Source organism: Sphingomonas alpina, assembly GCF_014490665.1.
GTDB lineage: Bacteria > Pseudomonadota > Alphaproteobacteria > Sphingomonadales > Sphingomonadaceae > Sphingomonas > Sphingomonas alpina.
This window is the reverse complement of the sequence record NZ_CP061038.1, coordinates 3,774,408-3,832,078: the sequence shown is the minus strand read 5'-3', so window position 1 is coordinate 3,832,078 and position 57,671 is coordinate 3,774,408. Positions and strand designations below refer to the sequence as shown.

42 protein-coding genes (2 of these 42 cut by a window edge) are annotated in these 57,671 nt (G+C 64.1%); 22 read left to right on the top strand and 20 right to left on the bottom strand.

Annotated elements, in window-relative coordinates; genetic code table 11:
- Positions 1 to 879: the 5' portion of a LysR family transcriptional regulator gene (locus H3Z74_RS17820; RefSeq protein ID WP_187760917.1), read on the bottom strand. Its footprint begins 27 nt before the window's first position; 879 of the gene's 906 nt are visible here — the first part of the coding sequence; it begins with the start codon at positions 877 to 879; the stop codon falls past the left edge of the window.
- A gap of 804 nt (positions 880 to 1,683) precedes the next feature.
- Between H3Z74_RS17820 and H3Z74_RS17815 the strand changes: the two genes are divergently transcribed.
- Positions 1,684 to 2,370 carry a DUF5343 domain-containing protein gene (locus tag H3Z74_RS17815; protein ID WP_187760916.1) on the top strand — a complete coding sequence of 229 codons (687 nt, stop codon included), beginning with the start codon at positions 1,684 to 1,686 and terminating at the stop codon, positions 2,368 to 2,370.
- On the top strand, positions 2,367 to 2,960 hold the full coding sequence (locus H3Z74_RS17810; protein WP_187760915.1) for a Swt1 family HEPN domain-containing protein: 594 nt from the start codon (positions 2,367 to 2,369) through the stop codon (positions 2,958 to 2,960). Before H3Z74_RS17815 ends, H3Z74_RS17810 begins: the two co-directional genes overlap by 4 nt.
- Before the next feature lie 11 nt (positions 2,961 to 2,971).
- On the opposite strand, the gene H3Z74_RS17805 is transcribed toward H3Z74_RS17810, so the two are convergent.
- The gene (locus tag H3Z74_RS17805; protein ID WP_187760914.1) at positions 2,972 to 3,676 is read right to left on the bottom strand and encodes a hypothetical protein; all 705 of its coding nucleotides are present in this window, start codon (positions 3,674 to 3,676) and stop codon (positions 2,972 to 2,974) included.
- 985 nt (positions 3,677 to 4,661) lie between these two features.
- On the opposite strand from H3Z74_RS17805, the gene H3Z74_RS17800 reads away from it, so the two are divergent.
- Both H3Z74_RS17800 and H3Z74_RS17795 read left to right on the top strand, forming a co-directional pair.
- Positions 4,662 to 5,819, top strand: coding sequence for a GNAT family N-acetyltransferase (locus H3Z74_RS17800; protein WP_187760913.1), 1,158 nt, complete (start codon positions 4,662 to 4,664; stop codon positions 5,817 to 5,819).
- A gap of 24 nt (positions 5,820 to 5,843) precedes the next feature.
- On the top strand, positions 5,844 to 6,767 hold the full coding sequence (locus H3Z74_RS17795) for a cupin-like domain-containing protein (RefSeq protein ID WP_229727096.1): 924 nt from the start codon (positions 5,844 to 5,846) through the stop codon (positions 6,765 to 6,767).
- 121 nt (positions 6,768 to 6,888) lie between these two features.
- On the opposite strand, the gene H3Z74_RS17790 is transcribed toward H3Z74_RS17795, so the two are convergent.
- The 8 genes from H3Z74_RS17790 to H3Z74_RS17755 form a co-directional block, all read right to left on the bottom strand.
- Complete coding sequence (locus tag H3Z74_RS17790) at positions 6,889 to 8,097, bottom strand: glycosyltransferase family 4 protein (protein WP_187760911.1); 1,209 nt, start codon at positions 8,095 to 8,097, stop codon at positions 6,889 to 6,891.
- On the bottom strand, positions 8,094 to 9,428 hold the full coding sequence (locus H3Z74_RS17785; RefSeq protein ID WP_187760910.1) for an O-antigen ligase family protein: 1,335 nt from the start codon (positions 9,426 to 9,428) through the stop codon (positions 8,094 to 8,096). The genes H3Z74_RS17790 and H3Z74_RS17785 overlap by 4 nt, the downstream gene beginning before the upstream one ends.
- Positions 9,406 to 11,424 carry a GumC domain-containing protein gene (locus H3Z74_RS17780; protein ID WP_187760909.1) on the bottom strand — a complete coding sequence of 673 codons (2,019 nt, stop codon included), beginning with the start codon at positions 11,422 to 11,424 and terminating at the stop codon, positions 9,406 to 9,408. The genes H3Z74_RS17785 and H3Z74_RS17780 overlap by 23 nt, the downstream gene beginning before the upstream one ends.
- The gene (locus tag H3Z74_RS17775) at positions 11,421 to 12,179 is read right to left on the bottom strand and encodes a polysaccharide biosynthesis/export family protein (RefSeq protein WP_187760908.1); all 759 of its coding nucleotides are present in this window, start codon (positions 12,177 to 12,179) and stop codon (positions 11,421 to 11,423) included. Before H3Z74_RS17775 ends, H3Z74_RS17780 begins: the two co-directional genes overlap by 4 nt.
- 85 nt (positions 12,180 to 12,264) lie before the next feature.
- On the bottom strand, positions 12,265 to 13,368 hold the full coding sequence (locus H3Z74_RS17770; protein WP_187760907.1) for a glycosyltransferase: 1,104 nt from the start codon (positions 13,366 to 13,368) through the stop codon (positions 12,265 to 12,267).
- The gene (gene murJ, locus H3Z74_RS17765; protein ID WP_187760906.1) at positions 13,365 to 15,023 is read right to left on the bottom strand and encodes a murein biosynthesis integral membrane protein MurJ; all 1,659 of its coding nucleotides are present in this window, start codon (positions 15,021 to 15,023) and stop codon (positions 13,365 to 13,367) included. The genes H3Z74_RS17770 and murJ overlap by 4 nt, the downstream gene beginning before the upstream one ends.
- The gene (locus tag H3Z74_RS17760; protein WP_187760905.1) at positions 15,020 to 15,706 is read right to left on the bottom strand and encodes a hypothetical protein; all 687 of its coding nucleotides are present in this window, start codon (positions 15,704 to 15,706) and stop codon (positions 15,020 to 15,022) included. The genes murJ and H3Z74_RS17760 overlap by 4 nt, the downstream gene beginning before the upstream one ends.
- Before the next feature lie 31 nt (positions 15,707 to 15,737).
- On the bottom strand, positions 15,738 to 16,790 hold the full coding sequence (locus tag H3Z74_RS17755; RefSeq protein WP_187760904.1) for a lipid II:glycine glycyltransferase FemX: 1,053 nt from the start codon (positions 16,788 to 16,790) through the stop codon (positions 15,738 to 15,740).
- A 100-nt stretch (positions 16,791 to 16,890) separates the two neighbouring features.
- On the opposite strand from H3Z74_RS17755, the gene H3Z74_RS17750 reads away from it, so the two are divergent.
- From H3Z74_RS17750 to H3Z74_RS17740, 3 genes are read left to right on the top strand one after another with little or no spacing between them, the layout of a single operon-like run.
- Entirely contained in the window at positions 16,891 to 17,934 is a 1,044-nt protein-coding gene (locus H3Z74_RS17750; protein WP_187760903.1) for a GNAT family N-acetyltransferase, read from the top strand.
- Positions 17,931 to 19,121 (top strand): polysaccharide deacetylase family protein, encoded by a 1,191-nt coding sequence (locus H3Z74_RS17745; RefSeq protein WP_187760902.1) that lies wholly within the window; start codon positions 17,931 to 17,933, stop codon positions 19,119 to 19,121. Before H3Z74_RS17750 ends, H3Z74_RS17745 begins: the two co-directional genes overlap by 4 nt.
- Complete coding sequence (locus H3Z74_RS17740) at positions 19,118 to 19,846, top strand: sugar transferase (RefSeq protein ID WP_187760901.1); 729 nt, start codon at positions 19,118 to 19,120, stop codon at positions 19,844 to 19,846. Before H3Z74_RS17745 ends, H3Z74_RS17740 begins: the two co-directional genes overlap by 4 nt.
- A 488-nt stretch (positions 19,847 to 20,334) precedes the next feature.
- On the opposite strand, the gene H3Z74_RS17735 is transcribed toward H3Z74_RS17740, so the two are convergent.
- From H3Z74_RS17735 to H3Z74_RS17725, 3 genes are read right to left on the bottom strand one after another with little or no spacing between them, the layout of a single operon-like run.
- The gene (locus H3Z74_RS17735; RefSeq protein WP_187760900.1) at positions 20,335 to 21,087 is read right to left on the bottom strand and encodes a heparin lyase I family protein; all 753 of its coding nucleotides are present in this window, start codon (positions 21,085 to 21,087) and stop codon (positions 20,335 to 20,337) included.
- Positions 21,084 to 22,247, bottom strand: a complete 1,164-nt coding sequence (locus H3Z74_RS17730; protein ID WP_187760899.1) for a glycosyltransferase — start codon at positions 22,245 to 22,247, stop codon at positions 21,084 to 21,086. The genes H3Z74_RS17735 and H3Z74_RS17730 overlap by 4 nt, the downstream gene beginning before the upstream one ends.
- A 35-nt stretch (positions 22,248 to 22,282) precedes the next feature.
- Positions 22,283 to 22,672, bottom strand: a complete 390-nt coding sequence (locus tag H3Z74_RS17725) for a MerC domain-containing protein (protein ID WP_187760898.1) — start codon at positions 22,670 to 22,672, stop codon at positions 22,283 to 22,285.
- A 73-nt stretch (positions 22,673 to 22,745) separates the two neighbouring features.
- Here H3Z74_RS17725 and H3Z74_RS17720 point away from each other — a divergent pair, with 73 nt between their 5' ends.
- The 12 genes from H3Z74_RS17720 to H3Z74_RS17665 all read left to right on the top strand — a co-directional run bounded on the left by H3Z74_RS17720 (position 22,746) and on the right by H3Z74_RS17665 (position 45,845).
- Positions 22,746 to 23,384: a DUF1826 domain-containing protein gene (locus H3Z74_RS17720; RefSeq protein ID WP_187760897.1), complete on the top strand. Its 639-nt coding sequence runs from the start codon at positions 22,746 to 22,748 to the stop codon at positions 23,382 to 23,384.
- Positions 23,385 to 23,507: 123 nt separating this feature from the next.
- Positions 23,508 to 23,984, top strand: a complete 477-nt coding sequence (locus H3Z74_RS17715; RefSeq protein WP_229726649.1) for an RNA polymerase sigma factor — start codon at positions 23,508 to 23,510, stop codon at positions 23,982 to 23,984.
- Positions 23,981 to 24,958, top strand: coding sequence for a FecR family protein (locus tag H3Z74_RS17710; RefSeq protein ID WP_187760895.1), 978 nt, complete (start codon positions 23,981 to 23,983; stop codon positions 24,956 to 24,958). The genes H3Z74_RS17715 and H3Z74_RS17710 overlap by 4 nt, the downstream gene beginning before the upstream one ends.
- Positions 24,959 to 25,396: 438 nt before the next feature.
- Complete coding sequence (locus H3Z74_RS17705; RefSeq protein ID WP_187760894.1) at positions 25,397 to 26,998, top strand: ShlB/FhaC/HecB family hemolysin secretion/activation protein; 1,602 nt, start codon at positions 25,397 to 25,399, stop codon at positions 26,996 to 26,998.
- 32 nt (positions 26,999 to 27,030) lie between these two features.
- Positions 27,031 to 28,827 (top strand): DUF2341 domain-containing protein, encoded by a 1,797-nt coding sequence (locus H3Z74_RS17700; RefSeq protein ID WP_229726648.1) that lies wholly within the window; start codon positions 27,031 to 27,033, stop codon positions 28,825 to 28,827.
- Between the two features lie 9 nt (positions 28,828 to 28,836).
- Positions 28,837 to 29,241: an ExbD/TolR family protein gene (locus H3Z74_RS17695; protein ID WP_187760892.1), complete on the top strand. Its 405-nt coding sequence runs from the start codon at positions 28,837 to 28,839 to the stop codon at positions 29,239 to 29,241.
- A gap of 3 nt (positions 29,242 to 29,244) precedes the next feature.
- Positions 29,245 to 29,967, top strand: a complete 723-nt coding sequence (locus H3Z74_RS17690) for an energy transducer TonB (RefSeq protein WP_187760891.1) — start codon at positions 29,245 to 29,247, stop codon at positions 29,965 to 29,967.
- A gap of 28 nt (positions 29,968 to 29,995) precedes the next feature.
- Positions 29,996 to 31,558, top strand: a complete 1,563-nt coding sequence (locus H3Z74_RS17685) for a putative porin (RefSeq protein WP_187760890.1) — start codon at positions 29,996 to 29,998, stop codon at positions 31,556 to 31,558.
- An 8-nt stretch (positions 31,559 to 31,566) separates the two neighbouring features.
- Positions 31,567 to 32,043: a hypothetical protein gene (locus H3Z74_RS17680; RefSeq protein ID WP_187760889.1), complete on the top strand. Its 477-nt coding sequence runs from the start codon at positions 31,567 to 31,569 to the stop codon at positions 32,041 to 32,043.
- A gap of 22 nt (positions 32,044 to 32,065) precedes the next feature.
- Positions 32,066 to 44,374 carry a filamentous haemagglutinin family protein gene (locus H3Z74_RS17675; RefSeq protein ID WP_187760888.1) on the top strand — a complete coding sequence of 4,103 codons (12,309 nt, stop codon included), beginning with the start codon at positions 32,066 to 32,068 and terminating at the stop codon, positions 44,372 to 44,374.
- 53 nt (positions 44,375 to 44,427) lie between these two features.
- The gene (locus H3Z74_RS17670; RefSeq protein WP_187760887.1) at positions 44,428 to 45,258 is read left to right on the top strand and encodes a SapC family protein; all 831 of its coding nucleotides are present in this window, start codon (positions 44,428 to 44,430) and stop codon (positions 45,256 to 45,258) included.
- A complete protein-coding gene (locus tag H3Z74_RS17665; protein ID WP_229726647.1) occupies positions 45,258 to 45,845 on the top strand; it encodes an OmpH family outer membrane protein in 588 nt (195 codons plus the stop codon). Before H3Z74_RS17670 ends, H3Z74_RS17665 begins: the two co-directional genes overlap by 1 nt.
- 334 nt (positions 45,846 to 46,179) lie before the next feature.
- Here the strand turns inward: H3Z74_RS17665 and H3Z74_RS17660 are convergent, their stop codons facing one another.
- Positions 46,180 to 47,475 carry a M20/M25/M40 family metallo-hydrolase gene (locus tag H3Z74_RS17660; RefSeq protein ID WP_187760885.1) on the bottom strand — a complete coding sequence of 432 codons (1,296 nt, stop codon included), beginning with the start codon at positions 47,473 to 47,475 and terminating at the stop codon, positions 46,180 to 46,182.
- Positions 47,476 to 47,570: 95 nt separating this feature from the next.
- A complete protein-coding gene (locus tag H3Z74_RS17655; protein ID WP_187760884.1) occupies positions 47,571 to 48,614 on the bottom strand; it encodes a rod shape-determining protein in 1,044 nt (347 codons plus the stop codon).
- Between the two features lie 474 nt (positions 48,615 to 49,088).
- Between H3Z74_RS17655 and H3Z74_RS17650 the strand changes: the two genes are divergently transcribed.
- Together H3Z74_RS17650 and H3Z74_RS17645 are read left to right on the top strand one after the other, a co-directional pair.
- Positions 49,089 to 49,622 (top strand): RNA polymerase sigma factor, encoded by a 534-nt coding sequence (locus tag H3Z74_RS17650; RefSeq protein WP_187760883.1) that lies wholly within the window; start codon positions 49,089 to 49,091, stop codon positions 49,620 to 49,622.
- Entirely contained in the window at positions 49,619 to 50,638 is a 1,020-nt protein-coding gene (locus tag H3Z74_RS17645) for a FecR family protein (protein ID WP_187760882.1), read from the top strand. Before H3Z74_RS17650 ends, H3Z74_RS17645 begins: the two co-directional genes overlap by 4 nt.
- Positions 50,639 to 50,847: 209 nt before the next feature.
- On the opposite strand, the gene H3Z74_RS17640 is transcribed toward H3Z74_RS17645, so the two are convergent.
- From H3Z74_RS17640 to H3Z74_RS17620, 5 genes are all read right to left on the bottom strand, one after another.
- Positions 50,848 to 51,372: a hypothetical protein gene (locus tag H3Z74_RS17640; protein ID WP_187760881.1), complete on the bottom strand. Its 525-nt coding sequence runs from the start codon at positions 51,370 to 51,372 to the stop codon at positions 50,848 to 50,850.
- A gap of 200 nt (positions 51,373 to 51,572) precedes the next feature.
- Positions 51,573 to 51,929: a hypothetical protein gene (locus H3Z74_RS17635; protein WP_187760880.1), complete on the bottom strand. Its 357-nt coding sequence runs from the start codon at positions 51,927 to 51,929 to the stop codon at positions 51,573 to 51,575.
- A 158-nt stretch (positions 51,930 to 52,087) separates the two neighbouring features.
- On the bottom strand, positions 52,088 to 55,300 hold the full coding sequence (locus H3Z74_RS17630; protein WP_229726646.1) for a TonB-dependent receptor: 3,213 nt from the start codon (positions 55,298 to 55,300) through the stop codon (positions 52,088 to 52,090).
- 378 nt (positions 55,301 to 55,678) lie between these two features.
- The gene (locus H3Z74_RS17625) at positions 55,679 to 56,323 is read right to left on the bottom strand and encodes a thermonuclease family protein (protein ID WP_187760879.1); all 645 of its coding nucleotides are present in this window, start codon (positions 56,321 to 56,323) and stop codon (positions 55,679 to 55,681) included.
- A gap of 136 nt (positions 56,324 to 56,459) precedes the next feature.
- Complete coding sequence (locus tag H3Z74_RS17620) at positions 56,460 to 56,864, bottom strand: YybH family protein (RefSeq protein ID WP_187760878.1); 405 nt, start codon at positions 56,862 to 56,864, stop codon at positions 56,460 to 56,462.
- Positions 56,865 to 57,056: 192 nt separating this feature from the next.
- Here H3Z74_RS17620 and H3Z74_RS17615 point away from each other — a divergent pair, with 192 nt between their 5' ends.
- Positions 57,057 to 57,671, top strand: the 5' portion of a protein-coding gene (locus tag H3Z74_RS17615) for a sulfurtransferase (RefSeq protein WP_187760877.1). 237 nt of this gene lie beyond the right edge of the window; 615 of the gene's 852 nt are visible here — the first part of the coding sequence; its start codon is at positions 57,057 to 57,059; its stop codon lies off the right edge, out of view.

The following is a 57,671-nucleotide window of genomic DNA, read 5'->3' as shown; positions in this document are numbered from 1 at the left end:
CTTGATGGCATTGGCGGCGGCCAGCGCAGCCTGGGCAAGCTGGCTCGATGGCCGCCGGTCAAGCACCACCAGCCCGACCCGGCTCGCCGGGAACGGCTCGGCAAAGGGCAGCACCCGCGCCCAGCTGTCGGTCGGGATCAATGCGGTATAGCCCTTGGGCACCACCGTCGCGAACCCGCCCGCCTCGACCATCGCCAGCAAGGCGACATAGGAATCCGCCGTCGCGCCGGGATGCACCGCAAAGCCGCGCGCGGCGAGATGGGCATCGAAGATGCGCCGGTTCTGCATGCCCTCATGCAGCAGGCACAGCGGCTGGGCGAGCACCTCCGGCCACTCGACCGTGCGGTGGCCATCAAAGCCGCTGCCGGTCCGCGCCACGAACACTGCGCGCTCGGCATAAAGCGGCACGGCGATCACCTGGGTCGGCGGCTCATGATCGAGATAGGTCAGCCCGGCATCGAGCTCGAACGCCCCCAGCGCCTGCTCGATCTCACGCGAGGTCAGCGACCGCACCGACACGGTCAGCTCGGGATTGGCGGCGCGCAGCGCGCGGGTGAAATGCCCGACCATCGGCATCGACGCCGGGATCGCGCCAAGCCGCAACGCCCCATGCAACGGCCCGCGCGCCGTTTCGGCGGCCTGTTCCAGCCCATCGATCATCGCAATCGCTTGCTGCGCCCAGGGCAAAGCCGCGCGCCCTTCGTCGGTCAGCCCGATATAGCGCCGATCGCGTTCGACCAGCCGCTTGCCGAGTTGCTCTTCCAGCGCGGCGAGCCCGGCGGACAGGGTGGGTTGGGTGACATTGCAGGCGGCGGCGGCGCGCGCGAAATGCCCCTCCCGGGCGAGTGCGACGAAATATTCGAGGAGGCGGAGTTGCAAGGTGGGCTCGGGGTTTGTGGGCTTTTATAGGGGTATTCTATCGTGGAGAGGTGGATTATGGCCAATAGGCGCATCTGCGCCAGCCAGAATGGTGCTAGCCAGACCATAGATTAGCAATGCGATCCTGCGTCCAGTTTGCCAATAAAACGCCATTCTCGGAGTGCGCTGGTACTGGGACGCTCCGCGACGAGGCGTCGCGGCGTGCCCTCGCTAAACTTATCCGCAGCAAAGAGGCATCCATGCTTGCCGGATTATTAGGGTGCGGGATGCTGTGACAATCCATCAGTCGGCGTTGCCGATGACATAGTCGAACTCGTCCATCATTGGGTCAGGGTAAACATATCTGCCCCGATAGGCTCGCATTTCCCATCTCCAGTGGACCATATCGACAACCACGGTCTCCAACAGACTTCTAATCATGAAAGCCCCAGCCAGCCCGAACCCCATCTTAATGCCCGTCGGCCTATCGGGGAGCGTGTCTATTTCCTTATCGATCGCTGAGCGAGTTAGTTCAAACTGACCCTGTTCCACATGTGCCCCCTGAAGCTCCCTGTAGTTGTAGCACTAGCATGAGCTGAAGGTCGGTGACAGGTGCCTAGCTATGCTGCCCACTTGCAACAATTAAACGTCCAATTTCCGGCTCAGGGTCGATAAGCGATACTGCTGCTTCCATTTTCATCTATTCTCCCCGACTTGCGTGAGGGTGCAAGGGGTACTCCAAAATTCACGACGCGTAGCGTTTGAGTCATGACTTGTGATTCGTGACATTGTAAGACAAAATCACTTATCGAAGGGGGATTGGACTTGGCATCTGAACAAGAGGCAGCGGCTGCGCCCGCAAATTCGGAGAAGACTGCCCGCCGCAAGATTCCCGGCGGCCTTCCTTACACATCCAGCCCCGGGGTCCTCAAGCGAATATTAGAGAAGATTCCTACCTCGGAAAAGCCCGGCATTTTCAATACCGACTTTCTCGGCACCGTAATGGGCGCCACCGGCGGAGCTGCCCGTCCTATAATTCCAATTTTAAAAGCAACCGGAATTCTCAATCAGACCGGCGCGCCTACAGAACTATACGCGCAGTTTCAAACGGAGGCAGGCCGACCAGCCGCCGCGCTAAAAGCGCTTCGCAACGGATTTGCAGAGGTGTTCAGGCGGAATCAGTACGCGCACAAGGCGGAGGAAGCCGCGCTTATCGACGTCATCGTCGCGATCACTGGCCTCCCGAAGAAGGAAGGGATTGTCCGTTACATCCTAACCACGTTCCAAGCATTTCAAGATTATGCCAAGCAAGCGCGCGAAGATGCCGGAAGTGATGAGCAGGGTGAACCTGGCCAGCCCTACGACGGAGCACCATCGCCTGCAGATCAAAACGCGGGCGGCAATGGCCGCCTGCAACTCGCTTATAACATCAACGTGGTTCTACCGGAGACCACGAACGTGGAGGTCTACAACGCGATATTCAGGAGCCTCAAGGCGAACCTGCTATCATGAGTGACCACACGGTCGAATTGTTTTTGCTCAAATGCGCCGTCATCGAAACAGGGCTGCGGGCGACGCTGGCAGAGTATGACACTGGCCAACCGAATGGACTCAGTCAAGCGGATGACGAGCAGCTCGAACCCTTCATCAAACAGTTCGACCTAGCGAACCGCAAGAACGCCGCTCACATGTCCCGCTACTACGAAATATTCTACCTCCTCGAGAACGACATTCGTCGCCTCATTGTTGAGACGATGGAGGCAGCGCACGGTGCGAAATGGTGGGACACTCGCGTTCCGCCCGGTGTCCTTGAAGAGGTGCGGAAAAACCGCGAGCGCGAGGCTCAAGCTGCCGTGTCCGTCCGGTCGGAGGATGACATCGACTATACAACCTTCGGCCAGCTTGGAGACATTATCCGCGCGAACTGGTCTGACTTCGCAGGGATGCTCAGCAACCAGTCTGCTGTCTCCCGCGTGATGGCCGCACTCAACATGCTGCGAGGCACAATCGCGCACTGCGGCGTGCTTGCTGAGGACGAGGTTGACCGGCTCAAACTTGCGATCCGAGATTGGTTCAGAGTGTTAGAGGGGCCAAAGAATTGAACGGGGAGGGCTTACGGTAGGACGGGTTTTGATCCGGCGCTTGGTAACCGAGCCGCTACGGACCTGCTACGGGCCGCTACAGTAGCCGTTGGGATCGCTGCTTTCACGTTCTCCATGCGAAGGACCGGCAGGCAGAAGCTCTCGATCAGTTTCACCTGTGCGGCAATGAACTGATCGACCTCGTTCTCCGCAGGCGAAGGCCAGCCCTCCCATATGGTGCTTTCGATCTTCCGCCGAAACGCGGCGTCGGCACCTGTCTTATCTTTGTGGTTAGCATCCACATAGACTTTGACGCTCCAGAATTGGTGATTGAGCTTCTCGATGGCCTTTTCCAATTCCTCACCAAAGAAGGCACGAGCCATGGGCTGGCATTCCTCAAGCGCCCGCTGGTCGTCGCGTGTAGAGTTAAGACGATTGTAATATGCCTGCCTCGTAGCAAGGCTTTTCCGTTCGCTCTCCGGAAAGGTTTTTTCCCATTCGCCGTTCGCTTTCAGTTGCTCCTCGGCGGCATCCGTTTCGTGTCCCCACATTGCCGGGTTACGCACATAGGACAGCCCGCGCCTCACCTTGTAGGTTGCGGTGAGAATACGCTCGGCTTGCTCGATATGGCGTTCTGCCAGTTTCTGGCGCTTCCAATTGTCGAATGTTCGGGAGCCTATAATCGCAGCACCAATCACGGCGAGCGCACCGACAACTGTGCCAACGCCCTGAAGCATTGTTCCAGTCGCGGCCCAGTCAATCGTCGTTATGCAACTCATTCGCTATTCTCCTTGCGCTGTTCTATCGCGCTTCCTGCGCACAGGCCAGCAGCCACGGCGCTGGGGGAGAGCACTTGGGGTGCGGTCACCGCTGTATGTTCGCATCGTGATCGCGCGCGATGCTCAGCTCAAAAGCATCGTGAGCATAGAGAAGGAGCTGGAGCTCCCGTGGAGAAGCGCGCCACCACCACGATGGCATCGAAAATCGCCGCACACTTCAAGGGCCTCAAAACCGCCGAGCGCATTTACACAATCGAGCGTGCCATCATCGCCGCTGGGAGGAGAGCGCGAATTTACATCGATCTGCCCTACCGATTCAATCTTACCATCGCACCCTCTAGACCGACCGTTTCGTACCAATCCCGCTCTTTGACATGATGAAGATCAACCACTCACCTCCCTGTTTCAACGGAAACAGGGAGCACTCACTCCCTGTTATCTCCGAAAATCTCCCTGATAATCGATAACAGGGAGATCGATGATCAAGTCTCTGAAAATCATCCACAAATTTCCCCGAAATCTCCAACATAACAGGGAGAAAACCGCCAAAAAATTACCTCGGCAAATTAACAGGGAGAACAGGGAGATGTCCCGCTTCCTCCGGCCGCACATACTGCCCCGAACACCACATCCCGCGACACAACCACGCGACCACCCGCCACCCCTGTTCCGGCGAAAATCGACCCCTGTTATCCGCTGTTCCACCCCTGTTATCCACAACAGGGGTCACGGCCGCCAACTCACTGCAATCAAACCGGAACTCCGCCCCGAAAATCCATCATAACAGGGGTCGTCGTTTTTTTCCGGAGTATCAGGGGTAAAACAGCGGTGAACACCAACATCCCGGCCGTTCACCCGATGTAAGACCTTTGCCGTCATATCTCCGCCATGTCCGGCGCGCCCGGGTCGGATGGAGAGTGACGGTGACACCTGGATCGCGCCCGTGCGTACCGAACTGATTGCGGGCGATCCGGCACCCGGCGTTGCGGAGGCGTGGGCGGCACTGGCGGATGCGGCCGGCACGGCCAATATCTTCTACGAACCCTGGGTCGCGGGGCCGTCGCTGTTGCTGCCCGAATCCGGCGGGCTGATGCTGCTGCTTGGCTGGACCGACCTGCCTGACGGGTCGGCGCGGCTCGATGCGGTGTTACCGTTGCAGCGGCGCACTGCGCTTCGTGGCAAGGTCCGTGTCGCGCTGCAGAATTGGGAGCAGCGGGTGCGTGCGCTGGGCGAGCCGCTGATCCGCGCCGGGGAGGAGGCGGCGTTCTGGCGCTCGGCGCTTGGCACGCTGCGGGCCGCGCGCGGCAATGGCCTGTATCTGCGGCTCTCCGCGCTGATCGCCGACAGCGCCTCGACTGTGGCGCTCCAGGCCGAGCTCGCGGCGCGCGGGTTGCCGTGCGACGTCACCCGGACGCATGCCCGCGCGGTGCTGCGCAAGGGGTTGAGCGCTGAGGAGTATATCGCCACCCATATCCGCAAGAAGGTGGTGAAGGAGCATCGCCGGCTGCGCAATCGCCTGGCCGAACGCGGTGCGGCGACGGTCGACCTGCTCGCCGCCGATAGTGATCCCGGCCCATGGATCGACGATCTGTTCCGGCTCGAAATGTCGGGCTGGAAGGGCAGGGACGGCGTGGCCGCCGCCGCCAATAATGATACCGAACGCTGCTTTCGCGCCATCCTGGTCGAGGCGCACCGGCGCGGGCGGCTCGAGTTCCACCGCCTGCGCGTCGGCGATGATGTGCTGAGCCTGCTCGCGGTGATCACCGCCGGGGGCACCGCGTTCCAGCTCAAGATCGCCTATGATGAGGCCTATGGCGCCTTCTCGCCCGGCGTACTGCTCGAAATGGCCTATCTCGATCATGCGCTGGCGCCCGGCGGTCCCGACCTGGTCGACAGCTGCGCGCGCGCCGGCCATCCGATGATCGACCGAATCTGGGTCGATCGGTTGCCGGTCGTGTCGCTGGCGGTGCCGTTCGATCGCTGGAGCTCGCGGCTGGCGGTGCGGGCGCAGGGGCTGGCGCGCCGCGTCAGGGCGCGGGGCAAGGCTCGCGCGCAGCCGCCCGTTACGCTAGATCGGTCCGAAATGGACACAGATTCTTAACCACGTCCAGTCTAGGCAGTGTTCATGTCGGTCGCGCAGCTCGTCAATCAATGGGATACCACCAACCAGTGGGTCGCGCCCGACGGGCTCGCCGCGTTCGCGTCCGCTTATCCGGGCAAACCGGTGGGGGTGCAGCATCTGCTCCACGGCCATCCGCTGTTCGCGCTCGACGCGCTGGCCGATCTCGCCGCGCGGCTGCCCGCCAGCCATGTCGAGCATAGCCGCGGCGATCTGGCGATCGACCAGGACCCGGACGGGGTCACCCGCGAAGCGCTGCCGGTCGATGAGATCGTCCGCACCATTGCCGACAATGGCTGCTGGATGGTGCTGAAGAAGGTCGACGAAGACCCCGATTATGCCGAGCTGATCGATGCATGCCTGGCGGAGATCGATCCCGTCGTCCGCCCGCGCACCGGCGCGAACATGCGGCGCGAGGCGTTCATCTTCCTGTCCTCGCCCAATTCGGTCACGCCCTATCATATGGACCCGGAGCACAATATCCTGTTCCAGGTCGCCGGCTTCAAGACGATGCGCGTCTTCTCCGCCGATCGCTTCACCCTGGTGCCGCAGGTGCATCAGGAGGCGTTCCACCGCGCCGGCGGGCATCGCAACATGCGTTTCGACCCGTCGTTCGACGCGTACGGCATCGACTTCGTGCTGGCGCCCGGCGATGCGGTCTATGTGCCCGTAAAGGCGCCGCACTGGGTGCGCAACGGGCCGATGCCGTCGATCTCGTTCAGCGTCACCTGGCGCTCGCGCTCAAGCGACAATGACGCCCGGCTGCACCGCGTCAATCACCGCCTGCGCAAGCTCGGCATCGATCCGGGCCGCCCTGGCGATGCACCGCGGCTCGATGCCGCCAAGGTCGCCGCGCACCATGTGGTGAAGGGCGTGACGCGCACCTTGCGCACCCTGATGGGCAAGAAGACCGCTCGCGCCGCATATTGAGGGGGAGCGGACCTAATTACCGTTCGTGCTGAGCTTGTCGAAGCACCGTTCTTCTTCCTCTTGCGTCGGAACAAGAAGAGCGGCCCTTCGACAAGCTCAGGGCGAACGGATGAGGTGAGCGTCAGCCCGCGAACAGCGCCAGCTGCCGTGCGGCATTCACCGCAAGATCGAACTCGGCCTCGACATGCGCCCGCCCGCGCCGCGCCATCTCCAGCGCCGCTTGCGGATCGCGCTGCACGCGCAGCAGCGCCTCGGCCAGCGCATGGGCATCGCCCGGCGGCACCAGCAGGCCGGTATCGCCATCGCGGATCAGCTCGGGGATGCCGGAGATGGCGGTGGTGATCGCGGGGCGCTGATAGGCGAGCGCCTCGATCATCACATTGGGGATGCCCTCCTGCCGACCATTGGGGCCGATCACGCTCGGCGCGACGCACACGCTGGCCTGGCCATAGGCGGCGGCGACCGCCTCGAACGGCTGCATGCCCAGGAAGCGGACGCGGCCGGACAGGCCAAGCGCGCCTGCTTTGGCGCGCAGTGCGTCGGCGCTCGGGCCATGGCCGATCAGCTCGCAGCACCAGTCGCCAAGCGCCGACCCCGCCTCGACCAGCGCATCGAGCAGATGCTGCACGCCCTTCTTCGGCTCGAGCGCGCCGACATAGAGGATGCGGAACGGCGCGGTCGACGGCAGCGTGTCGACCGGCGTGATCCGGGTCACATCGACGCTGGAATGGATCACCTGGATGTCGCGCGCGGCCATGCCGGCGACCTTGTCCTTGAGGAAGGCGCGGCCGAAGTCGCTGACCGTGCGCACCATCGCCGCTTCGCCCAGCTTGGCGTCGAGCAGCTGCTGGGTGCGGAAGATGTCGTGCGCGCGGCAGCTGACCGAATAGGCCGGGCCGCCCAGCCGGTGGCCGATCCACGCCGCGGTGGCGGGGTGGCCGGCGAACTCGGCGTGGACATGGGCGGCGTCCCAGTCCTTCGCGTCCGCGGCGATCGCCAGCGCCTTGGGGGCCAGCGCGAGCGACTTGAGCGCGATCTTCGGATGCGCGCGATAGGCCCAGGCGATCTGCAGCAGCGTGCGGCCGAGCACCAGCGGGTGACGCAATGCGGCACGCGCAAAGGCGGCCAGTGCGGGACCGCCGAGCAGTGCGATCGGCCGGACCCAGCCGCGCGTCGGCTCGGCAAAGGCGTGGAGCGTCTGGCCATGACGGAACGCGGTCAGGTGATAGAGCCGGATCTCGGCGCCCAGTTCGGCGAACTTGACCAGGTCGCGATAGATGAAGGTCTCGGTCGACTTGGGATATTCGGTGACGATCACGGCCAGTTTCATGCCTGTGCTTCCTCGCCCGCGCGCAGCCGCCCGCACTGGATCGCCAGCGCGAACAGCAGCCAGAGATAGCGCAGATCCTTGTGCGGCATGAAGAAGCACGCGACCAGCAGCGCCGCAAGCGTGATCGCGACCGCATAGCTGCCGCTGGCGAGCAGCGCCGACGCGCCCTTCTCGAACCCGCGCCGTGCCGCCTTCAGCGCCGTGACGATCAGCGCGGCGAAGATCGCAAAGCCGACCAGGCCATATTCGGTCGCGACATCGACATAGGTGTTGTGCAGCTCGCGCGGATAGAGCTCGCGTCCCGGCATGTAACGATAGGCGTCCTGGATATAGTGAAGCGGGAAATTGCCCGGCCCGACCCCCCAGATCGGCGATCCACCGATCAGGTCGGCGCCGATACGAAGATAGGTGATGCGGCGATAGAGCGTCTGATCCTTGCCGAAGTCGCCGATCGCGGCGAAGCGCTCGATCAGCGTCGGCGGCGCGAACAGGATCGCGGTCGCCCCGACGATCACGGCGCCGGCGACGATCACCGGGAAATAGCTGCGCGAACGAAAGCCGAGCAGCACCAGCCCGCCGCCGACGCCAAGCCCCATGATCGCGCTGCGTGCCGACATCAGCGCCAGTGCGGCGCTGCCGACCAGCAGCACGCCGGCGAACATCAGCCGCCCGCGCTTCTCGCCGGCGAAGAGCAGGCCCATCGCCAGCACCACGCCGACCATCAGCATCTGCGCGGCAGTGGTCGGGTTCTGGTCCGAACCGCCCGACGACCGCGCGACGCCGTCGAAATCGGCCGAGACGGCGGCCAGCGCGGTCGCGACCAGGCGCGTGCCGGTCTTCGCCTCGATGATGACGATCGCCGCCGACAGGCCGGCCGCCGCGATCATCGCCCACAGCACGGCATGGATCTTCCACGGCTTGTCGACGATCAGGAAGACCGTACAGGCGGGCAGCACCGCGGTCGCGAAATGCGAGAGATACTTCAGCCCTTCCGACTGATGCTCGGACAGCGTCCAGCACACTATGGCCCAGAGCGGCACCAGCAGGACCAGACGGATGCCGACGCTGCCGCTCGCCTGTGCCGGTGTTTCGCGGCCGATGATCACCGCCAGCAGGACAGCGGCGCCCAGCCCGCCGATGATGATCTCGAGCAGCGAGACCGGCGAGCCGCCCGACAACCGGTTGGCGACCGCGTCGAGCTGTCCGAAAAAGGCGAACAGGCAAAGCATGAACAAGGCCGCGATCCGGATCGGTGCGGCATTGACGGCGCTGGTCGGGATCGTCGGCCAGTCGGCGACGGGGGCGGCGTTATCCGCCGATCGCGACGACATAAGCCCGCCTCGACACCAGGCCGTCGACGTCGCGGCTGCAGGCGCGGGCGCGGGCGATCGCGCTTTCGCCCGGATCGACGCCGGCCGCCATCACTATATCGACCCCGCCCGCGCGCGTCAGCATCTCGCGGCTACCGCTTTCGCTGAGCCCGCCGCCATAGATCAACGGCTTGGTGCCCGGCTCGCCCTGCGCCGGGATCGCTGCGGCGCCGGTCGCATCGAAGGTGCGGACCGTGATGTCCTGGTCGCGCAGATGCTGATAGATCAGGCGATACAGGCTGCGCGCATCGCCGTCGTGCGCGTCGCTCGCGACCAATATGGGACGGCCGTCCGCGACCAGCGGGTCGGCGAGCCAGGTCGCGATGTGCGGCGCGAGCCATGCCTGTTCATCGGCGTCATAGCCCTGGGCGTCGGCGGGCCGGGGTAGAATCTGGGGGAAGAGATGATCGTCGCCGATCTTGCGCTCGGCGACCACCGGGGGCGCATCGACCGCGTCGGCGACGCGGGCCACCGGGTCCTCCGCGGTCCAGTCGACCGGTTCCGGCGCGACCGTGGCGACCGGCGCTGCAGCTACGTCATAGGCAAAGGCGCTGCCTGGCCGGATCGTCCAGTTCTGGGCCGGAGCTGCCGATGGATAGGCATGGACCGGGCGGTCGCTCTCGACTTCCGGCGCTGCCTCAGCCTTCAGGTCAGCCGGGGCGGCGAGATCATTGGGGGTGTCGTCCACCGCATCCTCTTCGCCGTCCTCATCCTCGCTCCTGCGCAGCGGCCGGACCGGCCCGGGGCCGAGCAGCAGCAGCGCGCACCCGGCCAGGGCGCAGCCGGCGAGGAAGCCGAGTGCGGTGTTGAGCAGCATCTTGGGCGAGCTGCGCACCAGCGGCGGCACGGCCCGTTCGATCAGCTGGATGCGCGGCGCATTGGCGACATTCTCCACTTCGCTGAAGCTCGCGCGTTCGGTGAGCGAGGCGACTTCGGCCTGGAGCGCGGTGGCGCGGTCGTCGAGCGTCTTGACCCGGTCGTCGCTCAGGCCGAGCCGGGCGAGCTGGTTGTCGATATCGCCGATGCGGCGCTGCCGGATCGCGATCCCGTCCTGCAGCCCGGCACCGCGCGGCCCCTCGACCGCGAGCGTCTGCTCGAGCACCTGCTGTGCCGAGGTGAGCTTGCCGCTCGATTGCCGCTTCAGTCCGGCGACCTGTCCCTGGTTCGCCTTCAGCGTGGCGAGATCGTTGGTCAGCTGTGCCTGCTCTCCCAGCCGCGCCTCGAGCAGCGACTGCTTCTGGCGGTCGATATCGACGATGCCGAGCGACTTCTTCAGCGCACGCGACTGCGCGATCACGGTCGCCAGCTCGATCTTCTTGGCGTCGAGCTTCGTGGTCAGCGAACCGGCGATCTGCGTGCCCGATGCGCGCGACATGCGCTCGGCGCGCGCGATGATGGCATCGGCCAGCGCGTTCGAAAACCACGCCGCCGATTGCGGATCGTCCCATGTGACGGTGATGCGGATCAGATAGGTACCCTCGACCGTCTCGATCGCGGTGTATTTGATCACCGCGTCGATCAGCTGGTCTTTGAGCGACGCTGGCGGCGCCAGGCCATAGTTGAGCGCCGAATAGATCGCGCCCGGGCTCCACGGATTGGGTACCGACCATTTGGCGATCCACGCCTCGCGGGTAATTCCGGCGGTACGCGCCTGCTGCTCGATATAGCGGTCGACGATCGGCTCGACGATCGGGCGGGTATGCGCGAATTCGGCATAGGTCTGGAGCAGGACGCTGCCGCCGTCGAAGGTCGATCCGCGCACGAAGCGATTGGCATAGCCCAGCTCTTCGCTGGTCGGTACGATGTTGAGCCGCGACGCGCTTTCGAACTGCGGTTTGTTGGCCAGCACCAGAGCGCTGAACAGCCACGCGCCCAGGGTGCAGCCAATGACGAGCCCGAACACCAGCCGCCATCGCGACAGCACGATGCGCAGATATTGAAGGCCGAGTGGGGTCATTGGATCAGTGTGACCGCGGAGCCGACGGTGATGCCGTTGAACCCGATGATCTGGCGGATCTGCCGTGCCCGATCGACGTCGCGTGCGATCTTGGTCGGCGGCACGATCAGAATACTGAACGGGCTGAGATAACCGAGCGAGGTGGCGTCGCCGGTCAGCACGGCGCGCAGGTCGACCATGCGCGCGACCATATGATCGTCGACCGGCTGCAGCAGGACGACGCGCGACAGATCGGCATCGCGATTGCCGCCGCCGGAGCGCGCCAGCCCTTCATACAGGCTGATGCCCTCACGATAGGGATAGTTGCCGGGCTTCGCCACTTCGCCGAGCACGAAGATCTCGGGCTGCGGTGGGGGGCGATTATATTCGAGCACCGAAATCGCGACTGATGGCTCCTTCAGCTTGGGGCGATAGAGCGTGGTCAGCCTGGCCTGAAGCTGCGACACCGTCAGGCCCTTGGTCTGAATCGGCGCCAGCAAGGGCGGGCTGATCAGCCCGGACAATTGCACGCGCTGGTCCGATGTCAGCACCGGCGCATAGGGAAAGCTCAGGCGGATCAGGTCATTGGGATGAAAATCGCCGTTCAGCGCGAAATGGTCCTCCAGCTTCGCGCTGACTTCGCGCGCAAGGTCGAGGCTGGGCCGTTCCATCGCGATCGACGGGGCCGGCGCATAGTTTAACGCCGGCGCGCAGCTCGCCAGCACGCCGAGCGCGGACGAGGCGATGACCAGGCGCAGGGCTGGAAGGGTTCGCAATATCGTCGGCAAGAGACCCACCTGATCTTCGGCTTTGGGCGAAGGCACCCATCAGCATCCTTGGCAGAACGGCGTAACTTTATTGTTAACCCGTCGTTGACCGCGCCGCGATCAGCTTGCTGGCCAGTGCTTCGAAGTGGCGCGTTGCATCGTCGATCGCGAAGCCGCGCGCCGTTTCCAGCGCGGACGCACGCGCCGCGTCCAACAAGGGGCGATCGGAAAGCAGCCGGGTGATGTCGGCGGCGAGCCCGAGGGGATTGTCGGGTTCGACCAGAAAGCCGTTCCGACCGTCACGGATAAAGGTCTGCGGGCCTCCGGCGGCGGCGGCCAGGACCGGCACGCCGGCCGCCATTGCCTCGATCAGGACGTTGCCGAATCCTTCGCGTCGCGAAGCCAGCACGAACAGGTCGGCATCGCTGATCGCCGCGATGACATTGTCGGCATGGCCTTTCAGAGTCACCATATCGCCGAGATAATCGTCATCGATCCGCGCCTGAAGCTCGTCACGCAATGGACCCTCGCCGAAAATGTCGAGCCTGAACTCGGTGCCTGCGGCGCGAAGCAGCACGCAAGCATCAATCAGTGTGTCGAAGCCTTTCGCCGCGACCAGCCGCCCGACCGATACGATCCGTGGTGGACTTGCTGGCCCGCGGGCTGAAAGAGGGGATGCGACCGATGCCACGACCGGATTGGGCAGGACCTCGGTCCTGATCGGCCGGCCGATCACCTCGGCGAGTTCGGTCGCGATTCGCCCGGTCGGGACCGCGATCGCCGCCGCGCGCGGATAGAGCCAGCGCATCGCGCGCTGCCGGATCCAGGGCAGCTTGGCGCTCGCCAGATAATGTTGCGGTGGGGTGTGTTCCGACACGACGCGCACGGTCCGCCTGCCGCCCGGCGCGGCGAGCAAAGCGAGGTTCATCGCGTTGGTGGCGCTATAGGCGAGTGCGATATCGTGTTCGGCCATGGCGGCGGCGATATGGCGCGGCAGATGCAAGGCGCGGTGCGCGCCGAGCGCGATCGGGGTCACGTCGGGCGGGAGCCGGTCGAGGAACGGGCCTTCGACCCGGGTCAGAAACAAATGGGGCGTGAAGCGATCGCGATCGAGCGCGGTGATATAGTTGAGCACCACCCGCTCGGCGCCGCCGGCGCGAAAATGCGGCAGCAGGAATGCGATCCGTTGCGGCGTCATGCGGCGCGGCGCTTGAATTTCCTGGCGGCGACGCCGCCAAGGATCGCGCGTGCCTTTGCGAGCTCGGGCACGTGGAGCAGGATCGCCGCGCCGATATACAGGCTGACCACGACCCCGCCGATCGCGATCAGCAGCAAAAGCCGCGCGATGGTCGTCTCGGGAGCCGGCGCAAAAATCCACAGGGCATAGGCGCCGGCAGCGGCCACTGCGCCGCATAGTGCGGTGCGAGCGAAATCGACCAGCTGGATGATCATGTCGAACTCGCGGAAGCGTCGCGTCGCGACAAATTGCGCCAGCGCGAACGCCGCCAGCGTCGACACCGCAGCCGCCCAGGCGATGCCGACCGCGCCATAAGCCGGCGCGGCGAATGCCAGCATCAGCGCGCGGATCGCAAGCCCGCCGATCGCGATCACCAGCAGGTTGCGCAGGCTGGGCGCGCGCGGGTCGGCATAGATCGCCAAAGTGATCGCACCCATCGGCGCGAGAAAGATCGCCGCCGCAGCATAGCCGGCGGTCGTCCCCGTCGCGAGCGCGATGCTGTGCGCGTCGAACGCGCCGTGCCCGAACAGGATCGTCACCATCAGCTGTGCGCCGATCATCATCCCGATCGACACCGGCATCTGGGCGAAGAAGGCGATGCGCTGGAATCGCGCCAGTCCCTTCGACGCTTCGGCCGGATCGGGGTGCTGCATGGCGCGCACCAGTTCGGGCTGGAGCACGGTATTAAGGCTCGACATCAACAGGCCGGGAACCAGCGACACCAGTCGCGCGCCATATTCCAGCGCAGCGACGCCCCCGGCCGGCGTGGTCGACGCGACCGCGAAATCGAGCAGCGAGCAGGCCTGGAAATAGGCGTTCAGCACGATCGCCGCCGCCACCCCGCCGCCCAGCGCCGCCGCCGGGGAAACCCCCGTCCCTGTCTGGGCGCCGACCTGGCTTCCATCTTCACTGTCGTCACCGGATTGCGACTCAAGCAAGCTTTCCGGGCGCCGCCGCACGATCGGCCAGGCGCCCACGAACAGGATCGCCGTGCCGACGATTCCGGACACCAGCATCGTCCACGCGCCGGCGATGATCCCCAGTGGAGGAATGGCGACCGCCAGCACGAACACCAGGATCGCGCGCTGGACAATATTGGTGCCTTCGCTCAGCCAATAGCGCCGGTTCGCCTGAAGGACAGCGACCAGCAGCGAGCCGATCACCGCAACCGGCAGCAACGGCATCATGATGGCCATCATTCGCGCGGTCAGGTCATGGCGTTCGCCGGCAAAGCCCGGCGCGAACGCGCTGACCAAAGCCGAGGGCACCAGCGTGCCGACCAAAGTGAGTAGCCCGAACAATGCAACGAACACATAGACCCGGCGCGGCAGGCCGTGAATCGACAGATGCTCGCCGCGATCGATTTTCGAGACGACCGACGGCATGACGATATGGCCGACCAGCTTGCGGATTGCATCGGCGAATCCGACCGTGGTGCGCCGTGCGAGGAAGAAGGCGTCGAGCTGCCCGCTGGTGCCGAAGCGGTTGGCGAGCAGCACCGAGACGAGGAAGCTCAACCCTATATCGATGCCGCGGATCGCCGCCACCACCACGGTGGAGCGTACCAGCGTAGCGGTTGCCTGGCGGCGGGGCGTGGGCGTCGCCGTACCGCTCATTCGCGGGGCATCTTTCGGTCCTTCGGATTGGTCGTGCCGAGTACGCCATCATAGCGCGACATGGTGGTCCAGCGCCATCCGAACAGATGGTGGTGAACCACCTTCACGCCGCGCTCGCGATAGCCCATGCGAAGCTGGATCAGATAGGATGGGCGGTTGACCCGATCGACCACGCCGAACGAGCGGTCGATTCCCAGGATGGGGAAATTGTTCAGCATGTACCGGCACATCGGCAGAGCGACATTGCGCCGCCGGTCGGCCGGGTCGACCAGCCAGCAATAATGATAGCCCTCACGCTCGCGCACAGGATAATGCTCGCGCGCAACGGGGTCGTGATGATCCGCAAACGACAGCCAGACGCAGCCGATCGCGACGCCATCGTCGAGCGCGAAGATGCCGACCTTGCCTGCCTCCAGCATCGCCGCGAAACCGGCGTCGCGCCAGGCGAGCCAGTCGTTGAGCGGCGGCAGTTCGTCACCCTTGCGCACCGTCCTGAACGATAGCCAGGGAGGAGACTGGGCGCCGTCGCCGACCACGCTCCACCCTGCCTGATATTCGACGATCACACTGGTACTGCGACGCATGACGCGGTCGGCGAACAGCTTGCGCAGCGTCGCGGCAATGCCGAGCTCGCGAAAGCGCTGGATCAGGCGTTTGCTCTTCGTGCCCATGGAATTGCTCATGGATGAGGGAAGGGAAGCATCGGAAGCCATGTTATGCCGCTGCGCGCACTGCGCGATAGATCTGTCGCGCGTTGAACAACAAGGTATGGGCGAGTGGTTTCAGTGCAGCGACATGGACCGGCGGCATCACCCGGTGAGTCGGTGCGAACGCGCTCTTGAACTGCGATCGGTTCGCTTCGCCGCCGTCCTGCGCCTCGCCGACCGGCAAGCCGGCAAGATCATAGCCTATACAGCCCATTTCGCGCGCCAGCCGCATCCCCTCCCATAGCAACGGATAGGATCGCGGCACCGACGGGTCGTCGTCCGACGTTGCGAGCGACAGCCAGATCGCCTCGTCCGCCTGACGGACGAAAACATGACCGCCGATCACGATGCCGTCGCGCTCGGCCAGCAGCAGCGCACCGCCGAGCCGTTCGACCAGCGCCACCTGACCCGCTGCATCGGGCAGGCCGTTCATGTCGTAATCGGCCTTGGCCGCCCGGAAGGCATCGAGCACGCGCTGATACGCAGCGACATCCGCCGCACCGGTTGCGCGGCGAACCGTAACGCCTGCCTTGGCCGCGGCCTTGAGCTGGCGGCGGCCACGCTGCTTGAAGCCGGCGAGTATTTCTTCCTCCGGCTTGTCGAGCCACACGATGCCGGTGGCGCTGTGCAAGGGCTGGCGGTGCGTGGGCAGCGGTGCGAAACCGGCGGCGCGCAACGCCTCGGACATGGTCGGCAGGTCGCGACCGCGCACGCGCGGTGCAAGCTGCATCGTGCAGCACCCCTGTGCCGCCGCTGTCCTGGCCAGGCTCGAAAGAACGGTTGCGAACAGCGTCGCGTCATGCACGACCGGGCCGCGCTGCACGGTGGCGAGCCAGCGCCCGGCAAACAGGCGCGTGCGGCGCACCACTGCCGTTCCGATCAGCGTGTCGCCATCGAGACAGCGAAAGAACAGATAGTCCTGCACCTTGCTGTGCGGCACGGCATCCACCCAGGCGCGGCTTTGCTGATAGGCGGCAAACGGGCTTTCCAACGCAAAACGATCGAACAGACTTCCGGACTCAACGTCCAGATTGCTCGACAGATGGGCCGTTACTTGCATACACTGTGATCCTGCGGCGGTCCCAAGTTCACAAAAAATTACTGTTATCCACGTACGGTCTATTAACCGAGGTGAGTTGCCGAGAGATTAAATCCGCAAGATGACTTTGCCCCTGCCCTCCGAGCATTTCGCCGCATCGGGTCCGGACGCGGAGGTGTTCCACCTGAGCGCCGGATGGTTCGAGTCGTGGCGGAGAGCCTATCTGGCACCGGGCATGACGGCGTGCACGATCGACGGATTACCGATGATCGCCGACCGCGGACGGCTGGGACCGATCGGCTATGCGCGGCTGCGCGCACAGACCAATGTCCATTCCGCGCTGTTCGATCTGCCGGTCGGCCAGCCGATCACCGATAGGCTGTTCGACCAACTGATTGGCGATCGCGACCTGGTGACACTCGATTATCTGACTGGCGACTCGCGATTGCTGGCGGCGGCACGGCGCTGGCCGGCCGATCGCGTGACGATTCGTCCGCACGCGCTGTCGCCGCTGGCCGATTGCCGCACGCCTTACGAACAATGGCGTGCGCGACGCAGCAAGCGCGCGCGCCAGCGCTGGTCCGGGCTGGAAAGCAAGCTGGTCGACGGGCAGGGGGTGCGGTTCGACATCTTCGACGGTTCGACCGGCCTGCAGCCTTTGCTCGACGAGATTTTCGCGGTCGAGCAATCAGGCTGGAAGGGGCGGGAGGGCACGTCGATTCGCGACAATCCGGCCGACCTGCTCTTCTATACCGGGCTTGCCCAGCGCGCGGCGGCAGCGGGTGCGCTGAGGATCGCGGTGCTGAAACAGGCCGAGCGCATCGTCGCGTTCGAATATGGCATATTGGGCGGCGACCGGTTGTTCCTGCTCAAGGTCGGTTATGACGAGCGCTTTGCGGATTTCTCGATCGGCCATGTCCTGGCGGTAATGCATATCCGGCATTGCTGTGGTGACCCGGCGATCGCATGGTACGATAATATGGGGAACGGGATGACGCCTGGGGCGCACAAGCTGCGCTTTGCCGACAGTGTCGACACGCTTCACCGCATCACGCTGTATGGCGACAGCTGGCGCGGGCGGCTGATCCACTATTATCATGCCGGTCGCGACCGCGCGAAGCGAGCGCGCGATTACTGGCGTACGCGATCGGTGCGGGCGGCATGACGCGCAAGCAGGACCGCCTCCGCCGCGTCTCTTTATGGTCGCTGCTCATTATCGGTGGCGCGCTGCTGTCGGCCTATATCTGGGGCCTGTCGCTAGGCCTCGCCGCCGCCGCCATTCCCGTGCTCGCCGCTCTGGTCCTCGGGCATCGGCGGATGATGGGGCCAAAGGGCGTGGCCGTGCTGACCTATCATTCGGTAAGTGCCGAACCGGCCTGGCTGCCCTGGTCGCGCGAGATATCGGTTCATCCGGCGACCTTCGAACGGCATCTCGCAACGCTCCACAAAATGGGCTGCGGGATTGTGGGGACGCGCGATTATCTCGATCGCCGGCTGGCGGGCGAGGCGCCGCCGGGCGACACGGTGATCCTCCATTTCGACGACGGCTATCTCGACAATTGGCAGAACGCCGTGCCCGCGCTCGATCGGTATGGGATGCGGGCGACCTTTTTCGTATCACTGGATTTCATCGAGCCGGGGAAGCGGGTGCGCCCCTGCGACGGCGATACGAGCGGCTATATGAACTGGACCGAGATCGCCGCGATCGAGGAACATCCCCTGTTCGAGGTCGAACCGCACGGCGTCGACCATGCGCGCGTGCCCGTCTCCGATCGCCCGGTCGACCGGCTGACGGCGGACAACTGGCGCAGCCTGGCCTGGATGCAATGGGCCGCGACTCCCGGATCCAAGCATGACTGGTTCAGGACCGACCAGCCGGTGGCGGTGCCGCTGGGTACGGTCGTCCCTGAATCCGGCCTCGCGCTGGCCGAGCGCGCCTGGACCGCCGACGGGCTTGAGGATCAATCGGGCCTGGAACAGCGGATCACCAATGATCTCCGACGCTGCCAGGCGGTGTTCGAGAAGCGCCTTGGCAGGTCGCCCCGCATCTTCTGCTGGCCCGAAAATATCGTTGGCCCCGAGGGGCGTCGGATCGCCGCGGCGCTGGGATATCGCGCCACGACCGGCGGGCGCGGGCGCAATACCGCGGCGGAGCCGGCCGCGATCATTTCGCGCATCCATATCGGCGATCGCGCGCTCGGGTTCCGTTGGCAATTCGCGGAAGCGCTGCACCTGCGCGCCGCCGTTCGCCTCGCGCAGGGCAATCATTACTGGTATTTGCTGGTTGCCCCGATGAACCGGCTGCGCATCATCGTCCTGGCGATACGCACGCGCTTCGGATCGGTGTCATGAGCGACGATATGTCTCGACCCGCAGCGCCCCGGCCGGAGCGCCGCCGCGACATGGCGCGGCGCGTCCGCTTCGAATCCGACATGCGTGCCGTACCCTTGCCGCTCGAACTCCGCGTGGGGAGCTATGCGCGACATGTGAAACCGCAGGTCGACCGCGTCATCGCGCTGATCGCGCTGATCGTCCTCTCGCCATTGCTGCTGATCGTCGCGATCCTGATCAAGCTCACCGATCGCGGGCCGATCTTCTTCGTGCAGCAACGCACCGGCTATCTCGGCAAGCGCTTCCCGCTGTTCAAGTTCCGCACCATGGTGCCCAATGCCGAGGCGCTGAAGGAAAGCCTGCGCAGCGCCAATATCCATGGCGCGGACTCACCCGATTTCAAGCTGATCCACGACCCTCGCGTTACGCCGATCGGGCGCATCCTGCGCAAGACCAGTATCGATGAACTGCCCAATCTGCTCAACATCGTGCGCGGCGAGATGTCGATCGTCGGGCCGCGCCCGACCTCGTTCGACGCGACCACCTATTCGATGTCGCATCTGCCGCGGCTCGCCGCCCGGCCGGGCCTGACCGGCCTGTGGCAGGTGTCGGGGCGCGCCGATATCGGCTTTGACGAACGGGTCGAGATGGACATCGCCTATATCCGCACCATGTCGGCGCAACGCGACCTGCAACTGATCGTCAAGACAGTCAGCGCCGTGCGGCGCGGCGACGGCGCACACTGATACAAAGCGTCCTCCCGGGACGGGCGACGCCAGCCCGGTGTACATTGTGGTTGCCGACATTGAGAAAGAGCGCGCCGGAATAGCCCCGGCACGGGGTGGCATGCCCGATCCTGGTGAGGGTTGAATCCTTGCCGGCGACGGGCTGTGGCGGGAGATATGGGACACCGGTTTGTGTCATATTTCCGGAGCGCGGGCGCGAGACTAGCTGTCAACGGTACAAAATCGAAGGATTGTGATGTAATTATAATAGCTTATGATCAAATTCCGTGATTTCTGGTATCAGCAAAAGCGAGTAAAATCGCGTTCAGCTATAAACGAGATCGATAGCTGGGTGGTCTGACGTACCAAATCCCCTGTTGCCGAGGTGAAAATCCGGGGTCGAATGGCTGGGCCGGAGGCAGCGGGATGCCCGCTTTCGCGGGTATGACGGGCGGAGGGCACCCACCCAGCTGAGAGGGATGGGTGATTCCACCCAAATCGATGATGCCCTAGCGCGCCGGCCGGGCGTTGATCGTGACATTGTCGAAATAGAGCGACACGGGCACCGGGTTGGAGTTGGCGGTGATGCCGATCTGGACCCGGTCGATATGCTGCAAGGGGAGCGGCATGATCGTCGCGCCCTGTGCCGCCAGGACTTCCTGGCCATTGAGCGTCACGCGGGCCGCGCCGCTATCCTCCAGCCCGACACGCACGGCCATGACGATGCGGTGCCAGCGATTGGGTGTCAGTACGGTAGCATTGTCGCGGACCCAGGCATTGGCGATGCCGATCTTCGACCGGTCGATGCGGAGCCGGCCGTTGCGCAGATAAAGCCTGATACCGGGATTGCCTTCCTCGCCGCAGGTCGCGCATTCGAGGTCGAGCAATTGCATCGAATTGATCGGCGTCGCGGCGGGGATGTAGAGGTCGAATGCGGTGGTAACGACCGTGCCGACGGGCATCGGACCACTGCGGAAGACGATGTCTGCCTTGGCCACGCCGGCCCCCTTCGCCGCGGCCTGGGCGTAGAGCGCCAGGCCGGCCCGGCCCGGCGCCGGCGCGGCCGATACGGTGCCGTTCACTTCCTGGCGGATTGCCCAGAGCGCGCCCGGGCACGATCCGGTGCACAGCCCCGCATTGAACGTATCGGCGCGCGAGAGGGGCGGCACCGGCGCGCTGCTCTGGGCGCATACGCCGACGGCAAGGATCGCGCCCAACCCTGTCGCCAGTCCGATCGCGGGGAGATGTCGGTTTACCCTCATGCAGCGGTCTTGTCCGGGGTCCATTGCGCATAACGCCGCCCCAGCGCGAACAAGGTGACGCCCGCGGCGAGCCCGGCCAGATGCAGCACCGCGCCATAGCCGAGCGCCAGTGGGCGCGGCAGCCGCATCCCGGTGAGGAAACCGACCAATCCAAGCAGACAGGCACTCAACAGGCCGGCAAAGACCAGCGCCCAGAAGATCGTGCTCCAGCCGGGGCCGTCGCGGAAGGCCAGGATGCCGGACAGCGGCAGCAGCGGCACCAGGGCGAGCGGCGCCAGGCGTCGGGCGACCTTGTGCAGGACCAGCGCCACGGCATACCAGCCGGTGGTCGCAGGATTCATCAGTGCGCGTCGCTGCCACAGGCCGGTCAGCCCGCGCACGGTGATCCGGACGCGACGGCGGAATTGCTGGCGGTCGCCGGCGATGCTCTCTTCATGGACGCGCGCGTCGGGCGCAAAGGCGATGCGATACCCCGCTGCGACCGCGCCGGTGCTGATCCAGAAATCGTCGGTGACGCTGGCCGGCACGGTCGGGACGAGCGCTGTGCGGATCGCATAAAGCCCGCCATCGGCGGAGATACAGCCGAACAACCGGTCCTCGGCGCTGCGCAAGGTCGATTCATACCAGCGGAAAAGGATGTCCGATCCAGCGAAGCGGCCGCGCTTGCCGGTGCGAATCGTCTCGACCGCACCGGCGACCGCGCCGACCCCGGGATCGGCAAAGGGCGCGATCAGTGCGGGCAGCGTAGCTTCATCGAACAAGGGATCGGCATCGCTCATCACCACGATGTCGCCCCGCGCCATCGGCACGATCCGGTTCAGCGCTGCAGCCTTGCCGCCGCGCGGCAGCCGGACGAATTGCACGCCGCGCGCGGCAAAGCCTTCGACGATCACTGCGGTCGCATCGCTCGACCCGTCATCGGCGACGAGTATCTCGCAGACACCCGGCCAATGCGATGCCGAGGCGAGAACGGTTTCCAGTTTCGCGCCGATCCGGGCGGCTTCGTTGTGCGCACAGATCACGATCGAAATTGACGCGATGTCCTCGGCAGGGGGTATGGCGCGCGGCTTCGCGAACGCGGCGGCGGCGGCGAGCACGATCAGATATCCGGCATAGACCAGGATCGGCGTTGCCAGCAGGAAGAGCGCGATGATTTCCACGCCCGCACCCTAGCACGTTAAATGTTGCCGACGCTCTAACGCGCGGCGTGACGCAGCCGCCAGTTCAGCAGGTGCGTGCCCGCGAGTATCAGGCTGCCGACGATGGTCAGCGGCGTTTCCCAACGCGTGGTGCCGAACGGGATCGCTCCGCTGGCGAGAAGCGCCAGCCCGATCGTGCCGGGCGCCAGCAGCCAGGTCGTGCCGTGCCGGGTCATGCCGCTGAGCAACGCAATGGCGGAGGCGGGGACGGCAAAGGCAAGGACCCAGAGATGGAAGGATTCGGACAAGGGGACGATTGTGGCCAGCGCCGGGAGCGCAGCAAGCAGGAAGGGCAGTGCAAGGCAATGAACCAGGCACAGCAGCGAGGCACTCATCGCCGCGCGTTCGACCCAGTCGATCGGTACCGAGTCATTGTTCGTCGTCATATCGCACTGCACCTTGCTTTTCCGGGTTCAGCTCAAGTAATGATACATCATATCATTACAAGTCAGGACAGGCATGAATCAGGTTTCGACGATCGTCTCAGCGCGCCCGGCGGCGCCGGTCATTCCGGTTGCCGATGGTCATATGATTGCCGGGTCGGACGCGACCGTGCTGCAGCGGATTGCCGATGACGGCATTTCGCTGGCGCTGTGGGAGCGCACGTCTCCGCTCCGGCATGGCCCGCTGGCCGGGTTCGATGATGTTCGTATCGTCACCACCGGTGCACAGGTGACAGCCGATCTGACGGCCCGACTGACGAACGAGGAGAGCTGGCACGCGCCGCTGATCGCGGATGTCGCAATGCTCGCACGGCACTTCGCAGCGATCCTGCGCAGTGCGTCGATCGAGATCCGGCTTGAGCGGGTGACGGGCCGTGCCTGCTGGAAATGGCATTCCGACTATGTCACCGCGCGGCTGATCTGCACCTATATCGGGCCGGGCACGCAGTGGCTCAGCCGCGGATGCAACCATCCCCCTGCGGCCGGCGACCAGCATCAGCTCGGCACCGGCACGGTCGGCCTGTTCAAGGGCAAAGGCTGGGCAGGGGACGGAGCGATCGTCCATCGTTCGCCTCCACCCGACGCGACGGATGCGGAGCGGCTGCTGCTGGTCATCGATCCTGTTGCGGCGGACGATCGGGTGCGGCGTCTCTGATCCTTCAACGACCTGCAACCGATCCGTCATATTCGTCGTCTAGGGCACGGCAGGGTTGCAGGAAGGTTGCGGGTGCCCGCGGCTTTCGGGGGTCGCCGGCTGGCGGCGAGGGCTTGGGGTGTCATGGCATCGCTGCAGAAAATGCTCCGGAGCGTTGGGCAGGCGTTGCGACGGCGCGGCGTGCCCGACCAGGACATCGACGATATCGTGCACGACGCCTATCTCCGGCTTGCGCGGTACGGCAGCGATACCGTGGTCCGCGAGCCCGAGGCGTTCATGGTGCGCGCGGCATCCAATCTGGCGATCGACGCAAGCCGCCGGCGAGCGCGCTCGCCTTTTGTCGAAACGGATATGGAATTCGACGTACCGGACGATGCTCCGCGGCCCGATGAAGTGTGGATATCGAGCAAGCGGCTCGAGTCGCTGAACCATGCCTTCGCCGCGCTTGACCCTTTGACAAGGCAGATGTTGCGCGCGCAAAGGCTCGAAGGCCTGCGTGTCGATGAGATCGCGCGCTATCATGGCCTGACCAAGAGCGCGGTGGAAAAGAGATTGGCGAAGGGCATGCTGCTCCTGACCAAATGGATGGAAGAAGCATGAGCGTGACCGATCCGGCGATGCGGTCCAGCGATGCCGTCGCAGCCGAAGCCGCGCTATGGCTGGTCCGCACCGCCGGCAACCGCGCCGCCGGCCGGCGCGATGCCGGATTCGAACGCTGGATCGCGGAGCATCCGCATCACCGTGCGGCCTTTGCCGATGCGGCGGCGGCGTTCCGTGACCTCGGCACGGTCATCGCACGCGCGCCGGCACCGAAGCGCACAACCGCTGCGCCGCGCCGCTGGTTCGCGACCGGCTTTCGTCCTGTCTGGGCAGTAGCGGCGATGGCCTGCCTGCTGGCGGTGGTCGCGCTCTCGCAGCAATTCATGGTTGCCGATCCTGTCTATGCGACGGCGATCGGCGAGCAGCGGACGATCCGATTGACCGATGCGACCAAATTGGTTCTCAACACCGATACCGAGCTCAAGGTGGATTATGACGCCGAGCGGCGGCGCATCGTGCTCGACCGCGGCGAGGCGCTGTTCGAGGTCGCCCATAATCCTGCCCGGCCTTTCTATGTCGAGGTGGGGAACGACTATATCCGCGCAGTCGGGACGGTGTTCACCGTGCGCCGCGACGCGCGCGGCATCGAGGTCATGCTGCTGAGCGGCAGGGTGGTGGTCGGCGAAACCGGGGCTGCCAGGCCGCGGCTGGCACTGAATCCCGGGGACCGGCTGCGGCTGGGTAAGGGGACAAGTCCGGCGATCGACCGGCCCGTGATCGACGACGTCACTGCATGGCGGCGCGGGCAATTGGTGTTCAATGCGACACCCGTGCCGGCGGCGGTCGCGGAGATGAATCGCTACAGCGCGCGGCCGATCGTGCTGCGTGAGGCGCTGCCCGGCAATGCGCGGCTCAGCGGCGTTTTCGAAACAGGCGAGAGCGAGGCGTTCGCGCGTAATCTTGCCGCGATCTATGGGCTGCGGGCGGTCGAGACCAGCGACGGCTATGTGCTTCAGGGCGTGCCGGCGCGGTAGCGCCTCTCCGATAATTCAGCACCGATGAAAAAAATCGTGCCGCCATGGTGCGGTTTGAACGGCGTCGTTCGTCCTTGATCCTGAGGGCGATAACGCCTCGTGCTTTGCCATATAAATGAAGCAAATCGGCGTACGCCGCGGCTGCTATCTACGTATAGAATCTTGCGCTGATAGGATCGGTCCAAGAGATAGATAAGTATTGCCGAATACAATCTGACAAAGATCACCAAGAAATAAATGGCAGAATCGGAAATTATTCCGAAAATTTATCAGAATTAGTGTTCTGAGCAACATTTTGTCACAAAACTTATACAATTCATTCCTAGTTCGCCGACGTCGGCTGAGGACAGGGACTCGAATCAGCTGAGGAATGAAACCGGCTCGCGATGTCCGCGGGGCGGCTGGGGGGCATTGATGCACATCGCGTATCGTATTGGGATGGCTGTAACCCTGCTGGCCGGGGCGAGCGTTGCTGCTGCGCAGGACGCGCCGGCCGGTGACGCGCCGATCGCGACGACCGGCGATGCCGCGCAGCGAAAGATCGACATTCTGCGCTATCGCATCGATGGCAACACGGTCCTGGCGCGGATCGACGTCGAAAAGGCCGTGCTCCCCTATCTCGGCCCGAAGCGCAGCCCGGCCGATGTCGAGAGCGCACGCACGGCTCTGGTCAAGGCGTATCGCGACAAGGGCTATGAAACCGTCGATGTCGAAATCCCGGAACAGGATGTGCGCGGCGGCATCGTCCGGCTCAACGTGGTGGAGCTACGCGTGGGACGTCTGCGCGTCACCGACGCTCGCCATATCTCACCCGGTGCGATCAAAGCGCGGGCGCCATCGATCGCCGAGGGCTCGGTGCCCAATTATCCCGCCATTTACCGCGATGTCGCCGCGCTCAACAAATCGGCGGATCGCACCATCACCCCGGCGCTGCGCGCCGGCGATACGCCCGGCACGGTCGATATCGACCTGCAGGTCGAGGACAAGCTGCCGCTGCACGCGACGTTCGAGCTGAACGACCGCACCAGCAGCCGGACCGAGCGACTGCGCGCCTCCGCCTCGGTCAGCTATTCGAACCTGTTCCAGATGGATCACAGCATCAGCATCCAGGGCCAGTTCGCGCCGCAAAAGCCGAAGCAATCCTGGGTTGTTTCGGGCTCCTATGCCGCGCCGATCGCCGGATCACCTTTCACCATCGTCGGCTATGCGGTGCATTCCGACAGCGATGTGGCGGCGATCGGCGGCATCGGCGTGCTCGGCAGCGGTGACATTCTCGGCTTGCGCGGCATCTATAATTTCTCGTCGAGCGAGCATGTCTTCCACACGCTGACGCTGGGCGCCGATTACAAATCGTTCCGCGAAGACTTGATCCTCGGCAGCGACACCGCAGCGACGCCGATCGATTATATCCCGCTGACCGCGCAATATGCCCTCGCGCGGCGCGGCGCGAAGTCCGATCTGGATCTCAGCGTCGCGCTCAATTTCGGCATTCGCGGGCTCGACGCGAACGAGGAGGAATTCCGCCTCAAGCGCTTCTCGGCGAGCGCGAGCTGGGCCTATCTGCGCGCCGATCTCGCCTATCGTTACCGGTTTCCGGGCGACGTGCAGGTCGGCGTGAAGTTCGGTGGCCAGCTTTCCGGCCAGCCGCTGATCAGCAACGAACAGTTCAGTGCCGGCGGGCTCGACAGCGTGCGCGGCTATTATGAAAGCCAGGCGCTCGGCGACAGCGGCTATTTCAGCCAGCTCGATGTCGAGAGCCCGTCGCTGCACAAGATATTCGGCAAAGGCGTCAACGAGCTGCGCGGCTTTGCCTTTCTCGACAGCGCGCGGCTGTGGATCCGCGATCCGCTCACCGACCTGAACGGCAAGGTCGATAATGGCGAGAGTCTGGCCAGCGCCGGCCTGGGTCTTCGCCTGCGCGTGCTGGGGCATCTCAATGCCTCGCTGCTGATGTCCATACCGCTGGTCCGCCCGGAGTCGACGCTGATCGATGTCGGCAAACGGGTGCGCGGGCAATTTCGTCTCTGGTCAGAATTCTGATGGCTTCGGCCGCTTCTTTTGGGGTGCAACACGTGATCAAGAAAATCCTGATAGCCCTTTCACTGCTCACGGTTTCCGTGCCCGCCTTTGCGGCCGATGGCTGGTGGAACGACCAGTGGACGCAGCGTCGCAAGGTCGTGCTCGACAGCCGGCCGATCCGCGGCCAGACCGAAGCGGTCGCCCGTGCGCCGGTGCTGGTGCGGCTGCACAGCGGCGTGCTTGATTTCAGCCAGGTCCGCCCGGATGGCGGCGATCTGCGCTTCGTCGCGAGCGACGGGAAGACGCCGCTCAACTATCATATCGAGCGCTTCGATCCGGTTGCCGAGCTTGGCCTTGTCTGGGTCGACCTGCCCTCGATCGCGCCGGGGGCGTCGCAGGATATCTGGCTCTATTACGGCAACCAGGCGGCCAAGCCGGTGAGCAATCCCGCCGCCAGCTATGATGGCGAGCAGTCGCTTGTGCTGCATTTCGGCGAGGCGGGTGCGCCGGCCGACCAGACCGCCAATCGCAATCGCATCGCGGCGTTCTCCGCGCGGCAGACGGTCGAGGGCCTGTCGGGCGGCGGGGCGACCTTCACGCCGCAAAGCCAGCTCCGCGTCGCCGCCAGTGCGTCGCTGACCGTGCCGGCAGAGGGCAAGATGACCTGGTCGGCCTGGATCAAGCCGGCCGCCGGCGGCCAGCCCGGCGATGCGGTGCTCTACACCAAGCTCGGCGCGGCCGGCGATGCGGATCCCAACCGACTGACGGTCGGGCTGCGCGACGGCATTCCCTATGTTCGCGGGGGCGGCGGCGAAGCGGTCTCATCGGTGCCGCTGGCGGCCGGGACCTGGGCGCATGTCGCGGTGGTCGCGGGCGATGCGGTGACCTTTTATGTGAACGGTGTCGCGGTCGGCTCGATCGCCGCGAAGCTCCCTGCGCTGGGCGGTGACGAAGTCATCGGCACGATCGGCGGCACGCCGGGTTTTGCCGGCGATGTGGACGAAGTCGGCCGGGCAAACACTGCGCGGTCCGCCTCGGCGATCGCGCTGGCCGCTTCGTCGCAAAGCCGCTCCTCCACGCTGGCGACGGTTGCAGTGGAAGCGGAGCAGGCGGGCAGCGGCCACACCAATTACATCGCCATCCTGTTCGGCGCGCTGACGCTCGACGCCTGGGTGGTGATCGGCATTCTCGGCGTCATGCTGCTGCTGTCCTGGGTGGTGATGATCACCAAGGGGATGTTCCTCGGACGCACCCGCAAGGCCAACGCATCCTTCCTGAAAGTCTATCAGGACCAGACCAAGGGCCGCGGTGCGCATGATGGGCTGGCCGACCCCGACGTCGCGCGGCTGTCGGGCGACAGCACGCTGGCCCGGCTCTTCACGATCGGCAAGCGCGAGCTTGGCGCGCGCCTGGACGAGCATTCGGGTTCGGTCAGCCGCTTTGCGCTGGCGCCGCAATCGGTCGCCGCGATCCGCTCGACGCTCGACGCCGGGCTGGCTCGCGAGGGGCAAAAGCTCAACGCCCGCATGGTGTTGCTGACCATCGCCATTTCGGGCGGGCCATTCATCGGGCTGCTCGGCACGGTGCTCGGCGTGATGATCACCTTTGCCGCGGTCGCGGCGGCGGGCGACGTCAATATCAACGCCATCGCACCGGGCATCGCCGCCGCGCTGCTGGCGACGGTCGCCGGCCTCGCGGTCGCGATCCCGGCGCTGTTCGGCTATAATTATCTCCTCTCGAAGGTCGAGGAGATCGAGACCGAGAACCTGATCTTCGTCGACGAGCTCGAGAAGAGGTTCGCCGAGACCTATCGCAACCAGCCCGCCTCTCACGCCCTCGCGGCCGAATAGGAGGCGATCATGCAAGTCGGGAAAAAGAAGAAGCCGTACGACGAGATCAACATCACGCCGATGCTCGACCTCGCTTATGTGCTGCTGATCATCTTCATCATCATGACCACTGCCGCGGTTCAGGGCATCAAGGTCAACGTCCCCAAGGCGAGCTCCTCGGTCAGCCTGGCAAAGCCGACGACCAAGGCGATCACCGTGGACAGTTCGGGCGCGGTCTATCTCGACACCTTCCCGGTGTCGCTCGACGAACTGGAATCGCAGCTGCGCTCGTTCAAGCAGGTCACGCCGGATTTCCCGGTCGTGATCAAGGGCGACCGCGTGGCGCAGTTCGGCCGTATCGCCGAAGTGCTCGACATTTGCGGCCGGGTCGGGATCACCCAGCTCGGTATCGTCACCGAACGTACCAAGGCCTGACCGGTGGCCGCATCGCTTCCCAATGCCGGCTTGGCCGCACCCGGATCAGCCGGTCCCGGCTGGCGGCGGTACCAGCCCGTCGCGATCGCCATCGGCGTCGTCGTGGTGCTGGCGCTGCTGGCCTGGCTGGTCTGGCCGACCGGCGGCGCGCCGCAGCGCGAGCGTGTCATCCAGGAAATCACGCTGGTCACGCCGCCCCCGCCTCCTCCGCCTGAGCCGGAGGAGAAGATCATGGAGGAAGAGACCGAGATCGTCACGCCGACCGACGACCCCAAGCCGCAACAAGATGTCGATACGCCGTCCGATGACCCGCCCAGCGACACGCCGTCCGAGGCGCCGAGCACCGAGGCGGCGGGGCTCGACAAGCCGGCCGATGCCGGATCGGACAGCTTCCGGCTCGCCGCCGGCGGCGGGGGTGGGCTGTTCGGCCGCGGCGGCGGCGGCGGCGGCGGTGGCTGGGGCGAGTTCGTCGAAACCCATGTCCGCCGCGCGCTGCAGCGCGATCCGCGTACCCGCACCGCTCAGGGCTTCCTGAAGGTCGCGGTGTCGATCGACGAGAATGGCCGCTTCACGTCCGCGGCCCTGCGCTCGAGCACCGGCGATCCCAAGCTCGACCTCGCGATCCGTGACGTTCTTTCATCCCTGCCACCCTTGTCCCGCGGTCGCCCGCCCAAGGTCGGCGGCATGACCTTCGCAACCATCAACATGAAACGCCTGACCGGCTGACGCCGCGCGCGATCAAAGGAATTTTCACATGTTCTCTCGCAGATTCATGCCGCTGCTGCTCGCCGGTACCGCCCTTGTCGCGGCGCAACCTGCTCATGCGCAAAGCACTGACGATATCGGTGTCGAAATCCTCCAGCTGCTGGTCGATGAAGGAGTGATCCCGGCGCAAAAGGCGCAGGACCTCCTCGCCAAGGCCAAGGTGGCGGCCGAACTGCGCCGTCAACGCGAGGCGCCGGCCAGTGCGACGACGATCGACGTATCCTATGTGCCCGAAGCAACCCGTGTGGAGCTGCGCGAGCAGATCAAGAAAGAGGTCATCGCCGAGGCGAAGACCGGCGGCTGGATCGCGCCCAACGCGATGCCCGACTGGCTGCACGGCCTGACCATTTCCGGTGATTTCCGGCTGCGTTATCAGGGCGAGTTCTTCCCCAAGAGCGATCCGCTGCATCAGGTCGGCAATTTCCCGAGCTTTCCGGATTTCAACGCGATCAACGCTGCGCGCGGCGTCACCAATGCCGCCGGTTTCCCGATCATCAATTCGACCATCGACCGGCACCGGGTGCGCTACCGCGCGCGGCTCGGCCTGGATGCGAAGATCAATGATTTCGTGTCGGTCGGCGTGCAGCTTGCCTCGGGCGACGATGCCGGCGCGATCTCGACCAACAAGACGCTGGGCGATTATTTCAACAAGGACCAGATCTGGATCGATCGCGCCTTTGTCCGGCTGACGCCGGTCAAGGGCGTCAATTTGATTGGTGGTCGCATCCCCAATCCGTTCGTGTCGACCGACATGGTCTGGGATCCCGACATCAACCCCGAGGGCGTGGTGCTTAACCTCGAACATGGCCTGGGCGGCGATCGCAGCATCTTTGCGACGGCGGGCTATTTTCCGCTGCAGGAGAATGAGATTTTCGGCCGCGACCGGCGTTTCTATGCCGGCCAGGTCGGCGTGCGCGGCACCGTGATCGACGACCTGCATCTCGAGGCGGCGGCGGCCTATTACGACTATCAGAACATCAACAGCATCAAGAACGCACCCGACGGGTCGCGCCTGAACGATTACACCGCGCCCGGCGCACTGGCGAAGGGCAACTCGCTGTTCAACATGCGTACTGACGGGCTGACCACGCTGGCCGGGCTCGCCTCCGACTTCAACCTGCTGAACGTGACCGGCGCGATCACCTATACCGGGTTCGGCGACACGGGGGTCCGTCTGACCGGCGATATCGTCAAGAATCTCGCGATGATCAGTCGCGCCGATCTGCTCCGGCTGGACAGCAATTCGCTGATCAAGCCCGGTGCTCTCGGCTGGCAGGTCCGGCTCGATGTCGGCAAGGCGCATGTCACCAAGCGCGGCGATTGGCGGTTTGCCGCCGCCTACAAGCGGGTCGAGACCGATGCCGTGCTCGACATCTTCACCGACAGTGATTTCGGCCTGGGCGGCACCGATGTGAAGGGCTACCTGATCGAAGGTGAACTGGGCATCTACAAGAACACCTCAATCGGGGTGAATTGGTACAGCACCGACTCGATCGAGCGCGCACCCTTCTCCGTCGATGTCCTTCAGCTGAACCTCAGCACCAGGTTCTGAGGGTCATGATGCACACCCTTCTCGCCGCCCTGGTCGCTGCTGCGCCGATCCAGGCGACCGCCCCCGATGTTCCGGTTGCGGCATCGGTTCCGGCACCAACGGAAACCGAAGCCCAACGCGAGGAACGCTATCTTCGCCAGCAGGTCGCGGTCGACAATGCGCGTTTGCAGGTCGAGGCGCTGCGCGCCGAGATCAAGCTCAAGGACGAACTGCTCGTGCTGGCGCGCGACCGGAATGCCGAACTCTACAAGATCGCCTCGGAAATCCTCGCCCGACACGCAAAGCGGCGTTCGTGGGAGCCGTTCATCCAGTCGAGCCGGGTGCGGCTGGAAAATCTCGTCCAGTCCTATGAGGACCGCTTGCGCGCCGCGCGGGTGACCGAGGCGACGCTGCCGCCCAGCGTCGCCGCGCAGATGGAGCGCGAACTTGCCCCCACAAATCCGGCGGACGCGCAGGCCAAGCCTGTACCGACCGACCCCAAATAATCGCGTTAGCTGGAGCTTTCTTATGGTCATCCTCGCCCCCAAGACGATCCGCCAGTCACGCCTGCTGGGTGGGGCAAGCCTTGCCGCGCTGTCGCTCGCGGTCAGTTTCCTGCCGGCGCCCGCACGGGCGCAGTCGCAGCCGTTCGGGTCGCTGATCGCGATGCAGGCCGGGCGGACCACGCTGCCCAATGGCCAGGTGTCGCAATGGTCGGGGGCGAAGACGCCGGTGATCGGCGTGTCGACCGACGGTCGGCCGCAGATGACGATCGAGCAGACCAAGTCCAAGGCGCTGCTCGACTGGGAGAAGTTCCAGCTTCAGACCAATGAGGTGCTGGAGTTCCAGCAGCAATCCGCCGACTGGATCGCGGTCAACCGCGTCCATGGCAACCAGGCATCGCAGATCAATGGCGAGATCCGGGCGAAAGGCCGGGTGTTCGTGCTCGACGATAACGGCGTGCTGATGGGCAAGGACGCGAAGATCAACGTACGCCAGCTCGTCACCGGGCGCGGCGTGTCGGACGTCAATGTCGACGGCAACACCACGACGATCATCCAGAGCAAGGACAAGGCGATCCTCAACTGGAGCAATATGAGCCTCCAGGCGGGCGAGGTGCTCAAGTTCCAGCAGGAAAAGAAGGACTGGATCGCGCTCAACCGGTCGCTGGCCACCGGCACGACGAAGATCGACGGGACGATCAAGGCCGATGGCCATCTCTACCTGATCGCGCGCGAAGGCCTGGCGATCAACGGCAGCGTGAATGCGCAGCAGGTGATCGCATCGGCGCTCGACATACGCGACAGCCAGTTCCTGACCAACGGGCTGGTGTCGATCGGCGACCAGAACAGTTACCGGACCAATCCGACTTTTTCGAACAGCTGGATCTACGGTACCGACGTGGTCGACGGCTTTCTCCAGCTCGACGACCCCGCACCGCTCTATTTCGACCCCAACGATCCGACGCGCTACATCGTCACTATAGGGAACAAGGGCTCGATCACCACCGGCGACCGCGGCAAGGTGATGCTGTTCGGTCCCAATGTCGTCAATCGCGGTACCATCACGGTCCGGAACGAGGGCCAGGTCATCCTGGCGGCGGGCGACAATATCTATCTCGCGAACGGCGCCAACGGCAGGGTCAACGCCTTTATCGGCGCTTATAATCCAATGGCCTCGGCACGGATCAATATCCCCTATTTCGGCATGCCGCCCGTCGTCACGAACGAGGAATATCAGCAGCTGTTCCTGACGATCACGGGAACCAAGTACGAGATCGGGCACGTCTTCACCTTCGAGGAAATGACCGCGATCATCGGCGGGCGTGGCGGCCTGCCCGGGCAGCTCGTGAAATATGTCAACGATCTGCAGAACAAGCGCGCGGCGGAGGTCGGTTTCCATGCCCGCAACGAAGGCATCATTGCCGGGATCGGTGGCGGCAGCGTCGATTTTCGCGGCATGAACCTGGAGCAGATGGGCGGAATCACGCTCACCTCGACCGCGCTGTTTCGCGCCAGCATCAATTTCCAGGCCTATGCCTATGACTATCAGGAATATGCCGGTGACCAGATCAACGGGCCTTATGTCCCGGGCCATGGCACGGTTGTGTTCGGCAAGGGCAGCCTGACCCAGATCACGCCCGATCTCGATTCGAAGGACATGATTCCGGTCACGTCCGGCCGGCAGTCCGTCGGCACGCTGAAGATCAACGCCGGCGCCGTCCATATGCAGGACGATTCGATGATCTACATGCCGAGCGGAACGATGAACGTGTTGCTCGACAGCGGCCAGCATGTCTTCGACAATAATCGCGGCGAAGGCGCCAATCCGGATAATGAGGACGGCACCCGCTTCCTGATGGAAAAGGGCGCCACGATCGACCTGTCCGGCTGGAAATCCACGGTGCTGCCGATGGGCTATCACCAGGTCACCGGGAAGCTGTTCGCGGCGCAGCTCGCAGATTCGCCGATGCAGCGCGACGGCGTGCTGTACCGCAAGGAAATCAGCGTCGATCGCCGCTACGGCACCAATGTCGCCGGCTGGCAGAGCCTGGACAATCTCAACCAGGGCACGCTGGCGCAGTTCCTGATCGACGGCGGTACGCTGAACATGGACATCGGCGACGATTTCATCATGAAGTCGGGATCGGTGATCGACGTCTCGGGCGGCAAGACCATTTATCAGGACGGCTTCGTCTACACGACGCTGCTGCGCCGGCTCGACGGCACGATCATCGATATCCGCGAAGCCAGCCCGGACGAGCTCTATATGGGCCTGGCCAATCAATGGACCCAGTACGACACCAAATGGGGCCGCCAGCGCGATTATTACATCCCGCTGATGTCGAGCGTGCAGGGCAAGTTCGAGACCAGCTACGAAGAGGGCGGCAAGGGCGGCAGCATCAATATCCTGGCGCCGGATTCGGTGTTGCAGGGATCGATGCTCGGCGGCACCACGGTCGGCCGCTATCAGCACGCCAATCTGCCCAAGGGCGGCGTGCTGCGGCTCAACGATGCCGGCAATGCGGAAGGCGAATATGTCAGCAACAATATCCTGATCCAGGCGCAGGAGCGGGCGCTGGGCGCCGGTTTCGGCCTGAAGGACAAGCTGAGCGATACTTATGACGCCTTGTTCGGGGTCGAATTCGATCCCGCGACCGACCGACCCGGCGGCAGCTCCGGGGCGCGGCAGGACAATAGTACGCTGGCGTCGGCCGATTTCTTCAATCGCTCGACCATGGGCAGCTATTATCTGCGGCAGAGCGGCCGCATGGACAGCCCGGAAACGGCCGTCACGGTCGAGAAGGGCGCGAACCTCGTCCTGCAGCATGGCGGGTCGCTGGAGATCGACGCCAGCCAGCGCGTCAAGTTCCTTGGCAGCGTGCGGACCGAAGGCGGCAATGTCACGCTGGGCGGCATGACCATGGAGTTCGATGCCGCGACCCGGCTCGACACGCGCGGATCCTGGTACAGCGACTTTGAGGTCGAATCACCGCTCGCGCTGACCGCCGAACCGCGCATCAATGGCGGCAAGGTGACGCTGTTTGCATCGGGCCGCGGTTTCGACGGCGCGCCGCCTGTCGATGGAGTCGATCTCAGCGATCTCAAATTCGTCATGCCCGACACGATGGTGATCGACACCAGCGGCGGCGCATGGGCCGACCGCAACGGCAATATCTCGCTCGGCAAGGGTGGCGACATCAGCATCTCGGCCGGCATGGGGACACAGGACAAGCTTGATCTCGGCGCGCTCGCATCGGCGCGCGCCTATGGTCTGGGCGGCAACGGCAAGTTCAGCCTGGAGCTTGCCGATGCGATCGTCATCGGTGGTGCGCCGAGCGCTGCGTCCGGCACTGGCCGTGGCCCGTTCCGCATCGCCGCGTCGTTCTTCGAGAATAGCGGCTTTTCGGGAATCTCGCTGAAGGCGCCGACGATCACCATGGTCGAGGGCGTCAGGATCAACGCCACCAGCGCCAGCCTGCAGTTCAAGGATGCGGGACTGCTGAACGGGAAACCGCCTGCGGTCTTCGCCCCTTCCGGGACTGATATCTTCGCTCTGGCCGAGGCGCGTTACGTGCCGATCGGGCAGCGTCCGGCAGCACTGCGCCGCGGTATGGATATCGGCTTCGAAGGCGTCACGACGATCGGGGCAGGCAGCGTGCTGTCGACCGAGGCGGGCGGCACGATCAAGATGATCGGCGATGTGATCGACGTGCGTGGCACGCTCGATGCGCCGGGTGGTGCGATCACACTCGGCGGTGGCCAGGGTACCGTAAATATTGCCGCTACGGCAAAGCTCTTCGCGCGCGGGACGTCCTATGTCACCCGTATGGGCGTGTCGTCGTCCGGGCAGGGCCTGACCGACGGCGTCATCCTGAACGGTGGCACGATCAGCCTGAATGCGGACAATGTGCGGCTGAGCGAAGGCGCGTTGCTCGATGTGTCGGGCACCACGGTGCGGTTCGACCTGCCCGTCACCGACGCCAATGGCGGCGTGATCCGCGGTCCGGTCACGCTGGCGTCGAACGGCGGCACGATCTCGATCGCCGGGGAGACGCTGTCGATCGACGATGCGACCTATCTGGCGACTGCCGGCGGCGCCGGGGCACGCGGCGGCACGTTCAATATCGACTGGGGCGGAACCTATGGCGGCGGCGGTTCGAATTATCCGGCGCCATCGGCTGCCTATGGCTATATCGGCTATCTCTTCGAAGGCGGCTATTTCACCGACAAGCAGGGCAATCCGGTCACGTCCTTCTACGGTACCGATCTCAGCAACATCGATTTCAGCGGCTGGGGTTCGTTTGATTTCGCTCCTGGCTTCACCGTGGCGAATGCCGAGGAACTGATCTCGATCCTGACCAACTATAATGCCGGTGCGCTGGGGGCGCCGCCGGTGTTCATGATCGGCAAGAACCTGCCACCGGTGACGGCCGCGCCGCCGGCGGCGCCGCAGATCGATTCCGGCCTGTTCCACCTGCTCAAGGACCTGGGCGGATTCCAGTTCATGCCGGTGAATACGAGCACGCCGGCGCAGACTCGATTGTCGACTGCCAAAATCGAACAGGGCGGCTTTTCACGCTTCGGCCTGTCGGCATCGCCTGGTGTCATGTTCGTCGGTGATGTCGCGATTGGCGGAAAACGGGCCGATGGGAGCTATGTCTTCGATCGTATCGATATCAAGTCCGACCGGATTTTCGGGCAGGTCGGGGCGAATGTGAAGCTGGACGCGGGCATCGTCACGCTGGGCAGCAGCACCGGTCGCACCGGCACCGTGGATCAGGCCGCCTATGACATCGCATTGCAGGGAATCGGCGTCGCGCCGGTCAATGCGAATACGCACATCGCGATCAGCGCCGGGACTCTGCTCCAGGTCGAGAATGCGAATTTCTACGGCTATTCGGACACCAGCCTGACGAGCGGGGGAGACATCCGCCTCGCCGGTTTCAGCGTCACCGCGCTTGAGCATCCGATCGGCCAGCTGATCACAGGCGGCAACCTGACCCTGAAAGCGGATCAAGTCTATGCCGGCACCGGCGTCAAGTTCGCGATCAAGGCGGGCGATACACTGACCATCCTGCCGCAGGATGCGGGCAATGCGATCAACGCCAGCCCCTATGAGGCGGCAGCCGAACTGACCCTCACCGCACCGCGCATCGTGCAGGGCGGAATCCTGCGCTCGCCGCTCGGCACGCTCAACCTGGTCGCAACCAATGACGGCAGTGCCGGCGCGGGCACCATCAGATTGCTGGCCGGCAGTTTGACTTCGGTCTCCGCCGATGGCCGCCTCATTCCCTATGGCTATACCAGCAATGGTGACACCTGGCTCGACCCGTATAGCGGGCTCGAACTTGTCACGCTGCCGACCAAGACCGTGACGCTGACCGGCGATGTGGTCGACATGCAGACCGGGTCGACGCTTGATGTATCGGGTGGGGGCAATCTCTATGCGCGCGAATTCGTCCCCGGCATCGGCGGCACCAAGGACTGGCTGACCGGCTATCGCGATGCCAATTTCCAATGGGTGTCGGCGCCGGGCGAGATCTTTGCGGTGATGCCGTCGTTCGAGGGCGATATCGCGCCGCTTGGTACGACGCCCGGCAATGGCCCCGGCATTGGCGACAAGGTGTATCTGTCCGGCGGCAGCGGCCTAAAGGCCGGTTACTACACCCTGCTCCCGGCCGAATATGCACTGCTGCCCGGCGCATTCCGGGTCACTGCAAAACATGGCGGGACCGGTTTCGAGGATATGCAGCTCGGCCAGTTCGCGAACCAGACCGACGGGTCGTCGATCCAGGCCGGATATGTCCTGCACGGCGGCATGAGCGGGGCGCGCGACCAGCGCAACACCGGCTTCCTGGTGATGCCGGGCGCGACCTTGCGGCTCCGGTCGGGGTATAATGAGTCGCTCGCCGACACCTTCTTCACCTCGCCCGCGTTTCTGAAAAAGGCGCTGCGCGTCAATCGGCCGGTCGGCGACGTACCCCGTATCCCGCTTGACGGCGGCAGCGTGGTGTTCCGCGCGGGCAAGACGTTGAACCTTGGTGCGACGCTGAAATCGGCGGCGGGCAAGGGCGGTCGCGGCGGCTTTGCCGATATCGATTCGAGCCGCATCGTGGTGGCCGGGGCGGGGACGGACACGAGCGGCTATTCGGGCTATCTCATCCTCGACAGCGACAAGCTCAATGCCTTTGGCGCGGAAAGCCTGCTGATCGGCGGAACGCGCCGCCAGGGCGCGGCCAATCTCGAACTCGTCGTGTCGGGCACCGACATCGTCGTCGATAACAAGGGCTCCAAGCTGGTCGGACCCGAACTGATCTTCGCCTCGAGCGATGCGATCAGGGTCAAGGACGGCAGCACCATCGAGACGCGCGGTGCCATCACCGGCAATTCCGGCGACCTGCGCATCGTGCCCGGCATCGCCAAGCTGATCGACCCGGGCAAACCCTGGACGACGGAAGACGATGTGCTCGTGCACGGCGTGCTCGATCAGGGGTCGGTGCTGCGTCTGTCCAGCGGCGCGCAGATCGATATCCTGCGTGATCCCAAGGCGGTCGACGAGATGGCCGCGCTGCGCGCCGATCCGGTGAAGCTCGCCGCGGTCAATGCCAAGCGCGCGCAGTTCGGCCTGGCACCGCTACGCCCAAGCGGCGTGCTCGACATTGCCGATGGCGCTACCCTGAAGAGCAGCGGCGCGATTGCATTCGACGCGACTCAGGACACCACGCTTGGTGCTGGCGCGACGATCGACGCCAAGCAGATCAGCGCGGCGTCGTCGCGCGTATCGCTGGGCGCAGTGCCAATCGGGACCGGGGGGCTGGTGTTTGCCGGCGGTTCGATCGGCGCGCTGGGTCGCGCAAGCGAAATCACGCTCAAAAGCTATAGCAGCATCGACATTTACGGCGACACCGCACTCAGCGCGACCGATGCGCTGCGGCTCGACGCGCGGACCTTCCGCATTATCGACGGGTCGGGCGAAACGACGCTGAGCGGCAGGAGCATCACGCTCGCCAACAGCAATGGCGGCACCGCCGAGGCGGTCGCCGGGGCGGGCAAGCTGACCATCAACGCCGACAATGTCTATTTCGAGGGCGGCAGCAAATGGCTCTCCGGGATCGATCGGCTGACTGTCAACGCCGCGCAACGCATCGTCGGGCGCGGTGACGGCACCGTGTTCGTGCCCGGTGCGCTCGATCTGACATCGGGCGGGCTGGTCGCCGACAGCGGATCGCGGCTGTTCTTCGATGCGATCGGGGCGGTCAATATCGCCAGCAACGCCAATGTGCTGCCAGTCTACAGCACGTTCGGTGCGACGCTCGGCATCACTGGTGCGTCGGTTACTCATGCTGGCCAGATCCGGCTGACCGGCGGCACCGTGAATCTGCGCGCGCGCAGCGGCGATGTCGTGCTCGCTGCGGGATCGACGATCGACGTCACCAGCGACGCGGTGAAACTGTTCGACAAGTCGGTCGGCGTCGGGGCCGGGACCGTCGGCCTGACCGCGGATATGGGTGACATCAACCTGATCGCCGGGTCGAAGGTCGACGTGTCGGGCTCCAGGGCGGGTGGCGATGCGGGGACATTCACTGCAGCGGCGGGCCTGGGCGAAGTGCGCCTGGGCGGCACCATTCTGGGCAAGGCGGCGGCAGGCAGCCGCAGCGGATCGTTCGGCCTGGTTACACGCAGCCTGTCCGATTTCGCAGCGCTGAACGCCATTCTCGATACGGGCGGTTTCCTGCAGAGCCGGCGCTTCGAGATCAATCAGGGCGACCTCGACATTACCGGCACGGTCAATGTGCAAGAGTTCGCCGCGATCACCAATAATGGTTCGATCACGGTCAATGGCACGGTTCGCACGGTCGGCGACAATGGCGGCAGCATCCGCTTGTCCGCCGCCGAGGACGTGATCGTGGGCCCCACCGGCCAATTGCTGGCGCGCGCCAATGCTGCTGCCGGCTCGGGCGGATCGGTGGTCGTCGAAACCGCCGGCCGCAATGGCGGGGAAATCGACTTGCTGGCCGGCTCGCTGATCGATGTCAGCGGCACCGGGCCTGGCGGTCGGGTCGTCCGGTTGCGCGCGCCGCAGCGCGGTAACGACCTCGCCATCGGAACGATCGGCGGAACCATCACCGGCGCACGCTCGGTCATTGCCGAGGCGTATCGCGTGTATGACGGTATCGGTACGATCGACCAGGGTGTGATCGACCGAGTGTCCACCGATGCGGGCCTGTTCATGCAGAACGCCGCCGCGATCAATGCCCGGCTTGGCGGCCTTGCCCGCGTTGCTGCGGGTATCGAGCTGCGCAGCGACGGCGACATGGAACTGACCAAGGACTGGAACCTGCACGACCTGCGTTTCGACGGCAGCGCCGGCGTGCTGACGCTCAGGGCCAAGGGTGACCTGCTGATCAACGCCAATCTCAGCGATGGTTTCGTCGATACGTCGACCACTGCCGCGCTTGACGGCAACGCATCATGGAGCATCAACCTGACGGCGGGGGCCAATCTGGTCAGCCCGGATTCACTTGCGGTTCTCGCCACCGGCCAGCTCGCAGCCGGCAAGGGATCGGTGATCATCGGCGGCAAGGCTGATACGATCGAATATTTCTACGATCCCGCGCATGGCAATGAAAACCGGCTGTATCGTACCGACAGCCAGGGGCGTTTCCTGCGCGACCCCAATCAATCCAACTATCATACCGGCTTTCTCGAGCTTGACCGGGATCCGGTGACCGGCGCCTATCTCGACCCATTGTCCGGCAAGCCGATCCCGAAGGACCCGGTGACGGGTGATTATGTCGATACCGGCTATTATGCGCGGCGGCCGATGCCCTGGGTTTTCTACTCATGGGGTGGCGGGTATGAATCCGAGGAGCAGGACGGCACGCTGAGCTACTCGGGCAACCCTCTTGCCCGGGCGAAATATACCCAGCGCGATAATTCGACCGGCTATATGGTGCGTACCGGCACCGGCGGGATCAATGTCTCGTCCGGCCGCGACCTGATCCTGAAGGAGCGTGCGTCGGTCATCTACACCGCCGGCGAGAATGCGGCGCCGGTTGCCGGCTTCTATGCGCCGGCGGGTGCGACGTATTCGGTCAATGGCGGCGATATCTCGGTCCGCGCCGCAGGCAACATCATCGCCAGCCCGACACCGCAGACACCCGCGGGCTGGTTGCGGCAGCGGTTCCGCCTCAATCCGACCACCAGCCTGTTCGAGCAAACCGCCGACGGTTATGCGCAAACCAGCTGGTGGGTCGATTTTGGCGCGTTCCAGGGCGGCATCGGCGCGCTGGGCGGCGGCGACGTCGCGATCGACGCCGGTGGCGACATCTCCAATCTGGGTGTCGCCATCCCGACCAGCGGGCGGTTGCCGGGCAATACGGTGAACGGCGAGCCGGTCGGCACGCTGGTGACCACCGGTGGCGGCAATCTGCGCATGCGCGCCGGGGGCAACATCAAGGGCGGCGTCTATTATGTCGGCGACGGTACCGGCGACATCACCGCCGGCGGCGCATTCCTGTCCGGTGGCACTGCGCGGGTGATCGATCGAAGCGCGCCCGGCATCGGCTGCGGCAGCAGCGAGGATTGCTATATCCATACCGGGCCAGACACGAAGATCGATTATGCGACCTATGCCTTGCTCTACACCTCATCCGGCCAGTTCAAGCTGCAGAGCGGCGGTGATCTGAACATCGATGCGGTGATGGATCCGCTGATCGGTCGAGCCTATATCAACAACGGCGAGTCCGATCAGAACGCGGCCGCCTTCCAGAGCTATACGCCCGACGCATCCGTCAGCCTGTTTTCGGCCGGCGGCAATGTGACGATGTGGAACAACGCCTATAATATCGATATCCTCACCAAGCGCAGTGGCCTGCAGCCGAATTATTTCATCGGCAACAACGAAACGCCCGAAAGCGGGCTGAGCACGATCGGTTACGAGCTTCGTCCGGCTACGGTCACGGCCGTGGCGGCGGCGGGCGATGTGTCGTCGCTGGGCCAGATGATGCTGGCGCCCGCAGCGCGCGGCAATCTCGAACTGCTGGCCGCCGGCAATGTGTATATCGGCTATGGCACGACCGCGATCAACCCGATGCTCGCCGACAGTGCGCAGGACAATCCCAACTATCGCAGCGGTGGCCAGGGCATCATCATGAGCCAGGCGCTGGAGCGCTTGCTGCGCACCGCATCCAACCCGAGCAATGCCGGTTACGGCAATGTCGAGCGGGTGCATTATCTCGTCGCGGGCCGCGGTCTCAACTATCCGGGCTGGCAACTCTTCACTCAGACCATCGTGCCCGATCTGCATCTGGGGGACGCGACCCCGGTGCGGATCTATGCCGGGCGCGGGGATGTCGTCACATCGACTCAGGCCGGCATCACATTGCCCAAGGCAATGTGGGTACAAGCCGGCGGGAATGTCTATTTTCCGAGCTACACGATCCAGCATAACAATCGCACCGATCTGAGCCTGGTCCGTACCGGCAAGGGGCTGTATTTCGATACCAATTACGGGATCAACGACAACGCGACCCAGTCCATTCTCAACCGGGGGCACATCACTCTTTCCGGGCCTGGGCGGCTCGAGATCGAGGCTGGCACCGAATTCTACATGCCGAGCAACGAACTGGGCATCACCAGCAGCCGGATCGGTGTCTATTCGGACAGCACTCCGTCCAATCAGGTGCCTGCGCCACCTTCGGCCTGGAAGCCCGACGAAGCGGCTGCGGACATCGCGATCAGCACCGGCTTCAACCAGACGCCATCGTACAAGGCGTTCGAGGACGCCTATCTCAACCCGGAAACGACCGGCAAGATCGCCGATTATCTGCTCGACGACGGTGCGCTGGGCAAGAAACTGCCGACCTATCTGTTCGACCGGGAATATCCCCGCGCTGCCGGGGCGGAGGGCGAATTCGCCACGCCCGAGGGGCGCGAGGGCCTGGTCAATTATGTACGGCGTCTCCAGGGACTCGATCCGTTGAAGACCAAGGCGGAACAATACGCCTATCTCGACACCGCCTGGAGTTACTGGTCGACGCTTGCGACCGATTTCAAGACCCCGTTCTATCGCGATATCTTCTTCCTCGAGCTGCGCACCACCGGGCGCGAGGCCAATGATCCCAAGAGCGACCGCCTCGGCACCACGTTCCGCGGCTATAATGCGATCGCGACATTGTTCCCCGGGGCCGAGAAGAAGGCCGACCAGGCACTTGCCGCCGGTGACTCGCGCTGGATCGGCGATTACGAGACCTATGCCGGCCGGGTGATGTCGTTCGGCGGCGGCAAGGTGGAAATCGTCTCGCCGGGCGGCGCGATCAAGCTGTCCAATCCGGCCGCGACAGCGGACCAGAACGGTCAGCCGTCGGAAGCCAGCCCGCGCGGCAATGCGCTGCGCTCGGGCATCGTCACCACCGATGGCGGTGCGATCAACCTGTTCGCGCACAACAGCGTGACATTGAATGAATCGCGCACGCTGACGACCAAGGGCGGCAACATCATGATCTGGTCGTCCTATGGCGACATCGCCGCGGGCAAGGGCGCCAAGACCTCGATCAGCCCGCAATTCTACAATTACACGCTCAGCCAATGGGCGGCGATGGAGCGCGAACCGGCCGGCCTGCCGACCGGCGCGGGCATCGGCACGCTGGCCACGCAGCAAGGATCGCCGCCGGCCGATGTCGACCTGATCGCACCCAATGGGATCGTCGATGCTGGCGATGCCGGGATCCGGGTCAGCGGCAATTTCAACGTCTTCGCGGTCCAGATCCTCGGCACCGACAATATCGACGTGGCCGGCGTGAAGACCGGCCTGCCGATCACGCCGGCCGCGCCGCCCACCTCGCTCGATACCGGCGAACTTTCCGCCAAGTCGAACGACGTGATCGCCGCGATCACCAAGGCGACGGCGAAGGTACGCGAAAACAACATGAACCAGACGCCGTCGCTGATCGAGGTGCGGGTGACCGGCTATGGCGAAGCGTGCGATCCCGCGACGCGCGATTGCCCCAGGGGGGACACCACCGTCTCTTCGGCCGCTCCACCGGCCCCTGCCGTACCTCCGATCAAAGTCGCCGAGCTGCGTCAGGTTGCGCAGGAAATGCCGTTCGACATTGGCGAGCAGGATATTCGCAGCGCGGTCCGCGCGGTCGGGCGCGCGTCGGGGTATAGCATCCTGTATGACGACGCGGCGCTCGCTCAAGGCCAGGCGCCGGCGGTGCGCGGCAAGATGACCCCCGAACAGGCACTGAGCCGACTGCTCGCACGGCACGGCATCACCGCGATGCGCACCGGGCCCAAGACCATCATCCTGCGCCGCACGCGCTCCAGCTGACGGGAATGGCGGGGCGTTCGCGCTTCGCCGCCCTATCCGACGAGACACAAAGCATGACCGATATTCTGGAAGCGGCGACGCACATCGACGTCGCGCCGATCGACGAAACCGATCCGGTGGCGGAGGCAACTCTCCCGCCGCAATTCTACGAACTGACCGAGCCGCTTACGGTCGAGAGACATGGGACGTGGCGTTTGCTGCCGGGTGATCTGGCGTTCGCGCGCGACGCGAACAGCATCATGCTGGCGACGAGCGAGTTCGCCGCGGCCTCGCGCTCCTACCCGATCCTGTTTGCCGGCAATGATGGTTTGCCCATCGCCTTGCTGGGCCTGGAGCGGAGCAACGATTTCGTCGCGTCCGGGCGCTGGGCGGCGGATACCTATATCCCGGCCTATATCCGCCGCCATCCGTTCATCTTCTTCGCAACCGAGGAGCCCGACCGCTTCGTGCTCGGGATCGACGTCACTTCGCCGCGCATTGTTCGTGGCGGTGACCGGGGTGTCGCGCTGTTCGATGGCGATACGGCCAGCGCCGCCACCACCCAGGCGCTGCACTTTTGCGAAGCGTTCCGCCGCGACTGCGCCGTCACGCGGCGGTTTGCCGATGCGCTGCTTGAGCGCGACCTGCTGGTCGACCGTCGTGCGACGGTGACTTTGCCCGGCGGCGGTGCCTTCGACATTGACGGCTTCAAGCTGGTCGACCGCGATCGCTTCGATGCGCTCGACGATGCGACGATCCTCGACTGGCATCGCACGGGCTGGCTCGCGGCAATCCAGTTCCATTTCGCGTCGCTGGACCGTTTCCAGGCCTTGCTCGACCGGCGGGCCGGCGCGGCTGCGGCGCCATCCGCTCATTCCGATTCCCCCTCCCAAGGAACATCATGATGCCTCTTCTTGCTGCACTCCTGCTCCTCGCTGCGGCGCAATCTGCTCCGACTGCTCCGACGGGACAACAAGGCCTGGGCGGCCCCGCCGTGCCCGGCGTTTGCCTGTTGTCGCGCGAGGCGATCTTCGCCAACGCCAAGGCCGGCAAGGCCGCGACCGCGCGGCTGCAGCAGCTCGCCGAACAGGCGCAGGCCGAAGTCGATGTCCTGCGCAAGCCGGTCGAGGTGGAGGTTCAGGCGCTTCAGGCCGAGGGCGCAAAGCTCAGCCCGGAGCAGCGCCGTGCGCGCGAGCAGGCGCTCGCGCCCAAGCTCAAGGCCGTGCAGGACAAGACGCAGCACAGCATCCGCGAGATCGATGCGACCCGTGCCAAGGCAATGGCGCGCCTCGCCGCCGCGCTGCAACCGGTGATCGCCAAGGTCTATACGGCAAGGAACTGCGGCCTGCTGATCGATCGCAATTCGGTGCTGGGCGGCAATCTGAGCAACGACCTGACGGCCGCTGCGGTCGCCGCGCTGGACGGTACGATGGAGACGATCACCTTCGAGCGCGAAGTGCTGCCTGTGCAAACCGCCGCGCCAGCGCGCTAGCGCTTTCCTCGATCCGAGCGGATCGGGCGAAGCTGCGGGCTTCGCCCCTGTTATCCCCTGTTTTCGGGGTTGTATTTTCTGGCCCCTGTTATGTTGGATCCGGCCGCCGGATTATGCGTCTGTTTTCAGCTACATGGCTGGCTTCGCCCCTGTTATGAAACAGGGGCGGAACAGGGGCAGTAACAGGGGCCGCTTCGATCGAAACAGGGGCGAGGATCGCCCGGTGCCTCGCGGCCATGTGAAAGAGCAGGACGAGAGCGCCGGACTGGCGTCCCGTCCGACCGTCACAGTGCCGTATCCCGCAGCTTTATTGAATCGCCCCTGGGCTTGAACCCTAGCGCGGGAGCATTTCTGCCGCGGCCAGCAACGCGAGCAGCCCGACCGTCATCCCGCGCAGGCTTTCCGGCTTGGCGACGTCAATCCATTCGTCCGCCGAATGGGCCCGGCCGGCCAGGCCGCCCGAACCGATCGTGACGGCGGGGATGCCCAGACTCATGGCGATATTCGAATCGGTCGAGGAGGCATCGTAGATCGGTTCATAGCCGATCGATTTGATCGCCGCGGCCGTGGTCTGAACCAGCATTGCGTCGCGCGACGTCCTGCCGGCCGGGCGGTCGCCGACCGGCTGCGGGTCGACCGTGATGCTGCCGACCCGGGTGGAGCGGGTCTTGTTTTCGGTCTCGGCGGCAGTCTTCACGATGGCGAGGAAGCGCTTTTCCAGATCCGCCAGCGCAGCTGGATCCTCCGACCGCATGTCGAAATCCATGAACACTTCGGAGGGGATCGCGTTGACCGAGGTGCCCCCGCCCGTGACGCTCGCGGCATAAGTGGTCTTGGGGGTGCCCGGCAGGTCGATCTTGTAGAGATCGGTTACCGCCTGGCTCATCGCCACCATCGGATTGACGATCCCGAATGCGCCAAAACTGTGTCCACCGGGCCCTTTGAACACGACATGGTAGCGCTTCGATCCCACTCCGCCATGGGTGACGCGCTGCGGATCGCTCCCGTCGACCGAGAAGAACGCGCCGATCCGGTCCTTGTAGCTGCCCTTGGTCAGCAGGTGCCGCACGCCGCGCAGATCGCCGCGGCCCTCTTCGCCGACTGTGCCGACGAAGAGGATCGAATGGCGAGTCCGGATATCGGCCGCATCGAGCGCGCGGATATAGGCGAGCAGCGTGCCGAGCCCGCGCGTATCGTCACCGATACCCGGCGCGTGGAGCTTCGTGCCCTCGCGCCGTACCGTCACCACCGTTCCTTCGGGAAACACGGTATCCAAATGCGCCGAGATGACGATCAGCGGCGCCTTCGGATCGGACCCCGGGCGGAGGCCGATAACGTTGCCGACCGGGTCGATCGTGACGTCGCGCAGCCCCAGTGTCCGGAATATCTCGGCATAGGCGGCCCCGCGCGCTGCTTCCTTGAATGGCGGTGCAGGAATCTCCGTCAGCTTGATGATCTCCGCGACGAACTGGTCATGCTGCGCGTCGAGTGTGGCGCGCGCCCTGGCAAAGGCCGCGCTGTCCGCGATGGTGGCGACCGCGCGCTCGGCGGGCGTGGCGGGCGGCGCGGCGATTGCCGCAGTCGCGGACAGGAGCAGAACGGCGAACCCAGCGACGCAGGAACGGATCATGGGCAAACTCCCGGTTGGTGAATCTGGCCCGGACTAGCTCAGCTTTCGTGGTTGCGCGATCCTGCAATTTGCGCGTCGGGCTATCCCGGCAAATTCTATTGCGACGCCAGCACGCCGCGATAGACCGGATCCTCCAAGGCGCGACCGGCGCCGGTCGCGACGCACATCAGCGCATTGTCGGCCACGACCACGGGCAGACCGGTGGCCCGGGCGAGGACTTCGTCGATGCCGCGCAGCAGCGCGCCGCCGCCGGTCATGACAATGCCATGGTCGACAATGTCGGCGGCCAGTTCCGGCAGCGTGTTCTCCAGCGCCGTCATGACCGCTTCGACGATCTGGCCGACCAGTTCGGAGAGTGCCTCGGCAACCTCCAATTGGCTGATCTCGATCTCGCGCGGTACGCCGGCCACCAGGTCGCGACCCCGAACGCCCATCACCGGACCGACGCCTTCGGCGGGTTTGCACGCCCTGCCGATCTCGATCTTGACGCGCTCTGCCGTCGCCTCGCCGATCATCAGGCTGTATTTGCGTCGGGTATAGCTGGCGATCGCTTCATCCATCTTGTCGCCGCCGACGCGGACCGACAGGCTGTAGGCGAGCCCACGCAACGACAGGATGGCGACTTCGGTCGTGCCGCCGCCTATATCGACCACCATCGCGCCCACCGGCTCTGTGACCGGCAGGCCGGCGCCGATCGCGGCCGCCATCGGTTCTTCGATCAGCAGCACCTTCGATGCGCCCGCATTGGTGGCGGCCTGGCGGATGGCGCGCCGTTCGACCATCGTCGAACTGGACGGGACGCAGATCACGATTTCCGGCCGCCGCGGAATCTTGCTCGGGCCGCCATGCGCCTTGTCGATGAAATGCTTGATCATCTGCTCGGCGACATCGATGTCGGCGATCACGCCATCGCGAAGCGGGCGGATCGTCCTGACATTTTCCGGCGTCTTGCCCAGCATCAGCCTGGCGTCGGTGCCGATCGCCCTGACCCTGGACACGCCATTGATCGTTTCGAGCGCCACCACCGATGGCTCGTTGAGAACAATGCCCCTGTCGCGGAGATAGACCAGCGTGTTCACCGTCCCGAGATCAATCGCCATGTCGCGAGAATTAAATTTGAGAAATCGGGAAGCCCACATCGTCAACAGTCTCAATTCAAACAGGGCGCGACCGAACTTTCGGGCATGCCGTACGCATGCGCCTGCGGTGTGGAGGTCCTTGGGCAAGGTCAAGCACACATTCGGCCCGACGCCCCGGTAACGTGACGAACTGGCCCGCAAAGGTGGTGGGAGGGTTGAAAAGGCGGTTTTTCCCTCTCGGCGCAGGTTTTCGCGGAGCGCACGTGCGATGCTCGTGATATCCCGACGAACGCCGCGACCAGATGAAGATGCCATTATCGCGCGTCGAGCGAGCCGGTTGCTTCTCCGGGCAGAATGCGCGACCTCCTTACCGCAACAATAGCCTGCCGGGAGAATCCGAGGCCTTTAAATCTCGCCTCTCGTCCCCCCTGTTGGCGATATCAGGCGTCTGGGCATGTGAGTGGTGGTCTCGTGCCGCCAGGCAGGGGAAGCGCGCAGGATGGTTTCGGGTCCGACATTGGTTCGGCGGTCAACATGTCGGACCCTGTTTTGAACAGGCCTTCGCCTGACCCGGAGCGCGACCTCGCGGCGTGGGTGACGAGCTATGGTCCGGGCTTGCGACGTTTCTTCAGTCGCCGTGCCCATGATGCCGATGTCGATGACCTGGTGCAGGATGTCTTCATGCGGCTGCAGGCCGTCCAGCTGAATGCGCCGATCGACAATGTCGAACGCTATCTGTTCACGATCGCGCGCAATGTGCTGATCAGCCGGTACCGCCGCGGCAAGATCCGATTCCATTCCCTTCATGAAGGGTATGAGGACGCGCCCGAGATGGCGGACGATATGTCGCCCGAGCGGATCGTGATCGGGCGGCAGGAATATTCGCGCGCCGTCGAGGTGATCCTCAACCTTCCCCCGCGCGCTCGCGCGGCATTCCTGTTCCATCGGTTCGAGAACATGACGTATCAGGCCATTGCTGCCCGAATGGGTATTTCCAAGGAATCGGTCAAGGAACTGATGCACCGCGCCATTGTCCGCATCTCGCAAGAGATGGGAGGCGACGCATGAGCGCGGGGGCCCAGTCCAACAACGACGCGTTGCGATCGGAGGCGACCTATTGGTTCAACCTCAAGCGTTCGGGTGACATGACCGCGCGCGACGAGCGCATCTTCCTGTCATGGCTCGATCGCGCGCCGGCGCATCGCAACGCGTATGAGGAGCTCGAGCGATACTGGGCCATCCTGGGATCGGTCGCACAGGATCCGGAGATCATGGCGGCCCTGGAACAGGATGGCGAGTTCTACGACCGGCCGTCATGGTGGCCCCGGCTCGCGGTGGCCGCCGCTGCGCTTCTCCTGGCCGTGACCGCCGGGTGGGCGGCGATCGATTCCGGCCTGTTGGGGTTGGGGATCGGCGCCGGACAGGCCGAGCAGCAATATGCGCAGACGTTTGAAACCGGGGTAGGCGAGCGGACTCTGGTGACCTTGCCCGATGGATCGCATGTCACACTCGATGCCGACAGCGAGATGCGGGTCGATGACATGCGCAGCAAGCGCGCCATCGCGCTGCTGCGCGGCCGGGCTTTTTTCCGCGTCGCGCCGGACCGCAATCGCCCCTTCATCGTTTCTGCCAATGGCAAGAATGTGCGCGCGGTCGGGACCGAATTTGCCGTCCGGATCGACCAGGACAAGGTCGTGGTTACCCTGGTCGAAGGCAAGGTCCGGGTCGATGAGGTCAAGGCATCGCGCGGACCCAGCCACCGCGCGGACATGACGGCCGGCGCTCAGCTCGTGGCGCGCGCCGATGAGGACTGGTCGATCGATCGCGTCGATATGGCGAAGGAGACGAGCTGGCTTCAGGGGCGGCTGACCTTCCTGCGTGATCCGCTTTCAAGCGTGATCACGGAGATGAATCGCTATTCGGACAAGAAGATCGTGTTCAGCGGGGGTGCCGTGCCGGACACCCGGATCGTCGGTGTCTTCAAGATGGGCGATGTCGACAGCCTGGCCAAGGGGCTGGAGATGAATGGCCTGGCGCGGATAACGGCCGACACTGACAAGGAAATTCAGCTCTCGCCAAGATGACGGTGCTCATGATGGGAGGGTGATGCAGCCCAGCGGCATGAGCCTGGATTGGTAGATTCCGCGCTTGGCGCCCGCGCCGGGTCAGAGCGTGATCGGGCAGGTCTGTCATGATCGATGCTCGACAAAAGCAAGACGCTCCGGCCTTGAGATCCGAGGGGATATCATAGCCGGAGCGTCAGGATATTTTCAGGGCGCAAGCCCTGAAAGGCTTATGGGAATGCGTTGATGTCCGGTGCGCTCGTTATCGTCAGGTTGGTGATAACGCTGCAGGTCGTGCCGGGAATGGGGCCGGAGAACCCGATCGTCGAGGGCGCGGCGCCATTGTTTGCGAAGGTGAAGGACACCGGCCCCGTAGCGGTGCAGACGGGGGTACCGGCCAGTCTCACCACCAGGCCGTTCACGTTACCCGTCCCGCCAGTAGCGGTCGCCGATGTGACGGTGAAGGTAGCGGCATCGACGGTGACTGCCGGGCAGAGGCCTGGGCCGGTGTTGGTGCCGCCGGTAATCGTACCGCCGGCCGCACCTGCCGGGAGCGGCGGTGTCGGCAGCGCCGGGCCGGTGTTACCGTTGAGGGTAAAGGTGCAATTCAAGACCAGCGGGGGGTTGGTCAGCTGAGCCGGCCCCACTGCGGTGAAGGGCGTGCTGGGAGGGCCAACGCGCGGAGCAGCGAAAGCCGTACCCGTCATGCCGACCGTGGCGAGTGTTCCAATGCAGGTTAACAGGATCCTGTTCATGGTGTCATCCTCATTATATGCGGCGCAGCCGCGATTTAGGGAAGAGTGTCCTCCCATGGCCTTTGACGCAATATTCCGCGAACAGGGGGGTGCAATTCGCAGAAAAGTATCCGTTTTGGTGCTATATTGAGGCGAAGATCATCATATTTCCCGCCAATTTACTTGGCGTTCTTTGGTTCTGTACTTCACATATTTTGAACTTATAATTCTTGAATGGTGTTTCTATTTAAATAGAATGAAGAAGATTGAATAACGTTCTTTGAACCAACGGGCAAAATCTCAAAGAATCTACTTGGATAAATGGTCTGCCATCTAATATCTAAAACCAGAATTTGATCCGATGACGCTGAAGATATTTTATGGGGTCTAATACCAAGCTGTGTTGCTGCTGACCCACCTTTACTGCTTCTCCAGCGCAGGCCGGGGCCAGTCGAGAAGGCCGAAGTGACAAGGCGAAGCGCCAGGCCAACAAATGCTTGCCAACTGGCCCCGGCCTTCGCCGGGGAGGCAAGTGGAAGATGAGCCAGCGGCAACGCGAGTTGGTCTAACTTCAGCATCTGACTCTGACCGTGACCAAAGGCGGTGCAGCAAAAAAAACCGGCCGCCGGCATGTGCCGACGGCCGGTCAAATGCCAGCCGCGGAGAGGAGACGGCTGGTATTCATCAAAACATTCACCCTGTGCTGAGCCACAGGGCGCAGCAGACGGGTTGCGGTTCAGAATTTCTTCGTCACGTTGAAGCCGATGATGCGCGGGTCTAGTGTGAAGACATTGGTCGTGAGGCCGCTGTCATCGCTGTTGATGAATGCGTCGGTGATCGGCGCGTCGTTGAACACGTTCTTGACGTAGAACTGGATCGCCAGGTTTGATTCCGGCCGTTCCAGCGTCAGTGACAAATTGGTGTTGTCCCACGCCTTCAGCCGGTCGATCGAGCTATTATAGGCGCGTGCCCAACTGCTCGACTGACGGTAATAATCACTGCGCAGTGTTACCGCCCAGCTGTCGAACGGAATGGTGTATTGCGCGCCGACATTGAAGGTCCAGTGCGGCGAGTTGGGCAGTTCGTTCCCACCCAGATCGGCATAGAAACCCTTGCCGGCATTGGGGCCATCGACCAGGGGATCATAGGTGACGCCGAAGATCTGCGAATAAAAGCTGCCGGGTCGATAATCGCCGATATAGGATCCGCCGCAGAGCGGCGTGAGATAGGCCAGGGCCGATTGGTCGGTATAGAACGGGCTGGTGACGATCTTTTCGACCACGGCTTTTGGTGCAACGCAATTCGATGCCAGCTGAAGCCATGGTTTCACCAATACCCAGTCCGGATTATCCTGAGTCCGGTTCATGACGTCGATTGAACGCATTCCCTTGCCGATCCGCGTGCCGAGATATCCCAGATTGGCGTTGATGCGGAACGCGGGCACCGGCCGCCAGCTCGCCTCCAATTCGGCCCCCCAGATATTGGCGTTGTAATTCTCGTTGAGCGCGATCCGGTCAACGATCTGTGACACCTGATAATTGCGGTAATTGTAGAAGAAGGCATTGGCATTGAGCGTCAGTTTGCCGCCCGCCAATGTGTTCTTCATCCCGATCTCGAACGCGTTGACACTTTCGGGTTTGAAGGTCTCAGGCAAAGGGGCGAAGGAAAGTGCCGTGGGATCGCCATCGATGCTCGGCGGATTGGCGCCGCCGCCCTTATAGCCTCGTGAATAGGAGGTGTAGACCAATGTTTCGTCGGTGAAGGCGAGCTTGGGTTGCCAGTCGAGCACAAGCCGTCCCGTGACCCGACCCCAGTGCTGGACGATATCGGGCGAATTGCGAAAGCCGATCCCGATAACGCCGCTACCGCCGAAACCGGGTGCGAGGAGCAACTGGGTCTTGATCGGGGTCGATGTCTTCCGGTCGTCGGTGTAGCGCAGACCGGCGGTGAGCTTCAGGTCGTCCGTTGCTTGCCAGTAGAGCTCGCCGAACGCCGCGAGCGAGCGGGTTTTGGAAAGATTGCGGCTGCGAAAATAATTATGCCCCTGGCCGTTGATCTTGTTCAGCGGGTTGGGGTCGACATAGACGCAGCCCGGCTGGTTGGGGGGATTGGTGCAATCCAGTACGACCCCGCCATAATTACCGTTCCCGAACAGTCCCTGGGCCAATGCGGAAAAGAGATTGCTGAATACATAATAGTCTTCGTCGATCTTGAAGTGAAGATAATTGGCGCCGACGCTGAAATTAACCGGGCCGGCAAATGAAGACTGCAGGCGAAATTCCTGCGACCATTGCGAGCTGCGCGACTTGACCATGTCGACTGCCAGGATGCTGCGCGATGGTCCGAGCTGGGGATCATTATAGACTCCACCCGGCGCGATCCCTCCTGTGGGCAGCGGGTTGTTGAAGAAGTCGACGAGACCCGACGAGCTCCTGAACACTGGCCCTGAGTTGAATCGATTATAATCCTGGGTCGAGTAGTAGAAATCCTTGCTGTAGGCGGTTTGCGAAAAGAATCTGAGATCGGATTGGACATCGACCTCCAGATTGAGCTGGTACACGTCGTTCCGGGCACGAAAAGTGGGGTCATAGGCAGTGGCGATCTCGCGCAGGTTCCGTGATTGTGTCAGTCCGGCATAGGGATCGCGCGTCGGGTCGATCATCGTGATCGGGTTGGTGGAATCGGGAAATTGGCCCGGTGGCGCGGGGAGATAGCCGAACTGCAGCATGGCCGTGGCGGCGTTGATATAGGGCAGGCTGAACCCCTTGGGCACGCCGAATGCGCCATCATCGTAGAGTGATCCGGGCTTGCAGCTTTGACTGAGGATGCCGCGGGTAAGAAGGTCGGCGGAAATGTCGCGCCCGCCGATCATGCTCGGCCCCGGGTCGGTATGGCAGAGCTGCTTGCCGGTACGCGAGCGATCGTCCTTCTCGTTGAAATGTTCCCAGATGAAATTGGCCTTGAAGCTGCTGCTCGGTTCCCACCCTGCGCTGACCCGGGTCGACCACAGGTCGCGGCCGTTCACCCGCTTGTCGGTCACGCTGTTATAGTCGAAGCCGTCGCGCTGGGTCAGCGCTCCCGCCGCGCGGATCGCGATGGTATCCCCCAGCGGCACGTTGATCATCCCGCTCATGCGGCGAGTGTCGTAATTGCCCACTTCGGCCTTCAACGAGCCTTCGAAGGTGTCGAATTTCGGCTTGTTGGTGATCATGTTGACCACGCCGCCAGTCGCGTTGCGACCATAGAGCGTGCCCTGCGGGCCGCGCAGCACCTCGACTCGTTCGACGTCAAAATATTCCTGCTCGAACAATCTGTTGCGTAACAGCGGCGTGTTGTTGAAACTGATCGCCACCGCCGGGTCGGTCGACACCGAAAGCGCCTTGGTGCCGACACCGCGGATGGAGAAATTATAGCTGGCGAAATTCGTCTTCGAGAAGGTGACATTGGGCACCGCCCGCAGCAGTTCCGACCCGCCCTCGATCTTGAGTTCGTCGAGCGCCTTGTTCGAAAAGGCCGAGACGGCGATCGGCACGTCCTGGATACTTTCCTCGCGCTTCTGTGCCGTCACGATGATGTCGCCGCCATCGTCGTTCGCGCTATCGCTGGTCGCGGTCGACTGCCCGTCGTTTCCCACCGGGGTGATGACGAAGACATTGCCATTGCGGGTGTAGCGCAGTCCCGTCCCCAAGAGGAGTGAGCGAAGCGCGGTCTCGGCGTCCGACTTTCCCGTATAGCCCCCCGTCTTCTTCCCGTTGGTGATCGTCGCATCGGCGAGGATCGTGACTCCGCTCTGCAGTCCGAAATCGCGCAACGCGCTGTCCAGCGATTGCGGGGCGATACGAAAACTCGGCGCAGATTGTGCCTGAGCCATATCGGGCAGGGTCAGCAGGCAGGCCGTGGCGATACCGCCCAGCAGAAATCGATTGATACGCGCGGCGCGAAACTTCATCAAAAACCCCCTCCCTGTCTGGCGGGGATGAGTTCGTTGACTCTCCCCTTTTTGCCGAGGCCGTGACCGGCCCGTCATGTGTGATGACGCAGGATTTTCGGCCCGGGGGGGATCGCGGTAAAGAAACTATTGTCGCTCGCGTCTGCCGGGATGGATTGAGGGAGTGTATCGGAGTGTGCCGGCCTATCCGGCCCAGGTCCGGATCGTCGCGCTCCATGTGTGGAAAGCAGGTAATGTCCGGCGATGATATCTGTCATGTTCTGCGGGTTGGCACCGACCAGTTTGGTCATCACGATCACCGCCACGTCATCGTCGGGATAGACGAAGAAGGCGGATCGGCCACCGCCGATGCCGCCGACCGCATGGCATCAAACGCGCTCAGTGCGTTGCGTCATGCTTCTCGCGCCATTGTTTGGGCGGGTCGAGGCGGCCGCGCCAGATGCCGATTTTCCGGCCCCGGGCGTCATCCTGAGCATCCATATATTGACCTTCGACATCCATGGCCGCGCCTTGCTCGACCATTGCGAGGTTGAGTGATGTGAGATCGGATTCGCACGCACCGTCTGGTCCGCACGGCGTGTCCCGGACGAAGCAAAGGCCGACAAACCGCCCATCCGGCTCGGGCGGCCCTTCCGGGCGACAGGCAATCTGCCGGCCTTTGACGAGGCTCTGCAGATGATCGCGGGAGTCCCGGCCGCAGGGCCAGCGCTCGCTGCCGCGGACGCAATATTGTTCGAGTTCGGGCGCATCGATGGTCCAGAGATCAACCGTCACCTTGCCAATGACCAGCGTGTCTCCGTCGATGACATCGGCGGTACCGAACGGGTCGGTCGGACGGGCTTCGGTTTGCGCCGCAGCGGTCATGGCGCGTGCCGCCCGCAGCTTGTTCTGGTGTTCGACCATCTTGTGTTGGTCAGCGACCTTGATGGGATGTACCCGCGGTCGCACGGTATCATAGACCAGCGCTGCGCCAGCCCCCAGAACAGCCAGCAGTGCGACGACGATGTAGCGCGTGTGGATCACCGCCGCGGCCGGAAGCGGAAAACCGAAGACGCGCGTGCAATTCGCCGAAGTGTTTCCATCGACTGGCTCATGGCCGGGATTGTGTCGCGGTCTTGCGCCAGCCGCAACCAGTCTGCTGTTGATGACGCGACCTCGGTCATTTCGCGCCCTTCCCGGCCATGTCCGCATGGCGGTGGACCATCTTCCATTCGCCGGCCTCGCGGCGAAACACTTCCGTGACCCGGATGCGCATGTCGACCGGTTCGTCCTTGCCTGCCAGGCACATGCTGGCATTCTGAAACCCCGTCCAGAAGGCGAGGTCTCCGGCCGCTTTTTGCAGGATTTCCAGCTGCGATCTGCTGCCCGGTGCAAAGCGCTTCGCATCCTCGACATAGCGGTCCGCGACTGGTTTCGGGCCGGTGACGCTGTCGCCGCCCGGACTGTGGAAGCTGGCGGTTTCGTTGGGCGTGAGCAGTGTCTGCAACGGCGCGGCGTCACCATTGACATAGGCGTGGGCCGCCTTTGTCCGACGGTCGAAGAAGGACTCGAAATCTGCACTCATCATCATTCTCCATCATCGACCATCGGCTCCGAGCCGCTGGAGCCGGTGAACGATCGGGTCGTTAAGAGGTTTCAGGGGCGCGCGCGACCGATGGCGGAATATGGCGGCGTGCGCATCATAGTCGCTGCGCATCCGGTCGCTCGAGCGTGACAGCGACCGGTGGCGCTTCCATGGTCGCACGGAAGGAATCCCATGACGTACACTTGCCTGATCAGCGTCGAGGATCTGGCCAACTGGCCGGGCGGATCGGGCCTGGTGATCGTCGATTGCAGCTTCAGCCTGGCGGATGCCGGTGCCGGACTGGAAGAGTATCTCGCTGGTCATATCCCGGGTGCCCGATACCTCCATCTTGAGTACGACCTGTCGAGCTTGTCCGACGGCCGTAACGGCCGGCATCCGTTGCCCGATGCGCAAGTGCTGGCCGCAACCTTGCGGCGTCTGGGATTGAGCCAAGGCGATCAGGTGGTGACTTATGATGCGTCCGGCGGGCCATTTGCGGCGCGCGCCTGGTGGCTGTTGCGCTGGCTTGGCCATTCCGCGGTGGCGGTGCTCGATGGCGGTCGCAAGGCATGGGCAGAGGCCGGCCTGCCGTTCGAACAGGGGGAACTTCCCGAGCTGTCGATCGGAGATTTCGAAACAGTCGAGCCAAACCAGCGAATGACGGTCGATGCCGCCGAAGTTCTGGCGAGCATCGGAGCCCCCGATGCGCTTGTTCTCGATGCCCGCACTGCCAGCAGGTTCCGCGGCGAAGCCAACCCGCTCGATCCGATTTCCGGACGTATCCCGGGCGCGGCCAACCGTTTCTAT

Bases quoted from the DNA above. Each gene is read 5' to 3' on its own strand.
- H3Z74_RS17810 (WP_187760915.1), top strand. From the start codon at position 2,367: ATGAGTGACCACACGGTCGAATTGTTTTTGCTCAAATGCGCCGTCATC.
- H3Z74_RS17805 (WP_187760914.1), bottom strand. From the start codon at position 3,676: ATGCTTCAGGGCGTTGGCACAGTTGTCGGTGCGCTCGCCGTGATTGGT.
- H3Z74_RS17795 (WP_229727096.1), top strand. From the start codon at position 5,844: ATGTCGGTCGCGCAGCTCGTCAATCAATGGGATACCACCAACCAGTGG.
- H3Z74_RS17790 (WP_187760911.1), bottom strand. From the start codon at position 8,097: ATGAAACTGGCCGTGATCGTCACCGAATATCCCAAGTCGACCGAGACC.
- H3Z74_RS17785 (WP_187760910.1), bottom strand. From the start codon at position 9,428: ATGTCGTCGCGATCGGCGGATAACGCCGCCCCCGTCGCCGACTGGCCG.
- H3Z74_RS17780 (WP_187760909.1), bottom strand. From the start codon at position 11,424: ATGACCCCACTCGGCCTTCAATATCTGCGCATCGTGCTGTCGCGATGG.
- H3Z74_RS17770 (WP_187760907.1), bottom strand. From the start codon at position 13,368: ATGACGCCGCAACGGATCGCATTCCTGCTGCCGCATTTTCGCGCCGGC.
- murJ (WP_187760906.1), bottom strand. From the start codon at position 15,023: ATGAGCGGTACGGCGACGCCCACGCCCCGCCGCCAGGCAACCGCTACG.
- H3Z74_RS17760 (WP_187760905.1), bottom strand. From the start codon at position 15,706: ATGAGCAATTCCATGGGCACGAAGAGCAAACGCCTGATCCAGCGCTTT.
- H3Z74_RS17755 (WP_187760904.1), bottom strand. From the start codon at position 16,790: ATGCAAGTAACGGCCCATCTGTCGAGCAATCTGGACGTTGAGTCCGGA.
- H3Z74_RS17750 (WP_187760903.1), top strand. From the start codon at position 16,891: ATGACTTTGCCCCTGCCCTCCGAGCATTTCGCCGCATCGGGTCCGGAC.
- H3Z74_RS17745 (WP_187760902.1), top strand. From the start codon at position 17,931: ATGACGCGCAAGCAGGACCGCCTCCGCCGCGTCTCTTTATGGTCGCTG.
- H3Z74_RS17740 (WP_187760901.1), top strand. From the start codon at position 19,118: ATGAGCGACGATATGTCTCGACCCGCAGCGCCCCGGCCGGAGCGCCGC.
- H3Z74_RS17735 (WP_187760900.1), bottom strand. From the start codon at position 21,087: ATGAGGGTAAACCGACATCTCCCCGCGATCGGACTGGCGACAGGGTTG.
- H3Z74_RS17725 (WP_187760898.1), bottom strand. From the start codon at position 22,672: ATGACGACGAACAATGACTCGGTACCGATCGACTGGGTCGAACGCGCG.
- H3Z74_RS17720 (WP_187760897.1), top strand. From the start codon at position 22,746: ATGAATCAGGTTTCGACGATCGTCTCAGCGCGCCCGGCGGCGCCGGTC.
- H3Z74_RS17715 (WP_229726649.1), top strand. From the start codon at position 23,508: ATGGCATCGCTGCAGAAAATGCTCCGGAGCGTTGGGCAGGCGTTGCGA.
- H3Z74_RS17710 (WP_187760895.1), top strand. From the start codon at position 23,981: ATGAGCGTGACCGATCCGGCGATGCGGTCCAGCGATGCCGTCGCAGCC.
- H3Z74_RS17705 (WP_187760894.1), top strand. From the start codon at position 25,397: ATGGCTGTAACCCTGCTGGCCGGGGCGAGCGTTGCTGCTGCGCAGGAC.
- H3Z74_RS17695 (WP_187760892.1), top strand. From the start codon at position 28,837: ATGCAAGTCGGGAAAAAGAAGAAGCCGTACGACGAGATCAACATCACG.
- H3Z74_RS17685 (WP_187760890.1), top strand. From the start codon at position 29,996: ATGTTCTCTCGCAGATTCATGCCGCTGCTGCTCGCCGGTACCGCCCTT.
- H3Z74_RS17680 (WP_187760889.1), top strand. From the start codon at position 31,567: ATGCACACCCTTCTCGCCGCCCTGGTCGCTGCTGCGCCGATCCAGGCG.
- H3Z74_RS17675 (WP_187760888.1), top strand. From the start codon at position 32,066: ATGGTCATCCTCGCCCCCAAGACGATCCGCCAGTCACGCCTGCTGGGT.
- H3Z74_RS17670 (WP_187760887.1), top strand. From the start codon at position 44,428: ATGACCGATATTCTGGAAGCGGCGACGCACATCGACGTCGCGCCGATC.
- H3Z74_RS17665 (WP_229726647.1), top strand. From the start codon at position 45,258: ATGCCTCTTCTTGCTGCACTCCTGCTCCTCGCTGCGGCGCAATCTGCT.
- H3Z74_RS17660 (WP_187760885.1), bottom strand. From the start codon at position 47,475: ATGATCCGTTCCTGCGTCGCTGGGTTCGCCGTTCTGCTCCTGTCCGCG.
- H3Z74_RS17655 (WP_187760884.1), bottom strand. From the start codon at position 48,614: ATGTGGGCTTCCCGATTTCTCAAATTTAATTCTCGCGACATGGCGATT.
- H3Z74_RS17650 (WP_187760883.1), top strand. From the start codon at position 49,089: ATGTCGGACCCTGTTTTGAACAGGCCTTCGCCTGACCCGGAGCGCGAC.
- H3Z74_RS17645 (WP_187760882.1), top strand. From the start codon at position 49,619: ATGAGCGCGGGGGCCCAGTCCAACAACGACGCGTTGCGATCGGAGGCG.
- H3Z74_RS17640 (WP_187760881.1), bottom strand. From the start codon at position 51,372: ATGAACAGGATCCTGTTAACCTGCATTGGAACACTCGCCACGGTCGGC.
- H3Z74_RS17635 (WP_187760880.1), bottom strand. From the start codon at position 51,929: ATGCTGAAGTTAGACCAACTCGCGTTGCCGCTGGCTCATCTTCCACTT.
- H3Z74_RS17630 (WP_229726646.1), bottom strand. From the start codon at position 55,300: ATGAAGTTTCGCGCCGCGCGTATCAATCGATTTCTGCTGGGCGGTATC.
- H3Z74_RS17620 (WP_187760878.1), bottom strand. From the start codon at position 56,864: ATGAGTGCAGATTTCGAGTCCTTCTTCGACCGTCGGACAAAGGCGGCC.